Annotated in this window: 44 protein-coding genes, 4 tRNA genes, 3 rRNA genes, 1 other RNA gene and 6 pseudogenes (2 of these 58 only partly in view); 19 read left to right on the top strand and 39 right to left on the bottom strand. The window is 54.9% G+C overall.

The features are described from left to right. Nucleotides 1-468, top strand: the end of a protein-coding gene (locus tag QPJ95_RS16615; RefSeq protein WP_270920831.1) for an autotransporter outer membrane beta-barrel domain-containing protein. 4,071 nt of this gene lie to the left of the window's left edge; only the last 468 of its 4,539 coding nucleotides appear in the window; its start codon lies beyond the left edge, outside the window; its stop codon occupies nucleotides 466-468. Nucleotides 469-711: 243 nt separating this feature from the next. Here QPJ95_RS16615 and QPJ95_RS16610 read toward each other — a convergent pair. The 15 genes and pseudogenes from QPJ95_RS16610 to QPJ95_RS16545 all read right to left on the bottom strand — a co-directional run. Beyond that, nucleotides 712-942: pseudogene (locus QPJ95_RS16610) on the bottom strand (integrase core domain-containing protein); the annotation flags it as partial. A gap of 38 nt (nucleotides 943-980) precedes the next feature. Further along, nucleotides 981-2,110, bottom strand: a protein-coding gene (locus QPJ95_RS16605; RefSeq protein WP_390922366.1) for an IS3 family transposase whose coding sequence is annotated in 2 segments (ribosomal slippage) — nucleotides 981-1,867 and nucleotides 1,867-2,110 — 1,131 coding nt in all. Because the reading frame shifts where the segments join, the coding sequence is not laid out codon by codon here. A gap of 279 nt (nucleotides 2,111-2,389) precedes the next feature. Then, nucleotides 2,390-4,075, bottom strand: a complete 1,686-nt coding sequence (locus QPJ95_RS16600; RefSeq protein ID WP_270921213.1) for a YfaP family protein — start codon at nucleotides 4,073-4,075, stop codon at nucleotides 2,390-2,392. Next, a complete protein-coding gene (locus QPJ95_RS16595; RefSeq protein ID WP_270921212.1) occupies nucleotides 4,057-5,496 on the bottom strand; it encodes a hypothetical protein in 1,440 nt (479 codons plus the stop codon). The genes QPJ95_RS16600 and QPJ95_RS16595 overlap by 19 nt, the downstream gene beginning before the upstream one ends. After that, the gene (locus QPJ95_RS16590) at nucleotides 5,487-6,581 is read right to left on the bottom strand and encodes a tetratricopeptide repeat protein (RefSeq protein ID WP_270921211.1); all 1,095 of its coding nucleotides are present in this window, start codon (nucleotides 6,579-6,581) and stop codon (nucleotides 5,487-5,489) included. Before QPJ95_RS16590 ends, QPJ95_RS16595 begins: the two co-directional genes overlap by 10 nt. A 403-nt stretch (nucleotides 6,582-6,984) precedes the next feature. Beyond that, a tRNA-Met gene (locus tag QPJ95_RS16585) sits at nucleotides 6,985-7,061 on the bottom strand. A 136-nt stretch (nucleotides 7,062-7,197) separates the two neighbouring features. Further along, nucleotides 7,198-7,312 (bottom strand): 5S ribosomal RNA (gene rrf / locus QPJ95_RS16580). A gap of 273 nt (nucleotides 7,313-7,585) precedes the next feature. Beyond that, nucleotides 7,586-10,482 (bottom strand): 23S ribosomal RNA (locus tag QPJ95_RS16575). A 518-nt stretch (nucleotides 10,483-11,000) separates the two neighbouring features. Further along, nucleotides 11,001-11,076 (bottom strand) — tRNA-Ala (locus QPJ95_RS16570). Nucleotides 11,077-11,277: 201 nt separating this feature from the next. Further along, nucleotides 11,278-11,354: transfer RNA gene (locus QPJ95_RS16565), tRNA-Ile, on the bottom strand. Nucleotides 11,355-11,621: 267 nt separating this feature from the next. After that, a 16S ribosomal RNA gene (locus QPJ95_RS16560) occupies nucleotides 11,622-13,088 on the bottom strand. Together the 16S, 23S and 5S rRNA genes with 3 tRNA genes alongside form the textbook arrangement of a ribosomal RNA operon. 712 nt (nucleotides 13,089-13,800) lie before the next feature. Further along, a complete protein-coding gene (locus tag QPJ95_RS24265) occupies nucleotides 13,801-14,004 on the bottom strand; it encodes an integrase core domain-containing protein (RefSeq protein WP_390923837.1) in 204 nt (67 codons plus the stop codon). Between the two features lie 148 nt (nucleotides 14,005-14,152). Further along, a complete protein-coding gene (locus QPJ95_RS24260; protein ID WP_390922362.1) occupies nucleotides 14,153-14,542 on the bottom strand; it encodes a hypothetical protein in 390 nt (129 codons plus the stop codon). A gap of 390 nt (nucleotides 14,543-14,932) precedes the next feature. Further along, nucleotides 14,933-15,471, bottom strand: a pseudogene (locus QPJ95_RS16550) (DDE-type integrase/transposase/recombinase); the annotation flags it as partial. Nucleotides 15,472-15,511: 40 nt separating this feature from the next. After that, nucleotides 15,512-15,887: pseudogene (locus tag QPJ95_RS16545) on the bottom strand (integrase core domain-containing protein); the annotation flags it as partial. 74 nt (nucleotides 15,888-15,961) lie between these two features. On the opposite strand from QPJ95_RS16545, the pseudogene QPJ95_RS16540 reads away from it, so the two are divergent. After that, nucleotides 15,962-17,103 (top strand): annotated as a pseudogene (locus QPJ95_RS16540) (IS110 family transposase); the annotation flags it as partial. 338 nt (nucleotides 17,104-17,441) lie between these two features. On the opposite strand, the gene QPJ95_RS16535 reads toward QPJ95_RS16540, so the two are convergent. Further along, complete coding sequence (locus tag QPJ95_RS16535) at nucleotides 17,442-18,224, bottom strand: inositol monophosphatase family protein (RefSeq protein ID WP_286018142.1); 783 nt, start codon at nucleotides 18,222-18,224, stop codon at nucleotides 17,442-17,444. Nucleotides 18,225-18,266: 42 nt separating this feature from the next. Continuing rightward, a complete protein-coding gene (locus QPJ95_RS16530; RefSeq protein ID WP_286018141.1) occupies nucleotides 18,267-18,758 on the bottom strand; it encodes a histidine phosphatase family protein in 492 nt (163 codons plus the stop codon). 289 nt (nucleotides 18,759-19,047) lie between these two features. Between QPJ95_RS16530 and QPJ95_RS16525 the strand changes: the two genes are divergently transcribed. Continuing rightward, nucleotides 19,048-20,301, top strand: coding sequence for a glycerophosphodiester phosphodiesterase family protein (locus tag QPJ95_RS16525; RefSeq protein WP_270917202.1), 1,254 nt, complete (start codon nucleotides 19,048-19,050; stop codon nucleotides 20,299-20,301). A gap of 43 nt (nucleotides 20,302-20,344) precedes the next feature. On the opposite strand, the gene QPJ95_RS16520 is transcribed toward QPJ95_RS16525, so the two are convergent. Beyond that, nucleotides 20,345-21,142 carry a phosphodiesterase gene (locus tag QPJ95_RS16520; RefSeq protein WP_270917201.1) on the bottom strand — a complete coding sequence of 266 codons (798 nt, stop codon included), beginning with the start codon at nucleotides 21,140-21,142 and terminating at the stop codon, nucleotides 20,345-20,347. 149 nt (nucleotides 21,143-21,291) lie between these two features. Here QPJ95_RS16520 and QPJ95_RS16515 point away from each other — a divergent pair, with 149 nt between their 5' ends. The 5 genes from QPJ95_RS16515 to QPJ95_RS16495 all read left to right on the top strand — a co-directional run bounded on the left by QPJ95_RS16515 (nucleotide 21,292) and on the right by QPJ95_RS16495 (nucleotide 26,269). Beyond that, on the top strand, nucleotides 21,292-22,590 hold the full coding sequence (locus QPJ95_RS16515) for an extracellular solute-binding protein (protein ID WP_270917200.1): 1,299 nt from the start codon (nucleotides 21,292-21,294) through the stop codon (nucleotides 22,588-22,590). Between the two features lie 65 nt (nucleotides 22,591-22,655). Beyond that, a complete protein-coding gene (locus QPJ95_RS16510; RefSeq protein WP_270917199.1) occupies nucleotides 22,656-23,537 on the top strand; it encodes an ABC transporter permease subunit in 882 nt (293 codons plus the stop codon). A gap of 9 nt (nucleotides 23,538-23,546) precedes the next feature. Then, nucleotides 23,547-24,389, top strand: a complete 843-nt coding sequence (gene ugpE / locus QPJ95_RS16505; RefSeq protein WP_270917198.1) for a sn-glycerol-3-phosphate ABC transporter permease UgpE — start codon at nucleotides 23,547-23,549, stop codon at nucleotides 24,387-24,389. Continuing rightward, nucleotides 24,386-25,429, top strand: a complete 1,044-nt coding sequence (gene ugpC / locus QPJ95_RS16500) for a sn-glycerol-3-phosphate ABC transporter ATP-binding protein UgpC (protein ID WP_270917197.1) — start codon at nucleotides 24,386-24,388, stop codon at nucleotides 25,427-25,429. Before ugpE ends, ugpC begins: the two co-directional genes overlap by 4 nt. A gap of 66 nt (nucleotides 25,430-25,495) precedes the next feature. Further along, the gene (locus QPJ95_RS16495) at nucleotides 25,496-26,269 is read left to right on the top strand and encodes a glycerophosphodiester phosphodiesterase family protein (RefSeq protein ID WP_270917196.1); all 774 of its coding nucleotides are present in this window, start codon (nucleotides 25,496-25,498) and stop codon (nucleotides 26,267-26,269) included. Between the two features lie 8 nt (nucleotides 26,270-26,277). Here the strand turns inward: QPJ95_RS16495 and QPJ95_RS16490 are convergent, their stop codons facing one another. After that, on the bottom strand, nucleotides 26,278-27,189 hold the full coding sequence (locus tag QPJ95_RS16490) for a carbohydrate ABC transporter permease (protein ID WP_270917195.1): 912 nt from the start codon (nucleotides 27,187-27,189) through the stop codon (nucleotides 26,278-26,280). A gap of 213 nt (nucleotides 27,190-27,402) precedes the next feature. On the opposite strand from QPJ95_RS16490, the pseudogene QPJ95_RS16485 reads away from it, so the two are divergent. Further along, a pseudogene (locus QPJ95_RS16485) lies at nucleotides 27,403-27,632 on the top strand (ABC transporter permease subunit); the annotation flags it as partial. Between the two features lie 318 nt (nucleotides 27,633-27,950). On the opposite strand, the gene QPJ95_RS16480 reads toward QPJ95_RS16485, so the two are convergent. The 13 genes from QPJ95_RS16480 to QPJ95_RS16420 all read right to left on the bottom strand — a co-directional run bounded on the left by QPJ95_RS16480 (nucleotide 27,951) and on the right by QPJ95_RS16420 (nucleotide 40,585). Beyond that, complete coding sequence (locus QPJ95_RS16480; protein WP_270917194.1) at nucleotides 27,951-28,301, bottom strand: hypothetical protein; 351 nt, start codon at nucleotides 28,299-28,301, stop codon at nucleotides 27,951-27,953. Nucleotides 28,302-28,315: 14 nt separating this feature from the next. Then, on the bottom strand, nucleotides 28,316-28,924 hold the full coding sequence (locus QPJ95_RS16475) for a hypothetical protein (protein ID WP_270917193.1): 609 nt from the start codon (nucleotides 28,922-28,924) through the stop codon (nucleotides 28,316-28,318). Between the two features lie 310 nt (nucleotides 28,925-29,234). Continuing rightward, nucleotides 29,235-29,513: a hypothetical protein gene (locus tag QPJ95_RS16470; RefSeq protein ID WP_270917192.1), complete on the bottom strand. Its 279-nt coding sequence runs from the start codon at nucleotides 29,511-29,513 to the stop codon at nucleotides 29,235-29,237. 228 nt (nucleotides 29,514-29,741) lie between these two features. After that, nucleotides 29,742-29,831: transfer RNA gene (locus tag QPJ95_RS16465), tRNA-Ser, on the bottom strand. A gap of 78 nt (nucleotides 29,832-29,909) precedes the next feature. Beyond that, complete coding sequence (locus tag QPJ95_RS16460) at nucleotides 29,910-30,632, bottom strand: alanyl-tRNA editing protein (protein ID WP_270917191.1); 723 nt, start codon at nucleotides 30,630-30,632, stop codon at nucleotides 29,910-29,912. Beyond that, nucleotides 30,622-33,036, bottom strand: coding sequence for a DUF3772 domain-containing protein (locus QPJ95_RS16455; protein WP_270917190.1), 2,415 nt, complete (start codon nucleotides 33,034-33,036; stop codon nucleotides 30,622-30,624). Before QPJ95_RS16455 ends, QPJ95_RS16460 begins: the two co-directional genes overlap by 11 nt. A 5-nt stretch (nucleotides 33,037-33,041) precedes the next feature. Next, nucleotides 33,042-34,076 carry a cysteine synthase A gene (locus QPJ95_RS16450; protein ID WP_270917189.1) on the bottom strand — a complete coding sequence of 345 codons (1,035 nt, stop codon included), beginning with the start codon at nucleotides 34,074-34,076 and terminating at the stop codon, nucleotides 33,042-33,044. Between the two features lie 73 nt (nucleotides 34,077-34,149). Continuing rightward, nucleotides 34,150-35,280 (bottom strand): NUDIX domain-containing protein, encoded by a 1,131-nt coding sequence (locus QPJ95_RS16445; protein ID WP_270917188.1) that lies wholly within the window; start codon nucleotides 35,278-35,280, stop codon nucleotides 34,150-34,152. Between the two features lie 30 nt (nucleotides 35,281-35,310). Continuing rightward, nucleotides 35,311-35,751 (bottom strand): TrgA family protein, encoded by a 441-nt coding sequence (locus tag QPJ95_RS16440; protein WP_270917187.1) that lies wholly within the window; start codon nucleotides 35,749-35,751, stop codon nucleotides 35,311-35,313. Between the two features lie 15 nt (nucleotides 35,752-35,766). After that, on the bottom strand, nucleotides 35,767-36,972 hold the full coding sequence (locus tag QPJ95_RS16435) for an SAM-dependent methyltransferase (protein ID WP_270917186.1): 1,206 nt from the start codon (nucleotides 36,970-36,972) through the stop codon (nucleotides 35,767-35,769). A 102-nt stretch (nucleotides 36,973-37,074) separates the two neighbouring features. After that, entirely contained in the window at nucleotides 37,075-38,298 is a 1,224-nt protein-coding gene (locus QPJ95_RS16430) for an aminotransferase class V-fold PLP-dependent enzyme (protein ID WP_270917185.1), read from the bottom strand. A 179-nt stretch (nucleotides 38,299-38,477) separates the two neighbouring features. After that, nucleotides 38,478-39,470 carry an acryloyl-CoA reductase gene (gene acuI / locus QPJ95_RS16425; RefSeq protein WP_270917184.1) on the bottom strand — a complete coding sequence of 331 codons (993 nt, stop codon included), beginning with the start codon at nucleotides 39,468-39,470 and terminating at the stop codon, nucleotides 38,478-38,480. Between the two features lie 11 nt (nucleotides 39,471-39,481). Beyond that, a complete protein-coding gene (locus QPJ95_RS16420; protein ID WP_270917222.1) occupies nucleotides 39,482-40,585 on the bottom strand; it encodes a dimethylsulfoniopropionate demethylase in 1,104 nt (367 codons plus the stop codon). Between the two features lie 151 nt (nucleotides 40,586-40,736). On the opposite strand from QPJ95_RS16420, the gene QPJ95_RS16415 reads away from it, so the two are divergent. From QPJ95_RS16415 to QPJ95_RS16395, 5 genes and pseudogenes are all read left to right on the top strand, one after another. After that, nucleotides 40,737-41,534, top strand: coding sequence for a FadR/GntR family transcriptional regulator (locus QPJ95_RS16415; RefSeq protein ID WP_270917221.1), 798 nt, complete (start codon nucleotides 40,737-40,739; stop codon nucleotides 41,532-41,534). A 16-nt stretch (nucleotides 41,535-41,550) separates the two neighbouring features. Then, nucleotides 41,551-41,901, top strand: a transfer-messenger RNA (tmRNA) gene (gene ssrA, locus QPJ95_RS16410). Nucleotides 41,902-42,065: 164 nt separating this feature from the next. Further along, complete coding sequence (locus QPJ95_RS16405; protein WP_270917183.1) at nucleotides 42,066-42,503, top strand: ester cyclase; 438 nt, start codon at nucleotides 42,066-42,068, stop codon at nucleotides 42,501-42,503. A 223-nt stretch (nucleotides 42,504-42,726) separates the two neighbouring features. Then, a pseudogene (chrA, locus tag QPJ95_RS16400) lies at nucleotides 42,727-44,005 on the top strand (chromate efflux transporter). Between the two features lie 123 nt (nucleotides 44,006-44,128). Then, nucleotides 44,129-44,593 (top strand): SspB family protein, encoded by a 465-nt coding sequence (locus tag QPJ95_RS16395; protein WP_270917182.1) that lies wholly within the window; start codon nucleotides 44,129-44,131, stop codon nucleotides 44,591-44,593. Between the two features lie 72 nt (nucleotides 44,594-44,665). Here the strand turns inward: QPJ95_RS16395 and QPJ95_RS16390 are convergent, their stop codons facing one another. After that, nucleotides 44,666-45,169 carry a hypothetical protein gene (locus tag QPJ95_RS16390; protein WP_270917220.1) on the bottom strand — a complete coding sequence of 168 codons (504 nt, stop codon included), beginning with the start codon at nucleotides 45,167-45,169 and terminating at the stop codon, nucleotides 44,666-44,668. Nucleotides 45,170-45,434: 265 nt separating this feature from the next. Here QPJ95_RS16390 and fumC point away from each other — a divergent pair, with 265 nt between their 5' ends. Genes fumC through QPJ95_RS16370 form a run of 4 tightly spaced genes read left to right on the top strand, consistent with a single transcriptional unit; the run spans nucleotide 45,435 to nucleotide 47,468 of the window. After that, nucleotides 45,435-46,826 (top strand): class II fumarate hydratase, encoded by a 1,392-nt coding sequence (fumC, locus tag QPJ95_RS16385; RefSeq protein WP_270917181.1) that lies wholly within the window; start codon nucleotides 45,435-45,437, stop codon nucleotides 46,824-46,826. After that, nucleotides 46,826-47,002 (top strand): DUF4169 family protein, encoded by a 177-nt coding sequence (locus tag QPJ95_RS16380; protein WP_270917180.1) that lies wholly within the window; start codon nucleotides 46,826-46,828, stop codon nucleotides 47,000-47,002. Before fumC ends, QPJ95_RS16380 begins: the two co-directional genes overlap by 1 nt. Continuing rightward, nucleotides 46,999-47,217 (top strand): ribbon-helix-helix domain-containing protein, encoded by a 219-nt coding sequence (locus tag QPJ95_RS16375; protein ID WP_270917179.1) that lies wholly within the window; start codon nucleotides 46,999-47,001, stop codon nucleotides 47,215-47,217. Before QPJ95_RS16380 ends, QPJ95_RS16375 begins: the two co-directional genes overlap by 4 nt. Before the next feature lie 59 nt (nucleotides 47,218-47,276). Then, the gene (locus QPJ95_RS16370) at nucleotides 47,277-47,468 is read left to right on the top strand and encodes a hypothetical protein (RefSeq protein WP_270917178.1); all 192 of its coding nucleotides are present in this window, start codon (nucleotides 47,277-47,279) and stop codon (nucleotides 47,466-47,468) included. 52 nt (nucleotides 47,469-47,520) lie between these two features. Here QPJ95_RS16370 and QPJ95_RS16365 read toward each other — a convergent pair whose 3' ends face one another. The 3 genes from QPJ95_RS16365 to QPJ95_RS16355 all read right to left on the bottom strand — a co-directional run bounded on the left by QPJ95_RS16365 (nucleotide 47,521) and on the right by QPJ95_RS16355 (nucleotide 50,979). After that, entirely contained in the window at nucleotides 47,521-48,870 is a 1,350-nt protein-coding gene (locus tag QPJ95_RS16365) for a cytochrome P450 (RefSeq protein ID WP_270917177.1), read from the bottom strand. Next, nucleotides 48,867-50,126 (bottom strand): hypothetical protein, encoded by a 1,260-nt coding sequence (locus QPJ95_RS16360; protein WP_270917176.1) that lies wholly within the window; start codon nucleotides 50,124-50,126, stop codon nucleotides 48,867-48,869. The genes QPJ95_RS16365 and QPJ95_RS16360 overlap by 4 nt, the downstream gene beginning before the upstream one ends. A gap of 100 nt (nucleotides 50,127-50,226) precedes the next feature. Then, nucleotides 50,227-50,979, bottom strand: coding sequence for a cytochrome c biogenesis CcdA family protein (locus QPJ95_RS16355; protein WP_270917175.1), 753 nt, complete (start codon nucleotides 50,977-50,979; stop codon nucleotides 50,227-50,229). Between the two features lie 93 nt (nucleotides 50,980-51,072). Here QPJ95_RS16355 and QPJ95_RS16350 point away from each other — a divergent pair, with 93 nt between their 5' ends. Further along, nucleotides 51,073-51,306, top strand: coding sequence for a sulfurtransferase TusA family protein (locus QPJ95_RS16350; protein ID WP_270917174.1), 234 nt, complete (start codon nucleotides 51,073-51,075; stop codon nucleotides 51,304-51,306). 207 nt (nucleotides 51,307-51,513) lie between these two features. On the opposite strand, the gene QPJ95_RS16345 is transcribed toward QPJ95_RS16350, so the two are convergent. The 3 genes from QPJ95_RS16345 to QPJ95_RS16335 all read right to left on the bottom strand — a co-directional run. Then, nucleotides 51,514-54,555, bottom strand: coding sequence for an Rne/Rng family ribonuclease (locus QPJ95_RS16345; RefSeq protein WP_270917173.1), 3,042 nt, complete (start codon nucleotides 54,553-54,555; stop codon nucleotides 51,514-51,516). A 565-nt stretch (nucleotides 54,556-55,120) separates the two neighbouring features. Then, nucleotides 55,121-56,455 carry a sigma-54-dependent transcriptional regulator gene (locus tag QPJ95_RS16340; RefSeq protein ID WP_270917172.1) on the bottom strand — a complete coding sequence of 445 codons (1,335 nt, stop codon included), beginning with the start codon at nucleotides 56,453-56,455 and terminating at the stop codon, nucleotides 55,121-55,123. 27 nt (nucleotides 56,456-56,482) lie between these two features. After that, nucleotides 56,483-57,671: the 3' portion of a sensor histidine kinase gene (locus QPJ95_RS16335; RefSeq protein WP_270917171.1), read on the bottom strand. 584 nt of this gene lie beyond the right edge of the window; only the last 1,189 of its 1,773 coding nucleotides appear in the window; its start codon lies beyond the right edge, outside the window — the gene reads right to left on this strand; it ends in the stop codon at nucleotides 56,483-56,485.

Here is a 57,671-nt window from a genome sequence, read left to right as displayed (position 1 = left end):
CTGGCGGAAAATGAAAAGGGTTATGGAGTTGGGCTCAGTGCCGAATTCGGGAAAAGGATCACTCTATCTTCTTCCAGTGCAATTGTTCCTCATGCTCAGATCAACTGGACACGACTTGATGGTGGCACTTTTACTGACCTTAGCGGCAATTCGGTTTCAATGGAAAACATCCAATCAAAGCGAGGCCGATTGGGGCTAGCTTACGAATACTTTGACCAGCCCAACAACACCAAGCTCTATGCGGTGGGGAGTATTGTCCATGGCTTCTCAAGCAACAACACTGTTGTTATCAATGATGCTTCCCTGAAAATTGGCGAATTAGGGACGTGGGCAGAATTTGGCGTCGGCGTATCGAAATACTGGGGGGTAAACAGAAAATTCTACGCAGAAATGTCCTCTCGCCAATCTCTAAACAGCGAAAGCGGGTCCAGTTTTGGTATCACTGCTGGAATAGAATTTAAGTTGTAGACGACGCGGGAATGCTCGAATTGATCTTTACCATGGAACACGACTTTCTCACGTCCTTGACGTAACCTTTCAATTTCTTACTAAACCTGGCCATCCAATCAGGATGCGGCCTGTGAAACTTTCTCGGTACGAAATTTTCGCTACTCGGTCTCAAGTGATTGCAACATGATAAGATCGACTAATTCGATTAGATTTGGGTCCCTTGGTAATCCCCCCATTTTTAACAGGGGGCGGTCGTAGAATTTACGCGGCCATTTTCAGTTTCATTGCGGGTGTGATGCCGCCGAGGCCCATATTCGGGCGGTCATTATTGTAAGTCCATAGCCATTGTGTGGCAAAGTCCTGTGCCTCCTCTATGTTTTCGATGATATGTTGGTCCAACCATTCATGCCTGACAGTGCGATTATAGCGCTCGATGTAAGCGTTCTGCTGCGGCTTTCCGGGTTGAATGTACTGGATGATAATACCTTGTTTTGGACCTGTCCCGCTTTCGTTCCGCCCCTTGTGCTCATTTAGGCGGCGATCTTTTCAAAAGCCAAGGGACTTTTCCAGCCTAATGCCGAGTGTCTCCGGCGGGGATTATAGAACCCATTAATGTACTCGAAGATGGCGATCTCAGCAGCCCTGCGGGTTTGCCAAGAGTGCCGCCAGATCAATTCCGCTTTGATGGTTTTGAAGAAGGTTTCCATTGCGGCGTTATCATAGCAATTACCCTTGCCGCTCATGGATACCTTGAAGCCATACCGGCGCAGGATTTTCTGGTAATCCTGCGAGCAATATTGGCTGCCCCTATCAGAATGATGGATGCATCCTTTGGGCGGCCTGCGCAGGGTTATGGCCATGTTCAGCGCCCGTATGGCCAGATCGCGCTTCATCCGGTTGCTGACAGCCCAACCGACCACGCGCCTGGAGTACAGGTCCAGAACCACGGCCAGATAGAGCCAGCCCTCGCGGGTCCAGATGTAGCTGATATCAACAACCCATTTTTGATTGGGTCGATCTGCTGAGAAGTTCCGGTTCAGCAGGTTTGGCGTGATGTTGAACTTGTGATTGCTGTCCGTTGTGGCCTTGTACTTACGGGTTCTGACAACAGATATGCCGTTCTGGCGCATCAATCGGCCGACACGGCGGTGACCAATATCCAGACCAAGCTCTTTCAGTTCTTCGACCATTCTCGGTCGGCCGTAGCTCTGCAAACTCAGGCGGTGCTGCTCCCGGATGTGGGCCAACAGAACCATATCCCCACGTTGACGCTGGCAGGCAGGGCGTTTGCGCCAGGCTCGGTAGCCACGTGGGGTGACATCCACAATCCGGCAAAGTCGCTCTGTGGGAATGCTATTGCGGTGCTTTTCAACAAATGAAAACCTCATTTGCTTTGGTCCGCAAAGAAGATTGTTGCTTTTTTTAGCAGCTCCCTCTCCTCACGTAGAAGGCGGTTTTCCCGGCGAAGGCGCTCGTTCTCATTGGCCAGTTCCTGATCCTCTTTCGAAACAACGTCCGCGTCACGATAGGTTCTGATCCACTTGCACAGGGTGGACATACCAACCCCAAGATCGGAGGACGCCTGTCGGCGGGTCAGCCCGCTGGTCAGTGCGATCCGCACTGCGTCGCGTTTGAATTCTTCGGATGGTCGTGGTGCCATGGTGTATCTCCTTTGGGGCAGAATATGCTCTCAAAGGGGCGGAACAATACCGTGACAGGTCCAAAAGTGTAGGAGAGCGTAGATGGACGGAGAGATCCTGCATTCAGGTTTTGACGCGCTGAAATTCACCCTGCAAACCGACATTCCTCCAGAACTTCGTGCTGAACTGGCCTCTGCCAAGGAACAAGCAAAACAAACCTACGGCGATTGCCTGATTGATTTTGGAGCTGTCACCCTCAGCGTCACTAACAAAGGCGCTCGGGGTTTGGTCGCGAGGACTTACTCGGCCGGAAGTTCTACGACGTGCCAAAACTCTTTTGAGCGACTAAATGTGTGGCTATACGTCCTGAATAATTGTTCGTTTACGTAAACATAGACTGTGGCACTAGTTCCAACGCCGTGACCATAGTTTTGAACGCGTATTTTCGTTGAACTTGCTGCAGCCAAAGACACTGCAGAAACATTTTCAGGTCCGTGCCCATCGGTGTCATCTACGTCCAAGACTAAGTTTCCGGACCGCTTGTCATTATAGCTAACAGTACCTTCAGTTGAGTTTTCGACATACAAATCCAAATCACTTCCGGCGGTATCCCAGACCAGTGTCACTCGCAGTTTCGTGGCCGCTCCTTCATAGGAAATATTGCGGCTAGTTAAAAACAGCTCCCGATCTTCCATATTCAGCAAAAGTAATTTTGCACTTACTTTATTTTGGCCTCGGCCAAGCACAATTTTCGATTGGAATGTACCGTCTGACAGAACTGACACCAGTTGCTCTTGGTCTTGAATTGTTAGAATAATGTGGTTGTTGTAATCCAAGAAATTTCGATCAATTTGACCTGTGATTTGAACAACGGGTGAATGAACCTGTGCGTCATGTTCAGGTGAGAAACGTAGCATTGGAGCACATATTTCAGCGCCAAATTCAATGCATCCAATCGGGTGCCTAGCCGTATTTCTAAGTTCTCTGTTTTTCATTTCCAACCAGTCCTCAAGGGACTGCAATGCAACATCATATTCACTTTCGTCAGGTGCTGCTTGCTCTACTAATTGGTCAGTTTGCGAAGACACGTCATCGCGTTCTGCTTGATAGTCCTGCGCTTTGTCAGCAGGCACATATCGGACGGGAATTCCGTCCCTAAGCTTTTTCGAGGCGGCTTCGACCTGTTGCCGTATGTCAGCAATCTCGGCTGCGGATCTGGCGGTATTCAGCGAAAATGCCAGACGTCCAAATTCAGAATACGCATCTTGAATTGGCAACTCAAGTGTTTCGCTGAGAACTTCCAACTGGCGCTGTGCCCCTGCGATCATCTCTGCAATGGATCTTTTGTCGAAACTCTTGCGTATCCAGCGCAACGCTTCGCCCAAGGCGATTTTACCTGTCACCTGCGTGTCCTGTACATCACCACAAAGGTTTGGCGTGGACATCACGGACTTGGCGGTACCTTCACTCAGCGACTTGCCCTGAAAGTCAGTCATGAACTGAGCCCAATTTGGGGAACCGGTAACGTTGTAGCTCCACTTGTCTCCCGGTTTGGCTGGCGCACCTGCGTCAAATGTTACGTAGCCTTCCGCGATCACATTGATAGCGTAGAGAGATGAGCAGTCATACCCTGCTTCATGCCCAGAAAATCCAATGGGAACATTAACATCATACAGCCGGATGGTGTCCTGAACGTCCGGTGGTAGGTTTCTGACCAGAAAGTTCGATGGGGCCCCCTCATAGTCGGGGTCGTTAGGCAGACGTATCGCTGCGGTTCTGGGCAACCGCCAGCGAATTTTCAGGTTTCGGGTTGGCTCGCCCATCAACGAGCTGAGCTTCCATTTGACATCATAATCCACCGCGATTGACGCACCGTGTGTGCTTTCTGCGATCAGTCTCAAATCCCGCTGTTCGCCCTCAAAGGCGGCGGCACCTAGCGGGCAAGCCAAGGCAAATGTCGCGGCAATCAGTTTCCGAACAGCCATGTGCCGAACTCCTCTTTGAATTCTTCCTCGCGGTTAAAAACCGACAAAATGACATTTCGATGGTTGTTGTCCCACCACTTCAAGCGATCCTTGGGGCGATGCGACGTCTCAGCGGGCTTCCCGTCAGAGGCCAGAATGACCTCGAGTTCAACTTGATCACTCTCACCCGGATAAATGGGCGGTTCGAGCTTGATGGTTTTCCATAGATCAGAGCGAAATGGATCAACCTGCACCGACTGTAGCACCCCATCAGTGTTGTTGGTGAGCGTCAGGGTCAGGACACCCTTGCCGTTGTTATCCTGCCAGCCGCCACTGTCCACAGTCACACCGTTGATGCGGTCTGTCGACGTCCTGAATTGACCACCCGCGGTCGGCTGATTGAGGACGCGGTAAGTTGAAAACTCTGCTTCCATTCGTTTGACAATCTCAGAGAATACGTTCGCGTGTGACGCCGGGAATTCCAGCGCAATGGATTGCACCTGGGTCATTTCAGGCGAGAACAGGTATTTCTCATAGAACATATTACCGCCGCGATTGCCGCTGAGCAGGAACCAGTTTGCCCCAACCTGGCTTCGCTTCAACTGTTCATGCCGACCGTGGCTAAGGAGCTGCGCCTTGTAGTCTTGAACGTCGTGCATCAGCGTTGGACCGCCGGTAATGGTCAGCACCGATTGCGCGTCAGTGCTGCGGAAAACTCGAACCGACGAGGTGCTTGGCACCGTGTCCGTAAAAAGTACATTCGCCGGATAACTGACTTTCCAGTCACCTGCAGTGTTCTGATATTGTCGCCATTCAGTTTTTTGCGGCCCCGTCACGGTGTCGATAATTTTTTGAGCCCGGGATCTCGCACGATTTCTGCGGTCTTCCTCGGATTCCCAATTGGACCCTTCATAGGTGAAATTGGCGGCCATTTGAGCGGCTATTGGTTCATAGGTCGAGCTTAGGCTCTGATCATATTCCAATAGAAAGGCACGCGCAAAATGGCGTTTTTTGTCGAAAACAAACTTGGCAAAGTATGTGGTCGAGTTTCGCTGTCCAGCCAATGCAAACCATCCTTCGCCCTGTGTGTGCATGGCACCGCGATACTGCACGTCTCGTAACAGATCTTGCTGAAATGCCTGATAATCCGCTGCGGATCTGACCGCGCTAAAGATGACTAGCTTAGCGGAATTGTCCCGGCTAATGTAAGTTTTGCCGAGCCCACTGGGTCCAGAGACTGCTGACATCAATCCTGCGGGATACTTTATTTGCCAGCCTAGTTCGTGAACGAATTTGCGCCATCCGGGATCTTGCTGCGCGGCGCTGCTACCTGCCATACTCCACAATGCGAGAGAAAGGTAGACGGCCTGCTTGATGGCGGCCAGTAAGCCACAAGAAGCAATCACGCTCGGTACGCGGTGAGACAAAAGGTTCAACCACATTGGCAGGATTCTCCCAAAGCTGCTTGGCTGCCCCGCCCAAAGGCCCCATCAATGGGACCACTATAGAAACCCTGACTTTTCAACTGCCGTTGTAGCTCTCGCGCGATATCCTTGTTCGAAAATAGTTTGCCCATGAGGTCCTTAGCCTGCCTGTCTCCCCGCGCCGCCGCAGTTCGAAACAGGATTGCTGCTTCCATCACATCCTTATTGACGCCACGACCATCGCGATACATTCGACCGGCAGCTGTCAATGCCCGAACCTCGCCCTTGTTTAAGGCCTTGAGATACAGGGTGAGGGCTTCGTTACTGTCCTGGGAGACTCCCAATCCATCTTCGTACAATGTCCCCAACCGATACATCGCAGAGGCATGCCCTCTGTGCGAGGCATTTGAATACATCTCGGCCGCCCGCTGGTAATTTTGCGGAACACCCCGACCTTTTTCATACATCCAGCCAAGGTTGAATTCGCCGTTTCGATATTCCAGATTTGCCGAAAGCTGATACCAGTACACAGCCTCAGTATCACTTTGTGGCAAGCCGCGACCCTTTTCGTACATCAGGCCCAAATTGAACTGTGCAGGGGCATAACCCTGGATAGCAGCAGCCCGAAACAGGCTGGCAGCGTCCTTGCTCCGGTCAGGAGAGTTCTTTCTATCGCGGTAAATGGTGCCAAGATTGAACAAGGCAGCGCGATAGCCCATGTTCGCTGCCTTGAAGTACTCTCGCAGCGCCATTTGCTTTTGCCCAACGGCATCCAGTGCGCGACCCAATTGGAAGTGCATCCGCGGTTCGTTCGGGTATTTCAGCGCGGCTCTCTTGCATGCTGGGATGGCCTGGCGTGCATTAATTTCCGAAAATTTGACACCTGAAACTCCAGCCGGGTTATCGGGGTTAAGCGGGTTGGCGGCGAGCGTGTCACATTGGCCTAGAATAGTTGCACGGGTTTCACTCGCCATACCAAGGGCCGGAGATATCCCCCACAAAACGGCGATCAGCAAAAAACCAAGTTTGGTAGACTGCTGGATTTTCAAACGACACCCATTTTGTTCAGCCAACATCCAGCGGCCTTCGTTATTCATTGGCATTAAACCGTCCCATTATCTGTCAAAGGTAAGGTGCCGTCATTCTGCAGGTACTGCAAGAAGGCAATTGCTGCGATATGTTGAGCGCGATCAAGTAATCAAATTTAAAAATAACTGGTCATGGGAAGCTAGCCGTTCATCCACCTAATATGTCGTTCTTTGCTGCCGCAGAACCCAACAGAACATCGCTCCTTAGTTCACCCTCGGTTCCAGAAACTGGCCTATGTTTCGCCCAACGTTTCGGAGGAGCCCTAATAGTTAGCTCTCCCGCAGGACCGGCAGCGTTGCAGGAATACAACGCCTCGAACTGCCTCCTGATGCTTCCACAGTGCTTCCAGCGCCTTTGCCCAAACGCAAACGACCACCCGGAGGTGGTTGGTAATCTGTTGTATTTGCTTTGTATTATTGGTTGCGGGAGTAGGATTTGAACCTACGACCTTCAGGTTATGAGCCTGACGAGCTACCGGGCTGCTCCATCCCGCGACAGTTTTGTTTGGGCTACCGCTTACGCTGCTTGAGCCCAGGTCAGTCTCTCTTGCGATGTGCGGCGAGACTGTGGTGCTTCAGGACGATGGTTTGTTCTGAAGGTATTGTTTGTTATCGTTGGGGATTTTTCTAGGTTTGGCGGTGCCCTACTCTCCCACACCTTAAGATGCAGTACCATCGGCGCAACAGTGCTTAACTTCCGGGTTCGGGATGGGACCGGGTGTTTCACTTGCGCTATGACCACCAAACCGAGGAAAATCCCCGCTTTGGAGAGATATACGGCGAGCTTGCAGAGCAAGCGCGCCGAGCAGGAGACAGTGTCTTTGCGAAGCAAAGGCGCGTTCCTGCATCAACTCCGGAGTGTTTGCCGACGGCAAGTCACTCCGTTTTGTCCAAGTCTTGTATAGTCTGATACGTGTCTTGCCACCAGTTATGGCGACCTTAAGACACGGTTGGAATGTATGCTTTGATTGTCGTTCACAGAGTTTTTGTTATTGCTAACAGTCTGTCTATTACTGGATCAAATCAAGCCTATCGGGCAATTAGTACCAGTCAACTGAACGTGTTACCACGCTTACATCTCTGGCCTATCGACGAGGTGGTCTACCTCGGCCCTCAGGGATACCTTGTTTTGAGGGGGGCTTCCCGCTTAGATGCCTTCAGCGGTTATCCTGTCCGAACATAGCTACCCAGCACTGCCGTTGGCACGACAACTGGTCCACCAGTGGTTCGTTCACCCCGGTCCTCTCGTACTAGGGGCAACTCCTCTCAAGTATCCTACACCCACGGCAGATAGGGACCGAACTGTCTCACGACGTTCTAAACCCAGCTCACGTACCTCTTTAAACGGCGAACAGCCGTACCCTTGGGACCTGCTCCAGCCCCAGGATGAGATGAGCCGACATCGAGGTGCCAAACACTGCCGTCGATATGGACTCTTGGGCAGTATCAGCCTGTTATCCCCGGCGTACCTTTTATCCGTTGAGCGATGGCCCTTCCACTCGGGACCACCGGATCACTATGACCGACTTTCGTCTCTGCTCGACTTGTCAGTCTCGCAGTCAGGCTGGCTTCTGCCATTGCACTCAACGACCGATTTCCGACCGGTCTGAGCCAACCTTCGCGCGCCTCCGTTACGCTTTAGGAGGCGACCGCCCCAGTCAAACTACCCGCCACACAGGGTCCCGGATCCGGATAACGGACCGCGGTTAGACATCAAGCAGAGCAAGGGTGGTATCTCAAGGGAGGCTCCACCAAAACTAGCGTTTTGGTTTCGAAGCCCACCACCTATCCTGCACATGCTCGGCCTAATGCCAATGTGAAGCTGTAGTAAAGGTGCACGGGGTCTTTCCGTCTAACCGCGGGAAGCCTGCATCTTGACAGGCAATTCAATTTCGCTGAGTCTATGTTGGAGACAGCGGGGAAGTCGTTACGCCATTCGTGCAGGTCGGAACTTACCCGACAAGGAATTTCGCTACCTTAGGACCGTTATAGTTACGGCCGCCGTTTACCTGGGCTTCAATTCAGAGCTCTCACCCCTCCTTTTAACCTTCAGGCACCGGGCAGGCGTCAGACCCTATACGTCGTCTTACGACTTCGCAGAGCCCTGTGTTTTTAATAAACAGTCGCCACCCCCTGGTTTGTGCCCCCAGCTTCCACTTGCGTAGAAACCGGGCCTCCTTCTCGCGAACTTACGGAGGTATTTTGCCGAGTTCCTTCAACATAGTTCTCTCAAGCGCCTTGGTATTCTCTACCTATCCACCTGTGTCGGTTTAGGGTACGATCTCATGGAAGGGCTATTTCCAGGGACCTCTCAGCAGCCCATTCAATCCGATAAGGATGAACTACCTCTGAGATCCGTCACCACTTCCTGGCCCAGGAATATTAACCTGGTTCCCATCGACTACGCCTTTCGGCCTCGCCTTAGGGGTCGGCTTACCCTGCTCAGATTAGCTTTAAGCAGGAACCCTTGGATTTTCGGCGAGAGTGTCTCTCACACTCTTTGTCGCTACTCATGTCATCATTCTCACTAGTGATCTCTCCACCGGATGGCTTACGCCCCGGCTTCATCGAAAGATCCGGTCCTCCAAAATGCCCCGAAGGACACTAAAGAGGATAGGATCTATGTCACACTACGCTCTGCTACCATGCACTTACGTGCATCCTCGGCTTCGGCTCATGGCTTGAGCCCCGTTACATCTTCGCCGCAGGACAACTTATTTAGACCAGTGAGCTGTTACGCTATCTTTAAAGGATGGCTGCTTCTAAGCCAACCTCCTGGTTGTTTTGGTCGTCCCACCTGCTTTCCCACTTAGCCATGAATTAGGGGCCTTAGCCGGAGGTCAGGGTTGTTTCCCTCTTCACTACGGACGTTAGCATCCGCAGTGTGTCTGCCATCTAGTACTCCTCGGTATTCGGAGTTTGGTTAGGGTCAGTAAGGCTGTATGCCCCCATTGCCCATCCAGTGCTCTACCCCCGAGGGTATTCGGATGACGCTCTACCTAAATAGATTTCGCAGAGAACCAGCTATCTCCGAGTTTGATTGGCCTTTCACCCCTTGGCACAGCTCATCCCGATCTTTTTCAACAGATGTGGGTTCGGTCCTCCAGTGCATGTTACTGCACCTTCAACCTGGCCATGCCAAGATCACTCGGTTTCGGGTCTGATCCCACAAACTCATGCGCCCTATTAAGACTCGCTTTCGCTGCGCCTACACCTAACGGCTTAAGCTTGCTTGTGAGACCAAGTCGATGACCCATTATACAAAAGGTACGCTGTCAGGCCTCCGGATCCGAAGATCATTGGGGCCCTCCAACTGATTGTAGGCGTTCGGTTTCAGGTACTGTTTCACTCCCCTCGTCGGGGTGCTTTTCACCTTTCCCTCACGGTACTGGTTCACTATCGGTCAGTAAGGAGTACTTAGCCTTCGAAGGTGGTCCTCCGATCTTCAGACAGAATTTCACGTGTTCCGCCCTACTTAATACGTCCATCAGAGCTTAGAATACGGGACTATCACCCGCTATGGTCATGCTTCCCAACATGTTCTTCTCACTCATCTGGCTCGGCTGGTCCCCGTTCGCTCGCCGCTACTAGGGGAGTATCATATTGATTTCCTTTCCTCCGGGTACTTAGATGTTTCAGTTCCCCGGGTTTGCCTTTTTAACCCTATGTATTCAGGTTAAAAATACCTGGTTTACCAACTTATTTTGCCCTACCGCGCGGAGCGCTACTTGAGGGCGAACCCTTTCGTAGTCTCAACAAAGTAGTATAAATAAGAAAGTATCAGGTGGGTTGCCCCATTCAGAAATTCATGGATCAAAGCTTATTCTCAGCTCCCCATGACTTATCGCAGAGTATCACGTCTTTCATCGCCTCTTACTGCCAAGGCATTCACCAAACGCCCTTTTCGCGCTTGATTTGATCCAGAAATAGAAAGACTTGATATTTGCCCTACCGCCTAGCGGCTACTTGAGGGCGTTTGACCGCTCCCAACCAGCGTTGGAATGTAGAACAATCCGATCGATCAGAGAACAGAAGCTGGTAAGAAACTGTTCCCATATATCTCTGATATCAAAAGCATACTTTCCCGCTCGCACCATAGTAATGATGCGAACAATTTGAGCACGTCCCGTATGCAATCACCATCCGTGCGGGAGGTGACTGAAGAACGTACTCGGGTTAGTTTACTTGACTTGGACAACACCGTCGTTTCAGTCCGGCATACCCATAAACATCCGAGGAAACAGATGTCGTACAGGCTTGCATCACGCCCCCGAAGGGAAGATCAGCACCAATCTGAGGTCTCTCCCTTACTCGGGCGACCAACAGTATTGTTGATTATATCTCTCTAAACGATGTCAAGGCTTCTTGCGAAGCCACGTCCGATTGGACGTTCAAACATTCAAAGGAATGCTTGAAGATCTAATCAAAGTAAATTGGTGGAGCCTAGGAGGATCGAACTCCTGACCTCCTGAATGCAAATCAGGCGCTCTCCCAGCTGAGCTAAGGCCCCAGTTAATTTGCGCCGCAAATTGACTGGGCGTGCTGGCAGCCGACTTTCAGGGAAAGTCTGCGAGAAGCACTCAGTCATGTTCTGCGAGGCAGGGTGTAATCCTGAGACCCGCTGTCGGGACAGTCCACTGCGTAGACTACCCTGTCGCTTGTCACCAAGAGGACCTGTTATTCCCACTTGTCCGCGAAGCGGAAAGTGGGGTGGTGGGTCGAGGAGGACTTGAACCTCCGACCTCACGCTTATCAGGCGTGCGCTCTAACCACCTGAGCTACCGACCCGATTTTCATTCTGCATAAGCAAAACAAAACCAGTGTGCGAGCAGCACTCAGTGGTTATGTCACCGAACAGCTGCCGATAACGGCTGCTGCCGCGTGTTTCTGAAGAGATATGAGGACGGCCTGGCTCTGTCTGAGATCTTGCGATCCCAAACTGAGACTTGCGTCTCTATGATCATACACCCATTTCGGGCGCCGCTTCGTGAGAAGCGGAGATCTGCTAAGTGTTTCACGAGATCAGCAAGCTGATCTGGCTAGAAACATCCTTAGAAAGGAGGTGATCCAGCCGCAGGTTCCCCTACGGCTACCTTGTTACGACTTCACCCCAGTCGCTGAACCCACCGTGGTCCGCTGCCTCCTGTTGCCAGGTTGGCGCACGGCCTTCGGGTAGACCCAACTCCCATGGTGTGACGGGCGGTGTGTACAAGGCCCGGGAACGTATTCACCGCGTCATGCTGTTACGCGATTACTAGCGATTCCGACTTCATGGGGTCGAGTTGCAGACCCCAATCCGAACTGAGACAGTTTTTTGGGATTAACCCATTGTCACTGCCATTGTAGCACGTGTGTAGCCCAACCCGTAAGGGCCATGAGGACTTGACGTCATCCACACCTTCCTCCCGCTTATCACGGGCAGTTTCTCTAGAGTGCCCAGCTTAACCTGCTGGCAACTAAAGATGTGGGTTGCGCTCGTTGCCGGACTTAACCGAACATCTCACGACACGAGCTGACGACAGCCATGCAGCACCTGTCACTATGTCCCGAAGGAAGGCTCCATCTCTGGAGTTGTCATAGGATGTCAAGGGTTGGTAAGGTTCTGCGCGTTGCTTCGAATTAAACCACATGCTCCACCGCTTGTGCGGGCCCCCGTCAATTCCTTTGAGTTTTAATCTTGCGACCGTACTCCCCAGGCGGAATGCTTAATCCGTTAGGTGTGTCACCGAATAGCATGCTACCCGACGACTGGCATTCATCGTTTACGGTGTGGACTACCAGGGTATCTAATCCTGTTTGCTCCCCACACTTTCGTACCTCAGCGTCAGTATCGAGCCAGTGAGCCGCCTTCGCCACTGGTGTTCCTCCGAATATCTACGAATTTCACCTCTACACTCGGAATTCCACTCACCTCTCTCGAACTCTAGACCAGGAGTTTATGAGGCAGTTCCAGGGTTGAGCCCTGGGATTTCACCCCATACTTTCTGATCCGCCTACGTACGCTTTACGCCCAGTAATTCCGAACAACGCTAGTCCCCTCCGTATTACCGCGGCTGCTGGCACGGAGTTAGCCGGGACTTCTTTACTAGATACTGTCATTATCATCTCTAGCGAAAGTGCTTTACGACCCTAAGGCCTTCATCACACACGCGGCATGGCTGGATCAGGCTTGCGCCCATTGTCCAAGATTCCCCACTGCTGCCTCCCGTAGGAGTCTGGGCCGTGTCTCAGTCCCAGTGTTGCTGATCATCCTCTAAAACCAGCTAAAGATCGTAGACTTGGTAGGCCATTACCCCACCAACTATCTAATCTTACGCGGGCTGATCCTTCTCCGATAAATCTTTCCCCAAAAGGGCGTATACGGTATTACTCTCAGTTTCCCGAGGCTATTCCGTAGAGAAGGGTACATTCCCACGCGTTACTAACCCGTCCGCCGCTCGATCCCGAAGGATTGCGCTCGACTTGCATGTGTTAGGCCTGCCGCCAGCGTTCGTTCTGAGCCAGGATCAAACTCTCAAGTTGAAACGATCTTGCGATCGTGTCCTTGACGTCGAACCTCTGCACATATCGTCCCATTGTTCAAATGGGACAGTTTAACCGTTTGGTTGTGCTTCAGTTTCAAAAGAAACCGAAACCCTCCAAACAGTGAAGCTGACACTGGTCATCGGTTCGTATGCATATACGACCCTACCAGCGTTGATATATGCACAGGTTGATCCATCGAATGAACCAAACCGCCCACATATCTCTTCAGATATATAAATTTTCAAAGAGCAACAGACCAAAGGTCCTAGGCTCGTAAGCCCCAGAGACCAAAATCAAACCGATGCGCCAATCTCTCAGCACGCCCGCTTCAACCCCAATCTCCATCCCCCGTCTCTCCGAAGCGTCCCCGGTAGCACATCTGCGCCGCCGGTAGGGGGGTTCTAGGGTTATCACACCCAACCCGCAACAGCTAAATTACGCAAATCGAAAGTTTCCTTGAAGAAAGCGGACAAACCTCGCAAAAACAAGGTCTTACACCAAGATAAAGCCACCCCCTGCCCCATTATCCCAGCACAAAACCAGCAGACCCGCCAAACCACAGCCCCCGGATCAACCATATAGACCTGAATGATGTCAGCGCCCGCAGGTTCGAATAGGGTGCAAAGGTGAGAAAGCGCTGTTGGCGCATCGGAGATGCGCAAATATTGGCTACTCGCCAATAGTTGGGCAGATTTTGGCGTAAATTAAGCTACTCTCTGCACCTGCTGGTCGGGGTTGGTTGTTTCAATTCTCTGCCAGTAAACCACGGTGGTTGACCGCCAAGGGCTGAGTGTGGGCGCTTGTGAGTGTAGAACTCGATCCATTTTCTGACGCCCGCCTTCGCTTCGGATCCGCTCTCCCAGGCATGCAGATAGACGCATTCGTATTCAGGAGACCGCCAGAGCCGTTCCATGAAGATGTTGCCGAGGAACCCGCCTTTGCCGTCCATCCACTGCCCGGCAGTGCATGTTTACATGCATGAGAGGGGGTAGATAGGTGATGTCGGCACACCAAACTTGATTGGGCCCACCCGCAGGCCACGCAGCAAGTAGGGATAAATCTTATGGCTCTTTGCGGGTTTGCCCCCTCTCGCACATGCAAGCATGTGTTGCCGGGCAACGGGCGTTCGGCTTTTGGTCGATCGGCATGAGGCCCATCAGCCACATCAAACGTCTGATCCGTTTCTCATTGACCAGGTTTTCTTCATTCCGCAGGTGCCCTGTCATCCGCCGACCGACAGGGCACCTGCGGAGCAATGTCCCGACAGGCTGGCGAACGCCATAAAACGGGGTCTCCAACAACGGCTTGTCGATCACCCGCATCAGATCGAGGTTCATCTCGGTCTCAGCTTTTGGCTCAGAGCAGAACGACGAACGGGAGATCGACAGCAGGGCGCATTGTTTTTTCACCGACAGAGCTGGCAGGCGCGGCTCAATCATCTTGCGCCTCACTTGCCTGTCCAGGGTTTGAGCTTTCTGGCCAAAAATCGTTGGCGACGGCGTTCACCCGCTCTCTCGAACGCATGGCGTTCGCGGCTTCACTCCACAATATTGGCATGAAGATCTGTTACTTGCTCTTCATCAACTTCCGGGTTTTTTCGGCCACCGCGCTCAAACAGGCCTGAAGCGCCTTCCAGCAAAGACCGTTTCCACTGATGGATCATCGTTGGGTGAACACCGAACCGGCTGGCCAGCTCGCTGACGCCTCCTCGCCCTTCAGCGCTTACAGCGCGACCTTGGCCTTAAACTCTGGGTGAAGTTGCTTCCGTGTCCGTCGTCAGGTTTTTTGGGTCCAAAGGCGGCTTAAACTAAGAGAGCGTTTGGCTCATCTTGTTGGTTTGATTATGCGGCGCGTTGCCTGTGTTGCAAGCGTCGTGCTTCGTAGGTCTTTCGTTTGATCCTTTCGCGTTGGTGTAGAATGGCTTTGTCGCGACCGAAGTAGTCGTTGGACGGCGTGACATTGTTCAGGCTCTCGTGGAAACGCTGATGGTTGTAGTGGTATACGAAGGCTTCGATCTGGGCTTCGAGATCGCCGGGCAGTGGTCGCAGAGCTTCCACGAGATGATGTAACGGCTGTAATCATCTAAGATTGTCGACAGGTGGAACCACCCCCAGCCCATAACCTTGAGGTAGGTGAAGTCAGTCTGCCAAAGCTGATTTATGGCCGTAGTCTTGTCTTTGAATTCACTGGATGCCTTGATCACAATGAAGGCTGGGCTGGTGATCAGATCATGTGACTTCAGTACACGACACACGGAAGCCTCTGATACGAAATACCTTTCTCGATCAATGAAGGTCACTGCCAGTTCTCGCGGCGATAACTCGGTCTCCTTCAGCGCCAACCCAACAACCTTGCGCCGCACCTCGTCAGGGATGCGGTTCGGTAATCCTCCCAATATTAACGGGATGCGGCTGTAGAATTCAGGCGGCCATTTTTAGTTTCTGGGCGGGTGTTATGCCGTCGATGCCCATATTCGGGCGGTCCACTGCCCGGCAGGGTATTGCGCAGCAATGCACGAGAGGGATTGTTGTAAGTCCATAGCCATTGTGTGGCGAAGTCCTGTGCCTCCTCGATGTTTTCAATGATGTGCTGGTCCAACCATTCATGCCTGACCGTGCGATTGTAGCGCTCAATATAAGCGTTCTGTTGCGGGTTTCCGTGCTGGATGCATTCGAGCCTCACACCTTGCTTCGCAGCCCATTCCATCAACTTTCCGCTGATGTATTCAGGCCCATAACACCTTCGGAACGGCGCTGATTTTGAGGCTATGACCGCCTGCACAGCCCTCAAATTGCGCAGCAGGCGATCATAGCCGGGTCTCAGGTCCCTACAGTGGTTTTGCACAAACCACATCACAAGGGAGACCGACTATGACCGATAAGAATATTGCACAGAGTGAGCCTGTTTTGGTGGCAATAGACATTTCTAAAGCGCGCCATGAAGTTCTAATCGCCGTCCCGGGTAAGAAACGACGGCGGCGCCTGACCGTCTTAAATCAGCTTGATGACTTCAATCGTTTGATCGCGACGCTGTCGGACTACAACCGCCCCGTTCGCGTGGCATTTGAGGCAACCGGCAATTACCATCGGGCCTTGGCCTACCATCTTGCCGCGGCTGGTTTTGAGATGAAGCTGGTGTCCTCGGTGGCTTTGGCGCGAACCCGGGAAGCCCTTCACAACAGCTGGGATAAGAACGATCCTAAAGACGCTCAGGTCATTCTTCACATGATGGAGATCGGGAATGAGCAGTTCTACCACGATCCGCTGATGCGTGGGACCAATGATATCCAGGAGCTGTCTAAAACCCACGACATCGTTTCAAAGTCGAAGACCGAGTTGTGGCATCGGATATTGACGCATTATCTGCCACTGTATTTTCCCGAAGCGGATCGCTTTCACCGCAGTTCACGCAGCGATTGGTTCTTTGCCTTCCTTGAACGCTACCCATCTCCGCACCTCATCTCAGCAATGGGTAAGGAGGAATTCATCGCAGATGCCTGGACCGTCGTCGGCCGCCGCGTATCGAAAGAGCGTTTACTTGCAGATATTTACGAAACGGCCAAGACGTCGGTGGGATTACCCGTTGATGCAGATTCTGACGCCCTCAGAATGTTCCGCCTGGTCCTAGCCGAGGGACGTGGCCTGATCGCGCAACGCAACCATTGCCCGGTAGTGTATGTTTACATACACGAGAAGGGAGATCGAGAACCGCTCCATCGCATTGCTCAAAGACGACACCGACTACCAGTTGCTGACCTCTATACCTGGGATTGGACCAATCAACGCCCTGACCATCCTGGCCGAAGCTGGTAACCTGCGCCGCTTCGGGCATCATCGGCAATTCCTGAAGTTCTGTGGCATGCCTCGCCCGACAGGCGATTGCAAAGCAATCTGCCGAAAGGGATCTTGCGACTATCCAGTCCGGCACATTCCGGGGGAAAACCAAACTGTCAAAATACGGTAATGCACGAATGCGCCGGACCCTTTGGATGGCAGGACAGGTTGCCATCCTGTAGCGCTCAACCAGCATATCTTCGATATTCCGAAGAGAAAGTGAGAAACCTACTGTGAGCATCCCTGCCGAGCGGATGATCTCAGAGCTCGCCCTGAAGTAGCGAAATAGGGAGCGTTTGCCATGTCCTAGTGCTATGAATGCCCTGCCCGGTCAGGCAAAATCTCTCTGACACTGCCTGTCAAAAACCACCTATGTTGGTAGCCGGATGGAATACACTTTGGAAGCCAGCTTTGGTCAAGCGTTTGTCGTAAGCGAAAAGTTCGACAACACGCTAATAAAGGGCACCGATGTCACCGTTAATCAGGATGCCATCGGGCCGGTTCTTTTAACCGTAGATTAGTCTTCAAAGACCGTGTCTGCGATGCGAACTAATTCATCAAATATACCCGCACTTCCTGCAACAACCCGCCCGCCTTCGGCTATCATCTGATCCGCCGACTGTTGTTCGACGCGTCCACCAGCCTCTTCGGTGATCAGTTGTCCAGCCAAACAATCCCACGCATTCATGTGTTCCTCAACATATCCGATCAATCGCCCAGCTGCGGTATAGGCCAGTGACAACGCCCCCGAGGCATTACGATGAAAGACGCCGTCTTGCTCCAGAACTTCGGTGATCAACTTGGCCGTGTTGGGTTTGCTGGATCGGTTGCAATACCCCGTGCCGATACTGCCGCGGTTCATTGCAGTGTCAGCGCTGCAGATAAGTGGATTGCCATTGAGGGTCGCGCCGCCCCCTCGGACAGCATGGAATGTCTCACCGTGGATCGGGTCAAAGATCACTCCAATTTGCGTTTGGTCCTCTTTCACTACGGCTAGGACAACACACCAAGCAGGGATCGAATTTAGGAAATTCGTTGTGCCATCGATTGGGTCAATTACCCAATTGTAGCCCGACTTGCTGGGCTTTGGCGCATGTTCCTCGCCGACGATACCATCGTCAGGATACGCCTCTTCAATTAGCTTTCGGATGAGTAACTCAACATTTTGATCCGCTTCCGAAACAAAATCTTGCAGCCCTTTGTCGACCACATCAAGACTGCCGACGCGCTGAAAATAATCTAGGGCCAATTTCCCGCCACTTTTTGCTATCTCAATCGCTTTTTGTGATCTGGTATTCAATGGGGATTCCTCCGTAATGTCGCTTGGACCCGCTCAGGGTCTTTAGTTTCCGGTCATTTCTTCCATCGGGCGCCAATGAGACGTTGGTCTACTCTGCAACGTGCTGAACTGGAAGAAGTTTCCACCACCGCTAGAACCTTGGTCAAACTTCCGATCAATGGGGACGCCAGACAGGTAGCAATACAACAGGGTTCCAACCGCGCCATGTCCGACAAACAACACGTCACCTTCCTCATGAACACTTAGACAGTTGCGAATTTCTGCTACAACTCGAGACTGGGCTGCCGTTGCAGTTTCCCAACCTCTAACACTGGTGTCGGGAGAGGCAAAAAACTGGTCAGCAACGATTTCAAACTCTTTGGAAGGCAAGAAACCAGTCGTACTGCGGTCGTTCTCATGCATCAGTTCACGCACTTCCATGTCGCAATTATGGGCATCCGCCAACGGTCGAGCTGTTTCAATAGCTTTGGTTTCAGTGCTGCTGATGACAGCGGTGACTCTGTCCAAGGCATTGGAATTTGCCAGTGTGATCACCCGGCGTTGCCCTAAGTTACTCAGCGACCAATTGCGGATTTTTTTGCAGGATCGACCAATACTTGCGGGTGCGTAAGATACAAAATTCTCCGAGGCATAATTATTTTGTCTCACGAATAACGAAGGCATGAAACTCTGAGGGCTAATTCACCACTGTGATGAATGCCAAAACCGTTGCCACAGCACCTTGGAGCACCTAATCTTGCAAGTAGGCCCCGTTCCTTGGGGAATGTCGACTACATTTGCTGATCTGTTACCTGTATCAGGCAATTTCAAACGGCGGTATACCATGCAAATATTCCCTATAGCACTTAGTGCTGTAATCTTATTTACCTCCGTCGGCCATGCCTCTGAGCCCACCAAAATCCAGCTTGGGCCCCGCCCCTTCTATCTCATCGACAAGATGCCTGACGGCCAGCTCAGATCCAAACTCCGCTCATGCGCCAATGGACCGTTCTCCCGCACAAACTTCTCCATAGGCCACCGCGGCGCACCGCTGCAGTTCCCAGAGCATACGCGCGAATCTTATCAGGCAGCCGCCCGCATGGGCGCCGGTATCATCGAATGTGATGTCACTTTCACCTCCGATCTGGCGCTGGTCTGCCGCCACTCACAGGGCGATCTGGCTACCAGTACGAACATTCTCGCCACACCGCTTGCCGCCACCTGCATCAAGCCGTTCACGCCTGCCACCTTGAACGCCGACGGCAGCATTGATGAACCGGCCAGTGCCATCTGCCGCACCAGCGAGCTCACGCTTGCGGAATTCCTCTCACTGAAAGGCAAAATGGACGCGGGTAATCGCGCCGCGACCACGCCCGAAGCATTCATGAACGGCACTGTCCCTTGGCGCACCGATCTCTACGCCACGGGAGGCACTCTGATGTCCCACGCGCAAAGCATCACACTATTACAAAGCCTCGGCGTCGAATTCATCCCCGAATTGAAGGCACCGGCCGTTGACATGCCGTTTACTTCGCCGATCACCGGCGAGGTTTTAACGCAAGCCGGCTTTGCCCAAAAAATGATCGATGAATACATAGCAGCAGGCATCCCTGCACAAGATGTTCACCCCCAATCTTTCAACCCCGACGACTTGCTTTACTGGCTAAAGACCGCACCAGAATTTGGCAGAAACGCCATTTTTCTTGATGGCCGCAAATACGACGCCAGCAACCCATCCGATACTCATGCCCCCACGCTCCAACAAATCGCCAATATGGGCATCACCACGGTTGCCCCACCGCAATGGGTGCTGCTGAAAGAGGAAGACGGCCAGATCACCCCCTCGGACTATGCCCTGTCCGCACAGACTGCCAATCTCGACATTATCACCTGGACCCTTGAACGCTCTGGCCGCCTTCGTGAAGACGTTCTGGATGGCCGAGGCAAATACTACTACCAATCAACCCTTGGCGCCCTAACCGGGGACGGCGATATCTACACCACCCTTGATGTGTTGACCCAGCAGGTCGGTATCAAGGGCATATTTTCCGACTGGCCTGCCACGGTAACCTTCTACGCCAACTGTATGAAACTTTGACCACCGGTAGCAGCCCATCACAGTCCTATCTGTTCTCCAAAAATCACCGGACTGTGATGCGGGTTTCCAGCGGATATTCACCTTGCAACTGAGACGCTTCAGAGGCTTGGCTCAGGGTAACCGTTGTTATTTGCAGGGCTTCCCCCTCCAGATCAACAATACAGGCCGTCATAGAATATTTCGTCTGCGATCCTTCAGCGTAGGACTGCGGCCCCCGCAGGCTGGTCGTAGGCAGCCCCTTCCAGTTCACAAAAATGCTGCGATGAACATGCCCGAAAAAAATATGTTTGACGTTTCCTGCCTGTTGTAGAACTTGCTCAAACGCCTCCGCGTTGTCCAACATGATCGGATCCATGATTGGGTCACCTATCTTGCATGGGGGGTGGTGCATGAACAGCAAGACGGGTTGATCTCCGGAAGTCTGCAGGCACGTCTTTAGCCAATTCAGCCTTGCTTCGCAAAGTGTGCCTGCATCCGACCCGGATTTGACCGTATCCAAGAATATCAATTTTGCGTCTGCGGTGTTCACTTCGCTTTGGACGAAGCCATTCTGGTCGCTGCCTTGGTCGCCAAATTCCCGCAAGAAAGCGTCACGGTCATCGTGATTTCCAAGCAGTGGGATAGTGGGAAACGGCAAGCTTTCCAGTTGATCTCTCAACCAACGATAAGCCGCGGGTTCGCCATCGTCCGCCAAGTCCCCAGTCACCACGCAATAGGCCGTGTCGGGAAATCTTTTAGCGAGCTCTCGAAGGCAGGCGGCCAGAAAACTGGCATGCTGGGCTGCATTCTCTGAACATCCCGGGTCGCGCAAGTGAAAATCTGAAATGTGAATAATTCGCATTGGTTTTCTCGTCTCATTGGCGGCTGACAAGGGATGTCTTACCCCCCCAACTGAAAAAAGTATTTTTTATTTGGGACTTAGACATATAGCTGTCATGTTCTGGCTATTAGGAAGCACGTAGATCTTTATTTAACTTAAGGAGAATGACTATGAAGAAAATAGCACTATCAACTACGTTCGCGGCGGCACTGGTTGCGGCCCCAGTCTATGCCCAGACCGAAATTGAATGGTGGCACGCCCATGGCGGCCAGCTTGGCGAGACCGTCAACGCCATCGCCGAAAAATTCAACGCATCGCAGTCAGACGTTGTTCTGACGCCTGTCTACAAGGGCGGGTATGAAGACACACTGACGTCTGTCATCGCAGCATTCCGTGGTGGCGAACAGCCAAATATCGTTCAGGTATTTGACGCTGGTGCCGCAACGATCATCGGGGCGAAAGGTGCTGTAATTCCAGCCGAGGACCTGATCAAGGAAGCAGGCATCGACTTCGACGCCAACGATTACATTTCCGGCGTGCGGTACTTCTATGCGGACAGCGAAGGCAAAATGGTTGGGATGCCGTTCAACTCGTCCACGCCAATCCTCTATTACAACGTGGGAGCTTTGGAAAAAGCTGGCGTCACGCCACCCAAGACCTGGGAAGAATTCGAACAGATCGCTCCGAAGCTTGTAGACGCCGGATACATTCCTCTGTCGCAATCGCATTCGCCTTGGATCTGGACCGAGAATTTCCATTCTCGCCATAACATTCCATTCGCCACCAACAACAACGGATTTGATGGGTCGGACGGAACTAAGATCTTGGTGAACAACGACGCCATCAAGTCTCACTTCACCGCAGCCAAAGGTTGGCTCGACAAGGGTTGGTATGGTTTCTATGGCGCTGGCTGGGGTGACAATCAGACCCCATTCGAGAATTCCGAAGTCGCCATGTGGCTTGGTTCGTCCGGGTCGTTCGGCGGTATGCTGAATTCGGTCGATTTCGAGTTTAGCGCGACTTACCTGCCATATTGGGAATCGATCACAACCGAGCCAAAGGCGACCTTCATTGGCGGCGCAGCGCTGTTCGCACTGACGGGCCATTCGGATGAAGAAAACTTGGCTACGGCACAGTTCTTCAAGTTCCTTTCGTCAGCCGATACCCAGCTTTTCTGGCACAAGTCGACCGGCTATGTGCCGATCACTTCTGCGGCCTATGAAATGGCCAAAGAGCAGGGTTACTACGACGAGAAACCGCAGGCCGAAGTCGGCATCCTGCAGCTTTCGCTGCCGTCGGGTGAGTTCTCCAAGGGCTATCGCATGGGGTTCTACGTGCAGATCCGTGACGTGATGAACCGTGAGTTCGGCCGCATTTTTGCCGGTGAAACTGACGTCGATTCAGCCTTTGACGTGATCGAGACTGAAGGAAACAAGTTGTTGGCACGGTTCGCAAAAACCTCGAACTGATATAGCTTGAATACTATTGGTCCGAGGCGTGACCGCGCCTCGGACTTCTTTAGGGGAAGTATGGAATGAATAAGGCTCAATTTGGCAGCCCATGGATGCCCTATCTGTTGCTAGCGCCGCAGATGCTGATAATTGCGATCTTCTTTTTGTGGCCTGCCGCCGAGGCGGTTCGATCATCGTTTTACTTGGAAGATCCATTTTTCGGGACTGGCACCTTTGTAGGTCTGGATAACTATCGAGACGCGCTGTCAGCCTCCGATTACCGACGCACGGCAATTTTCACCGGGATTTTTGTGCTCTTGGTTTCATTGCTGTCGCTGTCCATCGGCCTGATGCTGGCCGTCTCTGCAGACCGCGTTTTGCGCGGCAAGTCGACATACAAGACCCTGTTGATGTGGGTCTATGCCATCGCGCCGCCAGTTGCCGGATTGATTGGTGTCATGCTGTTTGATCAGCATATCGGCCCGCTGGTCGATTTCGCCGCCATTTTTGGATGGGATTATCGAATTGGTGTGAACTATTGGGATACCGGTATCACGATGATTATCGTGGCGACCTGGAAGCAGATCCCCTATAATTTCATCTTTTTCTTGTCTGGCCTTCAATCGATCCCGAAGTCAGTCAAAGAGGCCGCCTCGATTGACTGCAGTTCGCAGAACCGGCGCTTTTGGACAATCACCTTCCCATTGCTGGCACCCACTACGTTCTTTTTGCTGATCCTCAATATCGCATATGCGATGTTCGAAACCTTTGGCATGATCGACCTGATCGTCAAGGACCAGCCCGGCAATTCGCCGGTAACACTGGTTTACAAAGTTTATCGCGACGGCTTCCGTGGCAACGATCTGGGCGGCTCGTCGGCCCAATCGGTCATCCTCATGCTTCTCGTTCTGGTGCTGACAATTGTACAGTTCCGTCTGATCGAGAAACGCGTGCACTATAACTAGGGTTTTAGAATGCTACGCACAAAAATATACGATCACGTCGTCCTGCTGCTCGGCGTCTTCTTGATGATGGGGCCGCTGGTGGTGGCGTTCATGACTTCGACTTTTGACCACGTATTGATCCACAAAGAAGGGATGCAAGTGGGCTGGGGCGGTAAGTTTATTGAAACATACAGCACCGTCCTGACCCAACAGGGCGGATTTACCGGCGAAGTCACCGGCTGGCTGATGACGCAGAACAGTCTGATCCTCGGCGTTGGTTTTGCTCTTGGTAAAATCGTGGTCTCGATGCTGGCGGCTTACGCCATTGTCTATTTCCGCTTTCGCGCCGCGACCTTCTGCTTTTGGGTCATCTTTCTGACCCTGCTGCTGCCGCTGGAGGTTCGCATTCTGCCGTCCTATGAGGTGGTCCAACAGCTTGGACTGTTGAACTCTTACACCGGCTTAATCGTGCCCCTCATCGCCTCGGCTACGGGTACATTCTTTTTCCGGCAGTTCTTTAAATCGATTCCGAATGAACTTGTTGAAGCGGCCCGCGTTGACGGAGCCGGACCGATGCAGTTCTTCTTCGATATACTTCTGCCATTGTCGAAGACAATGATGGCTGCAATCTTCATCATCATGTTCGTTGTTGGCTGGAACCAGTATCTGTGGCCTACGCTGATGACAACGGATGAGAGCTATTTCACACTTGTACGCGGCATCAAACAGATCATGCAGATCATGATCGGTGCCGACATTCCCAAATATAACGAAGCCCTTGCGATGGCGATGCTGGCAATGTTGCCTCCTGCGTTGGTGATCATCATCTTCCAGCGCATGTTTATCAAAGGCTTGGTGGAGAACGAAAAATGACCACTCTACGTATCAAGGACGTTTTTAAACGTTATCCCAACGGAGCGGAAGCCGTCAAAGGCGTCTCGGTCGAAGTCGGGGATGGTGAACTCGTCGTTTTCGTCGGACCATCGGGCTGCGGCAAATCAACACTGCTGCGTATGGTGGCAGGTTTGGAAGACATCACAAGTGGCGAGATTGAGCTGTCCGGTCGGGTTGTCAATGATCTGGAACCGGCGGAGCGCAACATCGCAATGGTGTTTCAGAACTATGCGCTTTATCCGCATATGACGGTCCGCCAAAACCTTGCCTATGGTTTGAAAAACCGGGGCACGTCAAAATCCGAAATTGACAGCAAGGTCGACGCAGCGGGCAAGCTGTTGCAGATATCGGACTTCCTTGACCGCAAACCCAGCCAACTGTCCGGTGGACAGCGCCAGAGGGTTGCTATGGGGCGGGCTATCGTTCGCGATCCGGCGATTTTTCTTTTCGACGAGCCTCTCTCAAATCTGGACGCCAAACTGCGCAACCAGATGCGATTGGAAATCAAAAACTTGCAGCGACGCCTGAAGACCGCTGCGGTCTATGTGACCCATGATCAAGTCGAAGCGATGACGCTGGCAGACCGGATCGTTGTGCTGAACCATGGCCTGATCGAACAGGTCGGCACCCCGGCTGAAGTCTACTCGCGTCCCGATTCCACCTTTGTCGCCAGCTTTATCGGTGCGCCACCGATGAATTTGCTGCCAGCCACACTCACCGATGCGGGCGCCCAATTGGGCGACCAGGTTTTGCCTGTGCAGACATCCCTTCGCGGTGACGTGCAACTGGGGCTGCGTCCCGAGCGGATCCAGATATCGCAAAGTGGCAGTGGGGCATCCATCGAGGTGACAATTGTTGAAGAACTGGGTGCAACACGGCTTGTTCACGGGATTGTAGGTGGTCAAAATATCACCGTTGCGCTGGATGCCGAACTGCCTGTGCCCACAGGCCAGGCCGTCATCAACTTCCGCCCGGATGATGCCCATTTCTTCCACTCCACAACCGGCAGGCGGCTATAGTCGCCCATGCCCGTAACCCCGGCTGAGGCCTTTCGCCAGCGTTGGCGCCAACGCAGCAGGCCCGCGATGATTTCAACCCATCGCGGGCTTTGGGGGCCCGCGCCTGAAAATTCGCTGGCGGCAATTTCTGCCGCTGGCAATTATGACATTATCGAGATTGATACACAGATAGCCCGCGACGGTGTGCCCGTGGTCATTCATGACCCCAACCTTGTCCGGACCGCAGGCAAGGCAATGCGGCCGCGCGACACCGACCATACGACACTGGTGGCCCAATATCTGTACGAGGGCCTGGGGGGACCAGATGCCAGTCCGACTGACGAGCAGCTTCCGACTTTGTCTGACGCTCTGCTCGCTGCAAGCCCAAGGGCCTTTTTCGATATTGATGTGAAATATCCGGCGGAAATCGAAGCCGTCGCGCATTTTCTGGCCCAGTCAGAACAGCAGCACATGGGATCTCTCAAGATTGACACCAGAACATCTGCAGATATTGAAAAACTACTTTCTCTTCAGCAGCGCTTTGGCGTGATGGTGATGGCGAAAGTGGTGCTTCCCAGGACCGGCTTAGGTCATATTCGCGACTTAACAAAAGCAGACGTTGCCGCAGCCGAGGTGTGGTTTGATGATTTGGGGCAACTCAGCGAGGCCTGTCTTATTGCTGGAAATGACATGGCCATCTCGACCTTTACGCTGGATCCTGTACATTGCTGTGGGTTGTCCGATACGCGCGCATTGTCAGATCCAGATGCCGTTTGGGGTCAACTCTTGGACGCGGGGGTAACAGTTATCATGACCGATCTCGCGTCGCAGCTGGCGACCTACATGTCTGCGCAGGACTGAATCAAACGCTAAAGGTGAACTGCCGTCGCCCGCGACATCAGCCGCATATATCCAATGATCAGCAGCAATGGCGGCAACACTGAAATCGTGGCCAGAACCATGCTCGGCCCTGATCCGGCACCCGCCAAGTTGAACCCTCGCATCAGTGGGAAATGGGTGTTGTCAATTGAGATCATCAGTGGCCACAAATACTGATTCCACCCGATCAGGAAAGAAATGGCGAGCACCGCACCAATGGGCACCAGCGACAGCGGCAGAACAAAATCACGCAGGAAACCAATGGGGCCAACCCCGTCAAGACGGGCCGCCTCCAACAACTCTGGCGGCAGCGTTTTCATGTGCTGGCGAAAAATAAACGTCGACAGCGCCAGAGGTAAAATTGGCATAACTAAACCGGTGAGCGAATTTATCAAGCCAAGCTGCACAGCGACATCGAATGTCTGCAACATCCGCGCTTCAATCGGAAAATAGAGCGTCAGAAGCGTCAGTGAGAACCAAAACTGCACACCTCGACGCAACAAAAAGGTCATCGCGTAGGCGGCAAGGAAACCCACCACTACAGCAAGAACAGCCACACCGGTGGCGATAATCGCCGAGTTGGCAGTCATATCCAATGCCGTTGGATTTGCATGCCCAGGGCCGCTCAAATTTGATAGCTGCTCCAGATTATTTTTCAACCCTGACAGCAACGACATTTGCGGGGCCGATGTTGTGGCACCCAAACCGCCAGTCTGAGTCGCCGCAAAAATGAGCAACAAAAGCGGCCCCCCCATTATCACTGCAGCGACAGAAAGGAGAGCATGGTCCGCCAACCGGCGCCTTAAAGCGCGATTATTCAAAGCGGATCGGGTGACGACAAAATTCCCTAAAGTATGATCAAGTGGCTGACTGTATGCACCCAACCACGTCACATTGCCCATCGCAAGGTACAACCTTTCCAGGTATCACGCTTAGGCCGACGAAGGTGAGATGAATAGCGTCCATTGGGGCGGTCTCAGACTGATGCCAACCAGTCTCTTTTTCCCGTGAGTGGCCGGATCGAATACCAACAAATCGGCTGCCACTCAACAAGATCAACGTCTCGGTTGGGCCTGAAATTGACGCGAGAGTAAAGATGGCGCTCCAAGTTGTTCCGCATTCCGCCGACATTTGATGTTGTGGTGGAGATGGGGATGCTGAATACCCATGCTGGCCTGACGGTGCCGCTGATCGCATCAGCCACTGCAAATTTCCTGTTCCAGCAGTTTTCCTGACCATCTCGGATGAATTGCTTGAGGCTGCGCGAATTGACCGCGCGGGCCCCTTGCAGTTTTTCTGGGACATACTGCTACCGCTTAGCCACACCACTATCGCGACTTTGTTTGACCAGCGACTTGTGCCAGGGGACAACTTGATTGGGGCCAGAAAGTGCTTGTTATTCTTTACCCAACGCCAAACCGTTGCGTGCGACACACCATAGCGTTGGGCAACCTCGTCAATGGAAAGAAACCGAGATACCATTTGCGGTGTGGTGGGGCGCCTAGCCGGATTGCCTTTCTTCAGCTGGCGTTTCCTGGCCAGAGGTGCGGTGTCGGCCTCAGTACGAAAACAAAAAACAAGTCCCCTGGATCGGCACCTGAATTTTGGGAGGTCTTAGACATTCGATGCCTCCCCCAGGCCCCGCGCCGAATGGCGGCAAAATCTAAAACATCGCACTGCTCATTCTGAAGGGGCAAAGCAACCTGATCGCCAAAGAGGGGATGACCGCACGGATGCGCGCTCTGCGATTTAACAATTGGGGCGACCATTGGAGTGGCCCCCTCAAAGCAGGATCAACGCGGCTCGCCTCGCCCCAATCATTCAGGTCAGAGCCGTGATAAGTAATCTCGCGGCCAAGGCGGTAGAAGGCTGGGCCCCTCATCTTATGCCGCCACTGGGCAAGCTTTTCACGATCACCGATAATATCGAGATCTGGATCGCCCAGGAGGTAGCAGCGATCATTTTCAAAAAGATTGGGCACCGTTGGTTTTCCTTTCGTTGCCTTGAGTTGCAACGAATGAATGCCCCCTAATCTACATAGAAAGGCAGTCCCGGATCTCGAAATCGGGGACCCGAGAGCTTTGATAAATATACAAAAGAAATTTGGTCATCCGGAGAGACATAGGGTTGAGATGTGCCTTTCGGATAGTTTTCACTTAGGCCCTTACGAAATAGCTCAGCCAAATCAAGTACGTCCCATTTCTGTCCCGAATAGTTTTCACACAAGTCAATGGCCCTGCCCAAGTGGACTACGCCACGATACGTGCCCCAGATTTCCCTAAGGGTATCCCTGTCTCTGGCGCCGCGTACTCCGGACTCTTTCGCGTCATCACGAACTTGTTGCAGTATCCCCCTATCCGTTTGGACGCCTTCAAAATTTTTATCCTGAATGGACAGCCAGATCAGTTCTCCAAAATGTTCAGCGATGTTGAGCTTGTCATTATTCTTGTCTTCATAACGTCGGGTAGTCTGCAAAAATTCAAAGGACGCCTCGTGTCTCTGGGCCGAAGATTTTGCAACCCACTGAACAAATTCAGCATTGTTTGGATCCGAGGTCCAACAGGTGCCATGTTCACCGGACAGCATATCGATCTGCCACGCCACCACGTCATGTTTTACATTCTTGATGGCCTGCACCCTTTCCTCGATGCTTTCCTCGCTTACGGCGAGACGAATGAGTTGGACATTTCAGAGGCCTAGTCCCGGAATGTCGACCGAAAGCCGTGTACCGTGACCCCCTCGATGTTCATCCGGCGCAACAGCATCAACATCACATATTTGAAATTGGCTTGTGCCGCTTTTGCCCTTCAAACATGTAATCGGACTTCAGCGCTTTCAGTGGTTCGCTAATCGCCAGCATTTCATCTGTCAGCGGAACGCGGTGCGCCTCGCCAGTTTTCATACGTTCAGGCGGGCAGGTCCACAGACGCTCTTCGAAATCGATCTCTTACCAGCGTAGCCCAAGGGCTTCGCCTGTTCGCGATCCAGTGAGGCAGGTACACATCAGCGCCTTTGCCGCCATCGCCTTTCGTGTGTTCAAATCCGCATAGAACGCTGGCGCCTCTTGCCGCGCATCAAAACGGGGGTTCAGCCCTTGCTTGGCCATGCGGCGATATTCCAGCGCCCGGTCCCGCGCTTGATTGAGCGTCACAATATCCGCGCCCCCCAAACCAAAATCGGTGCGAAGTGGAGCTCCCTTTTTGTTCTTCCGGCCTTTGACCTCCACACGCACAATCCAGCGCCGTGACGCCCAGCGCTTAGGTTCTCAACCAGCTTCTTGGTCAACTTGCCAGATAGGGCCATTCCGAAAATACAACATTTTGTACCACTCACGGAACGAATTTAGTCATAACCGAAAGAAACTCAATGCAAACGAGTAGCGCGACTAAACCCCAGGGTACAAAAGGAAAAGGCCGCTCAAGGCGACCCAGCTAAACTCATCAAAAAGGTAAGGTGGCGGACAGACAGGGATTCGAACCCTGGAGACGGTCTCCCGCCTACACACTTTCCAGGCGTGCGCCTTCGACCACTCGGCCACCTGTCCACTGCGCGGTATTTGACCGATGCGCGGTTAGAATGCAAGAGCCAACCTCGGAAAAAATCCAGCCAGTGCCCGATTAATTCAGTCCTCCAGATGCAGGTAGACGCGGCGGTTCAATTTGCCCTTCTTTTCCACTTTTCCCAGACGAATTTTACCGATTTCGCCAGTGCGTTTCACATGGGTTCCGCCACAGGGCTGCAAGTCGACCTGCAAGTCACCAGAGCCGATGCGCACCAAGCGCACCCGGCCCGCACCTTTGGGCGGCGACACCGACATGGTTTTGACCAGTTGGGGATTGGCCTGCAGCTCAGCCTCGGTGATCCACTGTTCGGTGATCGGTAAATCGCGGTCGATCAAGTCCTGCAACTGTGCCTGCAAAGCGGCCTTATCCGCCGGTGCCTCGGGCATATTGAAATCAAGCCGCCCCTTTTCAGCACCAATAGAACCGCCACTGACCGGCAGCGGAATCACCACCGACAGCAGGTGTAGCGCCGTGTGCACCCGCATATGGCCAAACCGACGCCCCCAATCGAGCTGCTGGTTCACGTCGCTGCCGATCGGCGGCAATGCCTGTCCCTCGGCAGGCACCAAAACGATGGCGCCGCCCTCGCCCTTGACCGTCGTTGCGATGGTACAGGCGCCGCCCTGCCAGCTGAGCCCGCCGCCATCGCCAGGCTGGCCGCCGCCTGTGGGGTAGAACAGCGCCCGGTCTAAAACCACACCGCCTTGATCTGTGTGGGCCAAAACCCGGCCGGTGGTTTCTCGCAGATAGGCGTCATTTTGGAACAGTGGATCAGTAATCATTATCGCCCTCAGGGTCTGCTAGATCGCTTTGGTCTGGATGTTCAAAATGGGTGGGTGGCGCACTGTGTTGCGGCGGGCGCCTCACCTCAGTTAACGCTTCAGGATTGCGGATCCACAAGTCGCGCTGTGCAAACGGGATCTCGATGTCTTCTTCGGTAAATCGGCGGGATATTTCAAAGTTCAAATCAGACCGAACAGACAGCACCCAGTTCACATCGCGCAGGATCGCCCGGATTTCAAAATCCAGACTGTCTGCGCCAAAACCCTGAAAAACCACGCTGGGTTCCGGGTTCATCAGTACCATCGGATGGGCCGTGGCGATTTCCAACAGGATCTTTTGAATGCGCCGTGGATCAGTGCCATAGGCCACCCCAACCGGCACGATAACTCGGCCCACGGTATTGCCCCGGGTGTAATTGGTGACCGTGCCGGTGATCAGATCCGAGTTTGGTATGATCACATCGGTACGGTCAAACGTCTCAATCCGGGTTGAGCGCACCGAGATATCGCGAACATATCCCATCAGCCCTCCGACTTCGATCCAGTCGCCTTTTGAAATCGGCCGTTCAACCAACAGGATGATGCCAGAGACGAAATTCGAAACCACCGTCTGCAAGCCGAAACCAATACCAACAGACAAAGCCCCTGCAACAATTGCCAGTGACGAGAGATCCAGCCCGGCCCAGGAAATTGCCACCACGGCAGCGAGGAATACCCCCAGATAGCCGGTGCCCGATACAATCGCATTCTGACCGCCCGGATCCAGGTTGGTTTTCGGCAACAGTGAATTACGCAGGCTGCTCTGCACCATACGGGTTGCGACATATCCAACCGCAAAAACAACGGCAAACATCAAAAAGGAACTGGGAGAGATGCGGGAGCCACCCAGTTGAAACCCATCCATGAACCTGGCCCACAGCTCGGTCAGATCCGCCACCCTCGCACCCCAGACCAGCGCCAAGACCGGCACCGTCAGGATCGCCAGGCCAAATCCAACCAGCACCGAAAACAGGGAATCCTGTGCCGCCTCGGGGTTTCGGGTGACCAGGGCATAGATGGCCCCAATAAAGCGCTGAAAAATCAGGGCGGCGGACATCACAAACAGGGTTATTGCAACCGGATAGATGATCGCCTCTGCGGCGTGAATATAGCCAAAAACCGCAAGAACCGGGGCCAGAATACCAAACAGATAGACCGCACGCCGGATGCCTCCAACAAGTTTATTTGCTCCCGCAGCGCCCCCGGTTCCCCCTGCCTCACTGTTGCCCTTGGGGGCCTGAGAACGTCTCAAGCCAAGCCGCTGCACCCGGAAAAGGAGCAGAGAGGTGGTCAGGATAATTGGAAAAGCAACCACGGACCGGGTGATCTGTGACAGGTTTTCCACCTGATCAACTTGAACGATGAGATCCCGCAGGACCAGCATTACTGCAACCAGGACGATCAATAGGCGTAATTCACGCTGCTGCATTTGCGAAATTGGTACCAGCGCATTCTGATCAGCGGGGGCCAGCACGTGCTGTCCCAGCCAATTGAAAGCCAACAGGATCGCGGCCCAGCCGGGAACCGTCTCAAGTATCAGAGACCCCCGCACCCCCAGCACCCCGGACACCGAAATGGCCTGTGTCAGAAGGGTGACCCCTACAAGCGGCAAAAAGGCTTGCACAAGGGACACCAGAAAGCTCCATACGCCGGTGTCCTTTATGCCGAATTGGCGCAGATAGTCGCCAACCAGACGGGCCCAGACCCGCCCCCGCAGCACCAGCAACCCGCCCACAAGGATCAGGCCGAGAATAACAGGAAGTTTGTTTTGCAGATTTTCACGTGTTGTATCGTTGTGGACCTGCAATAAGGTCTCGTTCCAGATAGCGGTGATGGCGGCAGATACCTCGCGCATGGCCTGCGGCCAATGCTCGGGGTTCAGCGGTGATGGGCCGCGCTGCAACAACGCCTTGGTCTGACGTTTGCGAATGATGCGGTCGATTTCCGAGATCAAACCGTTGGCGCGATTGTGGGCCTCTTCTGACACCACACGCGGCACCCGCAGTGCGTTCAGCTGATCATTCAGCGAGGATCGCAGGGCGGCAATATCGCCATCTTCGACCACCCCCTCGCCGGGCGCTGGCCCAAGGGCGCTGAGCTGGGACGTCAGCGTAACGATGCGATCCGCGTTGTTGTCCCGTGCTTTGGCAAACTCTTCTCTATTTTCTGCAATTTTCTGTCGCAGCACCTCGAGCGACGCTGAAGACGCACGGTTTTTGTCTATCACCAGTTCTGCCCGCTCAGCGGTTTTGAGCCAGGCCTGATAATAGTCCCGTTCTGTTGACGATAATTGTGCCTCAGCCCCCCCAGCGCCCCAAACAGCAAAACAAAGCACCGCAAGGAAAAGCCGGAGGATCTGCATCATCTGCCTCATGTGTCTTCGAATACACCCGGGATGGAGGCAGGGGTATGGGTCATCCAATCCGGCACTGGCAGGTTTTTCTCGCGCAGGAATTCCGGGTTGAACAGTTTTGACTGGTAGCGGGTGCCATAGTCGGCCAGCACGGTGACAATAGTATGCCCCTTGCCCATATCCTTGGCCATACGCACGGCCCCAGCTATGTTGATCCCAGAAGAGCCACCAAGCACCAGCCCCTCGTCATGCAGCAAGTCAAAGATATAGGGCACCGCTTCGTCGTCTGGCACCTGATACGAGAAATCGGGCGTAAAACCTTCCAGGTTTTTGGTGATCCGCACCTGACCGATGCCCTCGGCAATGGAACTGCCTTCCATCACCATCTCACCGGTGGTGTAATAGGAATACAATCCGGCCCCCATCGGGTCGGCCAATCCCATTTTGACGCCCTTAGGCTGCAGCGCTTCGGCAACGCCAACCAGCGTTCCGCCTGAGCCTACCGCACAAACAAAGCCATCCACCTCGCCATTGGTCTGTTCCCAGATTTCCGGCCCGGTGGTTTCCAGATGCGCCTGTTTATTGGCGACGTTGTCGAACTGATTGGCCCAGATCGCCCCGTTGGGCTCGGTCTTTGCCAACTCGGCCGCCAGGCGCTCGGAATAGCGCACAAAGTTGTTGGGGTTGCGATAGGGCGCGGCGGGAACCTGCACCAGCCGAGCCCCGGCCAGACGCAACATGTCCTTTTTCTCTTCGGACTGCGTCTCAGGGATGACAATGACCGTCTTGAACCCCATCGAAGCGCCAACCAGCGCCAGGCCAATGCCGGTATTGCCAGCGGTGCCTTCAACAATCGTGCCGCCGGGTTTCAGATCGCCACGGGCAATGGCATCCTTGATGATATACAGGGCAGCGCGGTCTTTCACCGACTGGCCTGGGTTCATGAATTCGGCTTTGCCCAGAATCTCACAGCCGGTCTCGTCACTGACGCGGTTCAGACGAATTAGCGGTGTGTGGCCTATGGCGTCAGCCAGATCACGTGCGATGCGCATGGTTTCCCTTTCGATCAATTGCCTAAGATGTAACCAAGGCCCGGGGCGAGCTCAAGGAAAGAACACACCGGGGTCATCCCTGCCGCAACCTTTGCCGCAACCTTTGCCGGTGTCTGGCCAACCATAACGCCGCGGTTACCAGCGGCATATCCAAATAGGACTGGGCGTCCACTGCGGCCATCAACGCGTCAAAGCCGATCAGCTTGCAGCGAATATCCTCGCCCTCTGATGCCAGCCCGCCGCCGGCCTGTCGCGTTGTCAGATCGCTGATTCCCACAAAAATGTGAATGAATTCACCGGATGCGCCGCTCGACGGATAGACCTGCGCCACCGGCTCCAGCGCCGACAGTGTGACCCCCGCCTCCTCCATCGCCTCGCGGTGCGCCGCCTGCTCGGCGCTCTCACCGGGATCAATCAACCCAGCCACCGGCTCCCACATCCAGGGGCGCTGTTCGCCGGCGATGTAGGTGGCGGCGCGAAATTGCTCAATCAACAGCACCTCGTCACGCACCGGATCATAGGGAAGAACCACAGAGGCCCGGCCAACCAGCGCCGCACTCCGGTTTATCACCGGGCTCAGGCTGCCATCGTAGCGACGGTACTGCAGGTCCACCTCATCCATGGCAAAGAAGTTGAGATGTGCGCGCCGGTGGTTATGCACGACCACATCTTTGCTCAGGTCGCGCGCAGGGTCGCCGGCCCTTGCCTGTGCGGCCAGCCAGGCCGCAGCCCGGATCCGAATTGAGGGAAAGCTCTTGGCCACCTCTGCCGCGGACATGCGCCCCTGATAAGACATTACTTCTTGCGCCGCCCGCAGGGTCAGGGCCCCCCAATCGGTGATCCACTCCTGCAAGTCCCAGAGCTCAGCAGTTTGCCACAAGCCGGGTTGCGGGAAATAGACCTGAGCGGCGGCCTGCTCGCCGTCCTCAGTTTGCACCACCACATCTTTCAGGTCGTAGTCAAATCCACCCTCATAGAAATTCAACGCGGCGAGATCATCTTGCGACAGGCCGCGCACCAAGACGCCCTGCGTAACATGATCTATTCGTTCTTCGATGGCTGGGAAAATCTGCCCCCGCACCGCAAAAGCCCCGTGCCCGGCAAGCTCGGCCTGCGATACATCCAGCGCCGCGCCCGACCGGCCCAGCACCAGTTCCAGCAAGCGTGGATAGCACAATGTTCCATAGAAAAACAGATCAACCACGTCCAGTAACCCTTTTATATGAATACGAAATTATCGCCAGCGGCGGCTGGCGCTTTCAGTTACCAGCCCCGACACAAGGGCGCCGATCAGCACAGTCGCTATAACCTGCGGAACAAAAATGACAGTGGCGTAATCCAAGCCAATCACAAAAATTTGTGACAAGGCTTCAAATGGCCCATCATAGCGGTTGCGCATCGCCAATCGGAACATCTCGTCGGCGCCGTAGATAAACAGCCCCCAGAACAACATGACGGCGACACCGCTGATACCATTGTTGATGGCCGGCACCGTGCCCCGACCTGCGCGTTTGCCCATCACCACCCAACCGACCACCAGACCGATCGCCATATTCAGATAGGTAAAGTTGTCAAAACTGGTGCCTTCAGGCATCAGCGGTTTGATCTCTTCTGACAGAATAAAGGCAAGGAGGGCGAGGCAAAGGGCCGCCGTCAGTTTGGCTCCGGTGGGCATAAGGATTAAATCCGTCTAGCGATGTGAAACTGTGATTTGCGTTACGTCACAGGTTCCCGTTTTAAATGACGCGGCGCAAGAGGTTAGATAAAAATTCCACATCCGTCGAAATCTATCGTCAAATCCCATGCCGGTGATCTGCTGCCAACGGGCGTTAAACGTCGCGCTCCATAAGCGCAATGTCCGGTCGTAACTGGCGCCAAATTCCTTGCTCTGAACCACGCTCAGGCCCGCCTGGTCGATCTGTTGGAGAAGCACCCGCGGACAGGGCAGCATCCCACCCGGAAATATGTATTTCTGAATGAAGCCAATGCCTTTGCGGTATATGTTCCACCGCTTGTCGGCGATGGTGATGATCTGCAAAGTGGCCCGTGCACCGGGCTTCAGGCGGTCGCGCACCGCATGGAAATACGCTGGCCAATATTGCTCCCCCACCGCTTCGAACATTTCAATCGAGGCAACACCATCGAACTGCCCATCACAGTCGCGATAATCCTGCATGCGAAGCTCGACCAGATCCGTTAGCCCCGCCTTTTCGATGCGCTGAACCGCAAAATCGAACTGCTGCTGACTGATGGTCAACCCGGTCACCCGCAGCCCATGCTCGCGGGCTGCATATTCGGCAAAGCCGCCCCAGCCACATCCGATTTCAAGAATTTGATCGCCTGGCTTGACCCCCATCTGATCCACCACGGATTGGTATTTGGCCTGCTGCGCCTGCTGCAGGCTTTCTAGTCCGGTGACAAACAACGCGCTCGAATAGGTCATCGTTTCGTCCAGCCAGACGCGATAGAATTCATTGCCGAGATCATAGTGGGACGAGATGTTCTTGCGGGCCTGCCTGCGGTTGTTTCGATGCAACCAAAACCGGAAATTCTCATAGGCGCGCACCAGTCTCAGCCCCGGAAAATTGTCGTATAACGTGTCGCTGCCCATATGGATAAGATCCATAAACGCCTGCAGATCTGAACTGCTCCACCAATCGTCAAGATAGGCGTCACAGAACCCCAGTTCCCCTTCGCGGATCAATCTGGCAAACACATCGGCATTGTGAATATGTAAATCAGCGCGGGGTCCGGGCAGCGCGCCTTTGGCTAAAAAGACGCGCCCATCCGGCAGCTGGATCTTCAATTGACCGGCTTTAATTCCGCGCAGCTTGTCGAAGACAGCGATGAAATACCGAGGTAGGCCCGACTGGCCGTCGGTGGATGTGAATGGCATTCTCTTCCCCCATGTTCATAGGGAGAAGCTAGGGCGCGAATGGAACTCAGGCAAGAAACCTGGCCCCAGACGCGTTTGCCTCCTTAGGCTGCAGCTGCGCGGTCAGAGCACGTAATCAAGCGCCGACAGCAGTTTTTCAATTTCAGCCTCAGAGGTGTAATGGGTAAAGCTCAGGCGCAGAACACCGGCAGCGGGATCAATGCCCAGAGCCTTCAATGCACGCACGGCATAAAAATCGCCGCCGCCTGCCATAATCCCCATTTCGGCCAGCTGTGCGGCAACCGGCTCTGCTGCCACCTTAAGTTGCAGCGCAACGGTCGGCGCCCGAACCGCAGCGTCGGCAGGGCCGATCAAGCGAACATCATTGCGATCCTTGACTGCATCCAACAGCGGTTGCAGCAGCTTGACCTCATGCGCCCGCATCAGGTCATGCACAAAAGCCGCCCGCAATGCCGGGTCTGTTTGCGGGCCACCATGGTGGTCACATAACATGTCGATGTAATCGGCAATCCCTGCGCAGGCCGCCACTTGAGCGTGATCGGGTCCGGCCGGGGTAAAGCGTTTATAGCCCACGTCACCGTTGAAATAATGTGCCTGATTGGGCAGTAATTCTGACAAGGCCCGGCGGACAACCATCACCCCCTGATGTGGACCATAGGTCTTGTAAGCGGAAAACAGATATATATCGGCGCCCAGCTCAGCAACATTCGGCAGCCCATGCGGCGCATAAGACACCCCGTCCACACAGACAAAAGCCCCCGCAGAATGGGCCATCGCGGTGATCTCGGCCACCGGATTAATCTCACCAACCACATTTGAGCAATGCGGAAAACAAACCAAACGCACCTTTTCGTCCAACAGCTTTGCCAGATCCGCCAGATGCAATTTTCCCGATTGCGGGTCGATCTGCCATTCCCGGACCTCAATGCCGCTCTCCGCCAGGCGGCGCCAGGGCCCCGAGTTCGCCTCGTGATCCTGATTGGTCACGATGATGGCCTCACCCGGTCCGACAAACGTCCTGAACGCCTGTGACAAAACATAGGTATTCTGTGTCGTTGAGGGGCCAAAGCTCAGCTCATCACTCTCAACCCCCATCATCGCCGCCAGACGCTGGCGGGCTTCATCCATCTCGGCGCCACCGAGTATTGAGGCCTCATAAGGCGCGTAGGGCTGCACCTTACGTTGGGTATAAAATCGGGTCAGCCGGTCAATCACTGACTGACAAGTATAAGATCCGCCCGCGTTCTCAAAAAATGCCTGCCCCTGCAGGCTAGGCTCTGCAAAGGCTGGAAACTGGCTGCGTGCGAATTCAAGATCCAATGACATGGTAACTCCCCGTTCTGTTGAAGAATCTCTGCCGCGATTGGCAGCTCAGGTCAAGGTCCGGCAGCGCTGGCAAAAACTGACGTCAGGTCTGGATGGGCATGCCCGGTCAAAAACAGTGGCCAGCGTGACAGGACATCGTCGCGCTGGCCGGAATAGTCGCCAACGGCAGGGTTTGAAACTCAGGCGTTTACGTCAACCACAACCCGCCCCTTGATCTGACCGTTAAGAATATCCGCCCCCAACTTGGGCAGATCACTCAGCCGCGCCGGTTGGATCATGGCCTCTAGTTTGTCCATCGGCAGATCCGCGGCAATCCGCGTCCAGGCCCGCAGCCGGTTGTCATAGGGCTGCATCACGCTGTCGATGCCCAAAAGGTTCACACCGCGCAGCAGGAACGGAATGACCGTAGTCGGCAGCCCTGCACCGCCAGCCAGACCCACAGCCGCAACCGATGCGCCGTATTTCATCTGCCCCAGCACCCGCGCCAGCATGGCACCGCCAACAGCATCCACACAGCCAGCCCAGCTTTCCGCTTCCAGTGGCCGCTTTACGGTTTCATTCAAATCCTCCCGCGCCACAATCTGGCTCACCCCCAGCGAGGTCAGGTATTCCGCCGTTTCAGGGCGACCGGTGACCCCCGCCACCTCATAGCCAAGATTTGCCAAAATCGCCGAGGCAACCGAGCCCACACCGCCGGCAGCGCCGGTCACCAGCACCGGACCGTGACCCGGTTCCAGACCATGATCCTCCAGCGCCATCACCGCCAACATGGCGGTAAATCCGGCGGTGCCCACTGCCATCGCCTGACGGCAGTCCAATCCCTCGGGCAATGGCACCAGCCAATCCGCTTTGACATTGGCCTTTTGCGAATAGCCGCCCCAATGCGCCTCGCCAACCCGCCAACCGGTCGACACCACCTTATCGCCCGGCTTATAGCGATCATCCGAACTCGTCTCGACGGTACCGGCAAAATCAATTCCCGGCACATGCGGATATTTGCGCACCAGTCCGCCGCCGGGGCCGATGCACAGACCATCCTTATAGTTCACAGTGGAATACTCCACTGCCACCGTCACCTCGCCATCGGGCAGTTGATCCAGACTGATCTGCTCCACAGCCGCCGAGGTTTTTTTGCTCTCTTCGTCCCTATTCACAACCAATGCGTTGAACATTATGTTCTCCTTCAGATCCAAAATTTGTCGCGCACAGTGGCCGCGCGCATGCCGACAGGCGTTTCAACTTCAAGCTTGGTACCTGCGTCCCAATGGGTCATGCGAACCATGCCGATTGCGACATTCGTTCGAAAATCAGGCGACCAAGCGGCGGAGGACACTCGCCCTACCCGCTTACCTGACGCATAAAGCGGCCAGTACTCGGTGCAGGCGGGGACAGGTTCTCCGCTAATGGAAAGTGGTCGGATCTGCTGAACCGGCCCCTCTTTTGCGACCCGCAACAAAGCGTCGCGCCCGATGCAGCCAATCGCTGTGTGAGTATCGCAAAACCTGCCCAACCCGCACTCATGAGGTGTGTTATCATCGGTCATGTCATTGCCAAAACTCAACAACCCACCTTCAATCCGCTCAATCAGATTAGGACACCCAGCCCGTACGTCCAAATCCTCACCTGCCTCAAACAGCTTGTTCCAAAGAGGCATGCCAATTTCACTGTCTTCAACGTAGATCTCAAAACCGCCTTGTTTAGAATATCCCGAACGCGCAATGACCAGATCGCGCCCCTGAAACTGAAACACACCAAACCGGAAAAAGCGGATATTGCGAATGCTGCTGCCAAATACCCGCTCCAAAAGCTCTTCAGCTTTCGGGCCCTGTATCGCCAGCGGTGACACATCCGGTTCATCCACCAGCACATCCAACCGCCAACCATTGGCAACGCCCTTGACCCAGTAAAGCAGATCACTATCGGCGATAGAGATCCACCACCGGTCCTCCGCCAGCTTCACCGCTACGGGATCGTTCAACATTCCACCCGTCTCATCGACAATTGGAATATAGAAACATTGCCCCGGCAGCATGCCCCGCAGGTCGCGAGGCGTAAGCATCTGCATCAGGCGCCCGGCATCCGGGCCTCGCAGTTCCACCTGCCGTTCACACGACACATCCCATATCTGCACGTTCTTCTTTAAGTGGTGGTAATCCGCTTCAACACTTTCAAACACAGTTGGTAGCAACATGTGGTTGTAGACAGTGTAGGCTTTTACGCCGGCTGCTTCGACACCTTCCGAGAAGGGTGTTCTGCGCAAACGCCGCGATGGTGAAATCAATGCCATTATTTTCTCTCTGTCTTGCTCAGCTACTGGATTGCGAGGGAACCACGTCAGATACTTTCGACTCAACGCTTGCGTTTTAAATGTCAGACTTTTAAATGTCAGACAAATGAAAAATGTCTCCGCGCAACTGACGCCACATCAGGATATGACAATGAAGATCGACCCCAACAGCTCAGCCAACCTCTCGGCTCAGATTGCCAAGGCCATAAGGGACTCGATTGTTGCCGGCGACCTGATCATTGACCAACGGTTACCCTCAGAGGCCGAATTGGCCGACTACTTTCAGGTTTCGCGACCTACAGTTCGCGAAGCTCTGAAACGATTGGCCGCCAAATCCCTGATCCGAACACAACGCGGCGCGACTGGCGGCGCTTTTGTCAATCGGATCAGCTTCGAAGAGGCGTATTCTGATCATGTCACCACCTCCACCTTGTTACTATCGATGAATGCGGTCAGCTTTGATACCGCCTGTGAGGCCCGATATGCGCTGGAACGCGCCTGCGCCCCCCTGTCCGCTCTGCGCCGCACCCCCGATCAACTGGCCACCATGCGCGCCGAAATACTGCGGCAAAGCCGACCAAGCCTGACTGATGAATCCTTTTGCGAGTCTGATGTCGCATTTCACCGCGCCCTGGTCGATGGCGCCGACAATCCGGTTCTGTCGTACCAACTGGCCGGGTCGATTGAAGCCATGCAGCCGCTGATGAATATCATCACCTTCTCGGCCCGGTCCCGAGAGAAAATCATCTCACTGCACAGCCAAATTACGGATGCCATCGAAACCAGAGACGGCACTGCAGCCACCCTTGGTCTAAATGATCTCGAGGCCGAAACCCGTGGCCTTGCCGCCAGCGTTTTTGCGGCTCGATCGGCGGCAAAGCACCCCCTCCAGCCCGCCGTTGCCCCGGATCCTCGCGCCGGATCAAAACACCTCCGGAGCCTGCTTTGACATTTCTTCCTTTTTACCCCTTCAACTTCACCTCGTACCGCCCTATATTGGCATTGTTCCCTCGGGGACTATGGACATAAATGCGCTCGTAATAAGCGGATCGGACCCGGGGGCGGTACCCGGCGTCTCCACCAAACATCCTTCATTTGGGGATCATGGGGACGAAATAGGATCGACGGACGTCTAAAGGAGTTAGCTTTGTCTCGGCTGTCTGCCACCGTTACCGGCGAAAACTGTACAATTGCAAATGACAATCGTGCTCCGATGGCTCTGGCTGCGTAAGCAGTTCGAGAAATCGAAACTTAAGTCCTTGCGCTTTGCAGCGTAAGGCGGGGTTCGCAGGTACCTGGCAACAGAAACCTGCACTACCCTCCCCTCCATATTCCATGCGCCTATCTGGGATGCGCCTATTGCTGACGCCAGCCGCCAACCTACGGTCAGTCTTCGATAAAACCACAAATAGCGCGTCCCAAATTCACCTAATATTCATGCTTCCGGCAGAGATTCGAATTCAGTATTGAAGGCGAGACGATGACCATGACGAAGACCGAATTCCTACAGTATTGGTTCGACGAAGTTTGGTCGAATGGAAACCTGAGCGTTGTAGACCAAATGTACGGCGCAGAGTCCTCATCCACCGGCGCCATTTTGATTGCCCCATTCCGACGAGAGGACATTTGCGAATTGGTGACTGCAATTCGCGAACTTCTAAGCGACATCCGGGTCACCTTTAGTCACCAAATGGAACAAGAGGACTGGTTGGCTGTGCGCGCCGTGATCGACGCCGAGCGGGCAGACAATGGCGCAAAAATTCAGATGACCGGGCAAATGTTCATCCGTTTTGAAGGACAAATCATCGCCGAATCTCATAGTCACTTCAACTACATCTCCCTGTTCGAGCAATTGGGCCAGATACCGCCAGATGCCATACCCATTTTACTGACGGGACAAGCAATGAAATGGAAATAGCTTGCTCTCTTGACAGCAGTGAGCGCCGCGTTACTGGTTGACCCCATGGGGATATATACCCCCGTAAGGCTGAGACCCAAGGCTCGCATCCAAACCTCCGTTGACGGAAAGGGGGCCCGAAAGGATACCCCGTGGCGATTGCATTATCTACAATCAACCCGACATCCCTGATGCGCCTGTTCGCCCCTGCCGAGGCCAATGACTGGCCAGCGGTGAGCAACTGATGCGCCCCTCGATGGGGGACATGCTCCGCGTTTTTGGACGCATTGGCTTGCTCAGCTTTGGCGGCCCCGCAGCACAGATTGCCGTGATGCACCGGGAACTGGTCGAAGACCGCCCCTGGTTAAGCGAGGCGGGATTTCTGCGCGCCCTGTCGTTTTGCATGCTGCTGCCCGGCCCCGAGGCGATGCAGCTGGCGACCTATGCAGGCTGGCGGCTGCGCGGCGTTGCCGGCGGGCTGCTGGCCGGGCTGCTGGCCGGGCTGCTGTTTGTGATACCCGGTGCCCTGATTATCGGCATTCTGGTCGGGCTTTACGCGGCCTATGGCGAGCTGGAGCTGGTACAGGCTGGATTTCTGGGGATCAAAGCCTCGGTGGTGATCATTGTATTGCTGGCTCTGCGCAAACTGGCCTCCAAAGCACTCCACGGCATCCAGGCCTGGGGACTGGCCGGGTTGGGATTTATTGGCTTATTTGCGCTGAACCTGCCCTTTCCACTGATCGTGCTCGGAGCTGGCCTATTTGGGCTATTGCGCGGCGGCGGTGGCGCCCAGGCCGAAGCGGCATCACAACCCTTGAACCTTTCACAGGCGGCGCGGCAGCTTCTGATCCGGGGTGGTCTTTGGCTGCTGCCGCTGATCGCCCTCAGCCTGTCAGGCGCAACTTTTCTGGCCAGTATCGGATGGTTTTTTTGCCAAACTGGCTGTCGTCACCTTTGGCGGCGCCTATGCGGTACTGGCCTATATGACCCAAACCGTGGTGGAACATTATCACTGGATCTCAACCGAACAAATGATCGACGCCCTGGGTCTTGCCGAGACCACACCGGGGCCTCTGATCCTGGTCACCCAGTTTGTCGCCATGCTGGCCGGGCTACAGGCCCAAGGCCCGGCGCTGGGGCTTGCGGCAGGCCTGGTGGCGCTCTGGGCCACTTTCATGCCCTGTTTTCTATGGATTTTTCTGGCTGCACCCTATGTTGAGCAAATTTCCTCGCACCCCCGGCTGGGCGCCGCCCTGAAAGCCATAACGGCGGCTGTGGTGGGGGTTATTCTGAACCTGTCGGTCTGGTTCGCCCTGCATGTGCTGTTCACCAAGATAGATCGTTTTGAATACGGGCCGATTTCGCTGGCGCTGCCCGCCAAGAGCAGCTTGGATCCGGTGGCGCTGGGTCTGGTTTGCCTAGGCGCAGTCGCCACCGTGCTGACCCGCGGCAGCATGGTGTTAACCCTGCTGCTCATGACTTTGGCTGGGCTCGCCACCAGCCTGCTGCCGGTGGCAGGATAACCGGCCCCCCAATCGGGAAACAACAAGGCATCAGCCCGTAGGATATTCACAAAATCTATCCGGCTCCTCTTTTGTTTCTGTTCGAATCCCCTATGATTGGGACCAGACCAAAAGGGTGATGATATGTCCCGCGACATCGACTACGGAAATCTTATGCATACAGCTATGCGCGGTCTGATCCGGACCGTTTTGCTGGATATTGCCGACAAAGGGCTGCCTGGAAATCACCATTTCTTTATCACCTTCGACACCGACCATCCGGATGCCGAATTGGCTGATTGGTTGTCTGACCGCTATCCTGGCGAAATGACCGTGGTGGTGCAGCATTGGTTTGATAACCTGGATGTTGGCAAGGATGGCTTTGCCATAACACTGAATTTCGGCGACGCGCCGGAACCGTTGTATATTCCCTATGACGCGATCAAGACCTTTGTCGATCCATCGGTCGAATTTGGCCTGCGCTTTGAATCTGCGGATGAAGACGCCGATGGGGATGCAGCCGCAGCGGTTGATGAAACCGGTGATGATCCCCAGGAAGACTCCAAGCCAGATGCGGATGTCGTGTCCCTGGACAGCTTCCGAAAGTAACCTTCGACAGCTGTAGTTTTGTTCAATCCCTGCCCGCAGCCGAAGCCGCAGTCGCAAGACCGGTTGCGGCCCTTACTGGCGCGACAGAAATGTTGAAATAAACCTGGTTGGAATACCGTTGCGGTGAGAGTTGAAATTCAACTGCAACCCTCCCTCAATCAGGGAGCGGTCATACTGCTGCATCTCATAATCACCATTCGGAGCCACAAACATCGAGAAAACCGTGAGTGTGTCTCCGGTAATCCGGCTCCAGACATAGGGTTCCCCCTTCATCGGGTCCAATTGTTCTGTGTGACCAAAGACATTGCGTTTCATCGCCGCTGAAAACACACCATCACGTTCCGTTGGTTGAAACTCAATCTGGTAGGATTTGACCTTGCGCCGCCCGTCATCTTTTTCTGTGGTAGAGGTCCAGGTCACACTATAGCCGATTTTGGTCTCCCGGATGACCACGCTCATATCCCGAAGAGAGATGTCCCCGGCCCGCGTCTCGACCTCTGCCCGCCCGGAATACTCACCGACAAAACGCGATATATCCGCAAAAGCGATTTGCCCGGACAAGGCAACAGCCGCCATGATCACCGGGAGTGCGAGCGACACTTTACGAGTAATCTCTTGCGGGATACGGAAATAGACCACGGGACCTCCTTGGGGCGAACACCAGCTTGCCCCCCTACTGTAGCCATCCCGGGCCGCCAGACAATGCTTTGCAGAAAAATTGAGCTCCGCTACCCTCTATACCTCTGGACGTGATCCTCTATGCTGCGTGCAACTGGCCAATTGCGCCTCGGCGACGCCCGGGGTACACGGCATACAATCGCATACCAGACGGAGATGATGGATGTCCGAGACCCGCACAGAAACCGACAGCTTTGGCCCACTCGAAGTTCCCGCAGACAAGTATTGGGGCGCACAGACGCAGCGCTCGATCATCAATTTCCCGATTGGTTGGGAACGTCAGCCCATCGCCATTGTGCGCGCCCTTGGCGTCATCAAAAAGGCCTGCGCCCAGGCCAATATCGAACTTGGCAAACTGGACGCCGAACGCGGCGATGCGATCATTCAGGCGGCAGCCGAGGTCTACGCCGGCAAGTTCGACGACAATTTCCCGCTGGTGGTCTGGCAGACAGGCTCTGGCACCCAGTCGAACATGAACTCCAACGAGGTCATTGCCAACCGGGCGATTGAAATTCTCGGCGGGGTGATCGGCTCCAAACAGCCGGTGCACCCAAATGATCACTGCAACATGGGTCAATCCTCCAACGACACCTTCCCCACTGCGATGCATATCGCAACGGCTGAGATGGCCCATAACATATTGTTGCCCGGCCTGGAAAAACTACACGCGGCAATGGTCAAAAAAGTCGAAGACTTTGAGGGCATTATCAAAATTGGCCGCACCCACACCCAGGATGCCACCCCGCTGACCCTGAGCCAGGAATTTTCCGGCTACACCCACCAGATCGCGATGGGCATCAAACGGGTCAAAACTGCGCTGGGTTCAATCTATGAACTGGCACAGGGCGGCACCGCTGTTGGCACCGGTCTGAACACTCCCAAAGGCTGGGGCGAGAAAGTCGCCGCCAATATGGCCGCGATCACCGGCCTGCCTTTTGTCACCGCCCCCAACAAGTTCGAAGCTCTGGCCGCCCATGACGCCATGGTCGAAATTTCGGGGGCGTTGAAAGTCGTCGCCGTGTCGTTGTTCAAGATCGCCAACGACATCCGCCTGCTTGGCTCTGGGCCGCGCTGCGGTCTGGGTGAATTGATCCTGCCGGAAAACGAGCCCGGATCGTCAATCATGCCGGGCAAGATCAACCCAACCCAATGCGAAGCGCTGACGCAGGTCTGTGCACAGGTATTGGGCAATGATGCCGCTGTCGGTTTTGCCGGCTCCCAGGGGCATTTTGAGCTCAACGTCTACAAGCCGATGATGGCCTACAACGTGCTGCAGTCCATGCAGCTGCTGGGCGATGCGGCCTCGACCTTTACCGATAATCTGGTCGTGGACTTGCAGGCGGATCGGGATCGCATCGAAACGCTGATGCGCGAAAGCCTGATGCTGGTGACGGCTCTGGCGCCCGAGATTGGCTATGACAATGCCACCAAGGTCGCCAAGACCGCACATAAAAACAAAACCACGCTCAAGCACGAAGCGGTTGAGCTGGGCTTTGTCGATGAAGAAACCTTTGACCGGGTGGTGCGCCCGGAAAATATGGTAGGCCCCAAGTAATGGCAGAGCCGGTCAACCTGAACCGGTTCAGAAAAGACCAGGCACGGGCCGAGAAAAAGGCCCGTGCCAACCAGAATGCAGTCAAGTTTGGCCGCAACAAGGCTGAGAAACAGCTGGATCGCAGCAGACTCGAAAACGCCAAGCGTGACCTTGATGGTCACCAGAATGAACCATGAACAGCCGCCCCCGCAAACATTCGCTGACCCTGCGCGGACATCGCACCTCGGTATCGCTTGAGGACGAGTTCTGGGCCGCCTTTCGCAAAATCGCCGAAGACGGTGATCGTCCGATCAACGTTTTGGCCGCTGAAATCGACGAATCCCGAGGCACCGATTGCGGCCTGGCCTCAGCGATCCGGCTGTTTGTACTGAGGCGGTTAACCTCACCTTAACTTTGACAGCGCAGGTTTAGCCCATGCCAGTCCCTGCCCCTCTCTCTGCGGAATGCTGGATGATGCATTTGTTCAGCTCCAAAGCAGCGCAAAACGGTGCGGTCATTCGGCGCAAGCTGCATGACATCGATCGGTATGTCGGTCGTGCCGCCTTCGAGGCTGAATTGAAACGCCGCGGCTATCACGCAGTCGAGAACGCCGGTCAAATGGTCATTTTCTGCAACCAAGAGGTGGTACGCCAGATCACCTGACCGTTTTCTTCGAAGAAAACGGCTCGGAATTTTTGAAAATTCCGGGGTGCGATCACCGCCGATGCAGTTTTAACCAGATGCCGTCCCGCGACCGGACGGTCAGATGTGCCACCGGCACCGGTTCGCGCCCGACAACAGCTTCTACCCGATAGGCGCGCAGCAGCATCGACAGGATCAATGGACCCTCAACCATGGCAAACCCGGCACCAGGGCAAACCCGGGTGCCGGTTGAGAACGGAATAAAGGCTTCGCGTTGACAGGTTTTTCCGTTCTCAGTTGCCCAACGGCCGGGATCAAATCCATCCGGGTTGTCCCACAACCGGTCATGCCGGTGAAGGTGCCAGGGACTGACCACAAGTTGCGATCCCACTGGCACATCCCTGTCACGAAACTGCTCAGGGCAGGTTGCCTGACGCACCATCATCGGAACCGGAGGATACAGCCGCAGCGCCTCGCGGAACACATCCCGACTGGTCCGCAGTTTCGACATCACCGCAAATGACTGCTCCTCCAAGGCCGCCGCCTCGGCAGCCACACGATCCTGCCACTCCGGGTAAAGCGCCATCAAATACAAGGTCCAGGCCAGCGCCGAGGCGCTGGTCTCGTGTCCGGCCAGAAAGAAAATCGCCACCTGATCAACCATTTCCTCGGTGTTGAACTGCTGCCCTGTTACCGGATCAGTGGTGGTCATGATTTTGGTCGCCAAATCGTCCGGTGCATCGCCGGCCTCAATTGCCCGCATTCGATCATTGGTCAACTGAGTGATCAGCCTGCGAATCTCCGCCGCATCCCGTTTGGTCGATGACTTGAAGAACCGCGGCATCCAGCCTGGCATTGGAATAAAGGCGGCCAAATTCAGGATTGGTTGGCTGCGCTGGTAATCCCGAAACCGGGTGAACACCTGAGCCGCGACCTCATGTTCGATGGGGATCGAAAACAGCGCCCGAAATATTACATCTGCGGCCACGTGGCTGGTCTGGGCTTCGATCTCGATGGGCCTGTCCAACTGCCCTTGCAGCCGTTCAACCGCCGCCTCTGCCGCGTCCCACATGGCTGGAAAGCTATCCTTAAGTCGCCCGCCTTCAAAGGCCGGATCAATGATCCGGCGCTGACGCTTCCAGATCTCCCCGTTGGTCAGAAAGACCGAATTCCCCAGCAATGGCCGCAACCCTTCGGCAATACGATTGGATTTGGGAAAATCATCGGGGCGGTTTTTAAGCACCTCTTTCACCAAGTCAGGCTGGTTGATCAGGAATGAGCGAAAGAACGGCGTGCGGAACTCGGCCATCCAGGCGTGATACAGCCGTGCGGGCTGCGCCGACAGGATGTCCTGGCGAAACAGGCGGAGATAGCGCCACAACGAGACTTTCCCCGGTCGGGACGGCGGTTTGGGCGGCATCATAGCGGCGCCACCGCGGTATATTTGGACACTGTTTCATCAATACGCGACCGTGACGGCTGCCGCTCCCGATAGCGTTCCCGCAGTGTCAGCGGACCGGCGGTGATTTGAAAATAATCATAGTCTCCTGGCCGATCAAAGGCGCAGAGATACTGGAAATGCAGCCGAAAAAACCGCCAGCGCAACTCGGCCCAGCGTTGCGGGCTTAAGGTCTGGGTGAAAGCCGCCGAAAACACCAGCGGCCAGCGTTTCGCCGCCGAGGCCAGCCCACTGACGCTGACCGGGTCACAGAGCGCAAAGGCACAGCCATCGCTGGGTGCGGTGACATCAACCCAGGCCAGTTCATCGCTCTGCGACAGGAATTTCAGATCCGCACGCAGCCGGTAGGCCTTTGGTAGAAAAGAGACCATTGGCACCACCTGCCCCAGGCTCAGGAAACTCAGCGGCGGATGATTGTCCGCCAGCCCGCCACGGATCAGGTCAGACAGCACCGACACCGCAATATGCGCCCCCGAGGAATGTCCAACCACCAGGACCTCGTCCATCGTATCATCCGCCAGAGCATCCCGTATCAGTGTCGTGAACTCTGCCATCCGGCCTTCCAAAGCAGACGAATACGCCCCCCTGGAGGAGGCTGAATAGGCGTAATCATGCATCAGGTAATAGGCAAAAAACTTGCCATCCATTTTCTTGAACCAGCGCATCAATACCATCCCGGCCAACAGCCCGAGACCGAGGCCAGCCATCCCAACAAAGGCTCCAAAGAGCAGGAAATGCTCGGCCAATGCAATCACCGCCCGGCCCACACCCCAGGTCACAAGAGCCGCCAACAGCGCCTGTACCAGCAACATGCCAATCGGATATAGCGCCGCAATAACAGGACCTTTTCGCAATCGCATCAAGCGGCGCAATGTTCCTGTTGATATATAGATCCAGGCCGTTCGCACCATTTGCAGGTAGGTCGCCAGGATCGAGCTCTCCATGCTGTCGCGGACGATATCAGACCACACCAGCACCTCAACATCGGTGGCCGTTTTGGCCTTGTCGATAGCGGATTGCACCTGCCACCCGTAGGGACCTGATTTCGAAGCTTTGGCGCTCAGGGCAATCTCATAGCCGGAAATTTCAGCCTGTGCCGCCGCCTCTTTACGATAGAGCTCGCGGTAGCGGCGCGGCGGAATAGGGTCGTAGCCGGGGATGTAAAACACCCGGCGCCGATGCACCTCTGTACGCTGTAGACTGTTCGCGACCCGACCCAATGCCCTGCCCTTAAAATGTGTTTACCGTAACCTAGCGGGTCATTCCGGCAAGAGTAAGACCCTGCATATAAAGTAAAAGGGGCCATCCGGCCCCCTTTATCTAACCAAGAAGGGCTAAAGCCGGAAAGGCTTCCAGCAGCCACCAGGAAAAGGTTGAGAACAACCCGGTCACCAGCATCACCCCCACCAGCAAAAGCAACCCACCCATCAGTTTTTCAATCAAACCCATGTGGCGTTTCATCTTGTTCATCAGCACCATCGAACGGCTGAGGAATATGGCAGCAAGCAGGAAGGGAACGCCAAGGCCAAGCGCATAAATACCCAGCAAAATGGTTCCCCGGGCAACCGAGGCCTCAGACGCTGCCAGCGACAAAATTGCCCCCAGTTGCGGGCCAATACAGGGCGTCCAGCCAAAGGCAAAGGCAAGGCCCAGTACATAGGCGCCAATCGCTGATCCACCGGACTGCCCCGCCTCCATTCGCATCTCACGATCCAGAATCGGAATACGGAAGACCGACAGGAAATGCAGCCCGAAGATGATCACCACCAAGCCCGAGACCTGCGCGAAGAGCTCTTGGTTTTGCAGGACAAAGGCGCCGAAAATCGACGCGGTAAAGCCCAGCAACAGGAACACAGTTGATAGGCCCATGATAAAAAATAACGCGGCCAGTATCGCCTTGCGGCGGGCCGCACCGGGGTTTTGCATATCTCCTATTGAAACGCCGCTCATATAGGCCAGATAGGGTGGCACGATGGGCAACACACAGGGGGAAAGGAAGCTGATCAAACCGGCGATCAGCGCGACGAGCATAGCAGGGATTAGGCCTGCATCGATGATTTCAATACCAAACATATAACTGCCTTACCCCACCTGATTTCAAAGGTCACGAGGACAGCTGGTCACATCCCTGTGGACAGGATGAATTTTCCGTCATATCTGACTGTTATGAGCGATATTAGTGAAATACTGGATGCCATTGGCCTGTTGTGCCCGCTGCCGGTCCTTAAACTGCGCAAGCGGCTGAAACCCCTACAACAGGGGGCGCTTCTGCAGCTGCTGGCAGACGATCCCGCAGCGGTGATCGACGTGCCGCATTTCTGCAATGAGAGCGGCCACACACTGCTGCAGATAACCGAGGCTGACGGCCATCAGATCTATCTGGTCCGCAAGGGCGGCTGAGCCCCAAGCGCGGCCTCTGCACCTATCCATTAATCTAAAAATAAGCTGGTGACATATCGGCTCCGGACATATGGCGGTTCTTCCGAAATCGCCTGATAATGTTTCGCACGCGAAACAACCTAACAGTGTCTCAACAAAAACAGTCACCCCAACTCGATGGCCGACAAATGAAAACGCCGGGGTTTCCCCCGGCGTTTCAAACTTGCTTTAGTTGCCCAGCGACCACCAGCCGCGGCGCTTTGGCTTGGGCGGCTGCTCCGGCTCAGGAGCGACCTCTTCAGCGGCAACCAGCTCCGGTTCTGCCACAGCCGGTTCGGGTGCGGCTTCGACAATTGTGTCTGCCTCAGCCGTTTCCGGTGCAGCAGTCTCAATCACCTCCGGTGCAGTCTCAATCACCTCCGGTGCAGTCTCTATCACCTCCGGTGCGGTCTCTGGCACGGGTTCGGCGACCACCTCAGCAACGGCCACAGGTTCTGCAGCCACCTCGGGTGTGGCAACCGCAACCGTCTCAGGCTCAGTCGTTTCCACCGCAGCCTCGGGCTGCTCAGCGGGTGCTGCTTCAGTGACGTCGGCAACAGCGGTTTCAACAGAAACCTCTGGTGCAGCTTCTGCCACTGGTTCTGCAACTACTGGCGTAGGCTCAGCTTCAGTCGCTGGCTGTTCAGCTGCAGCGGGTTCGTCCACGACAGCAACCTCGGCCGGAGCGTCAGTCGACGGAGTGGCTTCACCTTCGGCAGCTTCAACCTTGGACTTGTTGCCGCGCGACCGTGACCGCGACCGGGTGCGAGTCCGCTTTGGCTTTTTCTCGTCTTCGGCTGGCTGTTCGCCATCAGCTGTCACCTCGCCCGAGACAGCACCGTCTGCTTCGGAGACGGTTTCAGCAGCAACAGCGGCTTCAGCACTGTCATCCGAGCCATCTTCAGAGCCGTTTTCGGCGTCATCAGATTTGCCCGACCGACGCCGGCGACGACGCCGCTTGCGCTTGGGCTTGGTCTCAGATTCATCCGATGTTTCAGCCGCTTCAGTAGAGACTTCAGTGATCTCGACAACCACCTCTTCTTCTTCATCTTCAATGGCTTCAGCCTCGTCAGCATCCACTTGATCCATCAGCGATGTATCAACCGATACCACCGGAGCCGTCGCGACCGACACCGCACGGGTGGCTGTCTTGAACTTTTCCAATGTGAAGTCAGGGCTGATCAGATGCGGATCCCCTTCGATGCGAACCGACATACCATAGCGGGCTTCGATCTGGGCGATATGCTCGCGCTTTTGGTTCATCAGGAAGTTGGCAATGCTGACCGGGCAGCGCACCAGGACTTCGCGTGAGCGGTTGCGGGTGCCCTCTTCCTCGATCTGGCGCAGAATGGTCAGCGCCATATTATCGTCGGAGCGGATCAGACCAGTGCCGTGACACGAGGGGCACGGCTGAGTGGTGGCTTCGAGCATGCCGGGGCGCAGACGCTGGCGGCTCATCTCCATCAGGCCAAAGCCCGAAATGCGACCAATCTGAATACGGGCGCGGTCGGTTTTCAGCTTGTCCTTGATCTTTTTCTCAACGGCGGCGTTGTTCTTGCGCTCGTCCATGTCGATGAAATCAATGACGATCAGGCCAGCAAGGTCCCGCAGTCGCAACTGGCGGGCCACCTCTTCGGCGGCCTCCAGGTTGGTCTTGGTGGCGGTGTCCTCGATCGAGCCTTCTTTGGTGGCGCGGCCCGAGTTGACGTCGATGGCCACCAGGGCCTCGGTGACATCAATCACGATATAGCCACCGGATTTCAGCTGAACGGTCGGGTTGAACATGCCCCCCAGATAGCTTTCGACCTGATAACGGGCGAACAGCGGCAGGGTTTCATTATAGCGTTTCACGTTCTTGGCGTGCGACGGCATGATCATCTTCATGAAGTCTTTGGCGATGCGATAGCCGCGCTCACCCTCAACAAACACCTCGTCGATTTCGCGGTTATAAAGATCGCGGATCGAGCGTTTGATCAGATCGCCTTCTTCATAGATCTTGGCGGGCGCAATTGATTTCAGCGTCAGCTCGCGGATCTGTTCCCACAGCCGTTGCAGGTATTCATAATCGCGCTTGATCTCAGCCTTGGTGCGTTTGGCACCAGCGGTGCGCACAATAAGGCCCGCACCTGACGGCACGTCGATTTCGTTGGCGATCTCTTTCAGTTTTTTACGGTCAACAACATTGGTGATCTTGCGCGAGATACCACCACCGCGGGCGGTGTTGGGCATCAGCACGCAGTAGCGACCTGCCAGCGACAGATATGTGGTCAGAGCAGCGCCCTTGTTGCCACGCTCTTCTTTGACGACCTGAACCAGCAGAACCTGGCGAACTTTGATAACTTCCTGAATCTTGTAGCGGCGTGGACGTGGCTTGCGGCGCGGACGGATGTCCTCGCTGTCGTCTTCATCCGCAACCGATTCGATTGTGCTGTCTTTTGAGATGGCGTCCGCACGGTTGTCGTCGGCATCCGGCTCATCGTCGCCCGGCTCTTTTGCTTCGGTCGCGTCATCCTCTGCCACGGATGTCTCCGCAGCCGCATCCTGCACTACAGGTTGCTCCGAGGTGGTCTCATCTTCGGTCACTGTAGCTTCAGCAACAGGCGCAGCATCTTCAGCCACCGCGTCAACGGCACCTTCAGCGGCTTCGACCTGTGGTTCGGATTGCTCCTGAACAGGTTCTTCAACCGGGGTCTCTGCCACGGTCTCCATCGGAGAGCTGCCTTCGGACACACCAAGCACATCAGCCGAACCGGTGTCGGCCTCATCGCTGAGATCAATGGTTTCCATACCGGAAATTTCGGTCTGGGGGATTTCGACTTCTTTGGTCTCAACCGCATCCTTGGAGGCTACGTCTTCAGCCTTGGTACGGCTTCGCGACCGTGACCGGCGCGGTTTGGCAGGCTTGCTGTCTTCCTCGTCGTCCTTGGCGCGCATTGCCTCGGCATAGACGCGCTCTTCTTCCATCAGAGCTTGCCGGTCGGCGACCGGGATCTGGTAGTAATCGGGGTGAATTTCCGAAAACGCCAGAAAGCCATGACGATTGCCGCCATATTCAACAAAGGCTGCCTGCAGAGAGGGTTCGACCCGGGTTACTTTTGCCAGATAGATATTGCCAGCAAGCTGGCGTTTGTTCTCGGATTCAAAGTCGAACTCCTCAACCTTGTTTCCGTCGACCACCACAACCCGAGTTTCCTCGGCGTGGGTGGCATCAATAAGCATCTTCTTTGCCATGTTTCCTTAGTGCACCATGCCTGCGCGCGCACGCTCCGGCCGTTTCCGGGGGGGGCTGCGCGTTTTGGGTGATGTCTTGTCAGGGCGATATCTGACGGTGCGCGACAGAACATGGTCGCGGAAAGTGTTCCCGGCGGTCCTGTCTCTAAGCTCTGTGCCTGCGCGCGCGTCATCGCGGTTCTTCTCCGACAGGTGGGACTATCCCGATCCCTGCCCATTTCTTCCTGCCCTGAAAACATTCCAGCGCAGGCGCTAAACTACCCCGGATCCCCGGGGCCAATCGGTCTGTTCTCGCCTTCTCGGATCATACCGGACAAAGACGGAAAACAGCGAAACTCATTTGAAGTGACTCACCCCATATTGGTGGTAGTCACTTCCCAGCAGCATACTGCCTGTGGATAGGTAATGACAATGGACATCTGTCAAAGCCCCCGGGAAATTACACAATTTGGCGATCAATTCAGCCAAAGGGTAAAAAACAAGCGAATTTCTTCGCTTGTACGCCCGTGTTTCGGTGCTGTCAGCGAGACCCGCACCTTGTCAGTCGCCCTGTGGACAGCTCGCCTCAGAGATAGTCGGACCGTTGCAAACCATATTTGGCCATTTTTTCATTCAAAGTCCGGCGCGGCAGGCAGAGCTCTTCCATCACCGATGCGATCGAGCCCTTGTGGCGGCGCATTGTATTGTCGATCAACATCCGCTCAAAGGCTTCTACGTATTCCTTCAGCGGCTTGCCCTCGGTTGTCATCACCGGTTGCATTTCCTCGTGATCGGACATCAGGAGCGAGGCAATGGTCCCAGAGCCGCGCCGCGCCTGCAACACCGCCCGTTCGGCAATATTGATCAACTGGCGCACATTGCCCGGCCAGGGCGCCTGCAGCAATTGCGCCGCTTCTTGCGCCGAGACCTTGGGGGCCTCACAGCCGTATTCCTCGGAAAACTGTTCAGAGAGCCGCATAAACAGGGTCAGAATGTCCTCGCCGCGCTGCCGCAACGGCGGCACCGTGATACGCAATGCGGCCAGACGATAAAACAAATCCGGTCGCAAGGCATCCTCACAGGTCTTACCCGCCTCTTGCAGGTTTGAGATCGCAACGATGCGGGTTTCGCCTGGGGTGCCCTGCTCATTGATCACGCTGAGCAACTTGCCCTGCAAGGGCTCGGTCAGCGCATCAATATCTTCCAATACCAATGTGCCACCGCGCGCCTCTTCGATGGCCGGTAACAGCGAATCTTCCGGCATCATCGGTCCAAACAACCGTCTGGACAGCGCCTCCTCTTCCAGCGCCGCACAGCTGACCAATACAAACTTCTTACCGGCCCGGCTGCCAACAGCGTGCAAAGCATGCGCCACCAAAGTTTTACCAGTGCCCGTTTCCCCGTCGATCATCACGTGACCGTCGGCCTGGCCAAGGTCCAGAATATCCTCTTTCAACCGATCCATCACCGGACTGGCGCCGATCAGCTTTTTCATGATCTGGGTGCCATCCGACAGTTCACGGCGCAGCACCCGGTTGTCGAGCACCAGACGCCGGGCCCCGGTCGCTCGTTTGGCAAGCTCTGACATTCGGTCCGGGTTGAACGGTTTCTCAAGGAAATCAAAGGCCCCGACCCGCATCGCCTCCACCGCCATCGGCACATCGCCGTGACCGGTGATCATGATCACTGGCAGGGCGCTGTCGCTGCCCATCAATTTCTTCAGGAATTGCATCCCGTCCATGCCCGGCATTTTGATATCGGAAATCACAATGCCGGGGTAATCGGCGCTCAGCACCTTTAGCGCCTCTTCGGCGCTGGCAAATGTTTCTGTGTCATAGCCTGACAAGGCCAGCCACTGGCTGATCGACTGGCGCATATCCTGCTCGTCGTCGACAATCGCGATCTTCATGGCCTGGGCCATAATCTATCCTCCTCAAACTCGCCGCGTCTATTCAGCGGCTTCGACCCCGTCCACCAGGATCGGCAATTGCATTTCAAACACCGCGCCGCCGTTCTCGCCATTGCGGGCGGTCAGCCGTCCGCCAAGGTCGTTGACGATCCCGGACGAGATGGCAAGCCCAAGCCCAACCCCGTCTCCTGGCAGCTTGGTGGTATAAAAGGGCTCAAACAACTCGCCAAAGTCTTCGATCCCCGCTCCGTTGTCGCGCACTGCCAGGATAGCAGTTTCCCCGCCAGCGAGAATGATTTCGATCTCAGGGTCTACCACTGACTTGGTGGCGTCCAACGCGTTTCGCAAGAGGTTCACCATCACCTGTTCGATACGCATCTGGTCGCCCATCACATAGACCGGGCTATCCGGCAACACGCGGGCAATCCTGACATGGCGCTGACGCAACTGTGGCTCCATCATCGACAAGCTAGAGGCCAGCGCATCCCCCAAGTTGACCGGGACAAACGTATCGCTACCCTTGCGCGCATAAGATTTCAACTGCCGGGTAATGGCCCCCATCCGCTCAATCAGATCATCAATCCGCCCAAAGGAGACCAAAGCCTCGTCAGGACGATTACGGCCCAGCAGCAATCGCGCCCCGGCCAAATAGGTTTTCATCGCCGCCAAAGGTTGATTTAATTCGTGGCTGACAGCCGCCGACATTTCCCCAAGTGCCGCCAGTTTCGAGCTCTGCGCCAGGCTTTGCTCGGCCACCGCAAGGGTTTGCTGCACTCTTTCACGTTCGGCAACTTCCCGCTGCAAACGGGTGTTCAACACACGAAGCTCTGCCGACTCGCGCTGAAACAACACCATACGCAGCGCGCTTCGTCGGCTCAGCGTATAAAATCCCAGTGCCAGGAATATCGCAAACCCCATTATTTCCAGTGCCAAAACGGCATTCACCCGCTCCCGGATAGAGGCATAGGTGGTATAAGAGGTCATCCGCCAGCCGCGGAATTGAATACGGTTGGTAATCCGCATCACCGCCTCACCCTGAAGATAGGCATCTGCGGGCAATACAGTCCAATCTGTCGTCGCCCGGATCGCCCGCTGAATCGCCCCCTGCGGTGTCTGCAGCGTCAGCGCATCCTCTTCGCTCAATCCGCGCCAACGTGATTCCGTCGCCAGAACAATGGTGCCCAAGCTGTCGCTGACCATGACCGCATCCGAAATCCCCGCCCAGGCG

Source organism: Parasedimentitalea psychrophila (genome assembly GCF_030285785.1).
Classification (GTDB): Bacteria; Pseudomonadota; Alphaproteobacteria; order Rhodobacterales; family Rhodobacteraceae; genus Parasedimentitalea; species Parasedimentitalea psychrophila.
The sequence above is the reverse complement of the archived record's forward strand: the minus strand, read 5'-3'. Positions and strand labels throughout refer to the sequence as shown.

What these genes read in the sequence shown, in the direction of transcription:
- QPJ95_RS16450 (WP_270917189.1), bottom strand. Translation starts at nt 34,076, where the DNA reads ATGCGCATCGCACGTGATCTGGCTGACGCCATAGGCCACACACCGCTA.
- QPJ95_RS16520 (WP_270917201.1), bottom strand. Translation starts at nt 21,142, where the DNA reads ATGCGAATTATTCACATTTCAGATTTTCACTTGCGCGACCCGGGATGT.
- QPJ95_RS16350 (WP_270917174.1), top strand. Translation starts at nt 51,073, where the DNA reads ATGAGCGATATTAGTGAAATACTGGATGCCATTGGCCTGTTGTGCCCG.
- QPJ95_RS16415 (WP_270917221.1), top strand. Translation starts at nt 40,737, where the DNA reads ATGAAGATCGACCCCAACAGCTCAGCCAACCTCTCGGCTCAGATTGCC.
- QPJ95_RS16380 (WP_270917180.1), top strand. Translation starts at nt 46,826, where the DNA reads ATGGCAGAGCCGGTCAACCTGAACCGGTTCAGAAAAGACCAGGCACGG.
- QPJ95_RS16455 (WP_270917190.1), bottom strand. Translation starts at nt 33,036, where the DNA reads ATGATGCAGATCCTCCGGCTTTTCCTTGCGGTGCTTTGTTTTGCTGTT.
- QPJ95_RS16515 (WP_270917200.1), top strand. Translation starts at nt 21,292, where the DNA reads ATGAAGAAAATAGCACTATCAACTACGTTCGCGGCGGCACTGGTTGCG.
- QPJ95_RS16345 (WP_270917173.1), bottom strand. Translation starts at nt 54,555, where the DNA reads ATGGCAAAGAAGATGCTTATTGATGCCACCCACGCCGAGGAAACTCGG.
- QPJ95_RS16510 (WP_270917199.1), top strand. Translation starts at nt 22,656, where the DNA reads ATGAATAAGGCTCAATTTGGCAGCCCATGGATGCCCTATCTGTTGCTA.
- QPJ95_RS16355 (WP_270917175.1), bottom strand. Translation starts at nt 50,979, where the DNA reads ATGTTTGGTATTGAAATCATCGATGCAGGCCTAATCCCTGCTATGCTC.
- QPJ95_RS16495 (WP_270917196.1), top strand. Translation starts at nt 25,496, where the DNA reads ATGATTTCAACCCATCGCGGGCTTTGGGGGCCCGCGCCTGAAAATTCG.
- QPJ95_RS16420 (WP_270917222.1), bottom strand. Translation starts at nt 40,585, where the DNA reads ATGGCATTGATTTCACCATCGCGGCGTTTGCGCAGAACACCCTTCTCG.
- QPJ95_RS16370 (WP_270917178.1), top strand. Translation starts at nt 47,277, where the DNA reads ATGATGCATTTGTTCAGCTCCAAAGCAGCGCAAAACGGTGCGGTCATT.
- ugpC (WP_270917197.1), top strand. Translation starts at nt 24,386, where the DNA reads ATGACCACTCTACGTATCAAGGACGTTTTTAAACGTTATCCCAACGGA.
- QPJ95_RS16395 (WP_270917182.1), top strand. Translation starts at nt 44,129, where the DNA reads ATGTCCCGCGACATCGACTACGGAAATCTTATGCATACAGCTATGCGC.
- QPJ95_RS16490 (WP_270917195.1), bottom strand. Translation starts at nt 27,189, where the DNA reads ATGGGCAATGTGACGTGGTTGGGTGCATACAGTCAGCCACTTGATCAT.
- QPJ95_RS16460 (WP_270917191.1), bottom strand. Translation starts at nt 30,632, where the DNA reads ATGATTACTGATCCACTGTTCCAAAATGACGCCTATCTGCGAGAAACC.
- QPJ95_RS16435 (WP_270917186.1), bottom strand. Translation starts at nt 36,972, where the DNA reads ATGCCATTCACATCCACCGACGGCCAGTCGGGCCTACCTCGGTATTTC.
- QPJ95_RS16525 (WP_270917202.1), top strand. Translation starts at nt 19,048, where the DNA reads ATGCAAATATTCCCTATAGCACTTAGTGCTGTAATCTTATTTACCTCC.
- QPJ95_RS16600 (WP_270921213.1), bottom strand. Translation starts at nt 4,075, where the DNA reads ATGGCTGTTCGGAAACTGATTGCCGCGACATTTGCCTTGGCTTGCCCG.
- QPJ95_RS16595 (WP_270921212.1), bottom strand. Translation starts at nt 5,496, where the DNA reads ATGTGGTTGAACCTTTTGTCTCACCGCGTACCGAGCGTGATTGCTTCT.
- fumC (WP_270917181.1), top strand. Translation starts at nt 45,435, where the DNA reads ATGTCCGAGACCCGCACAGAAACCGACAGCTTTGGCCCACTCGAAGTT.
- QPJ95_RS16590 (WP_270921211.1), bottom strand. Translation starts at nt 6,581, where the DNA reads ATGCCAATGAATAACGAAGGCCGCTGGATGTTGGCTGAACAAAATGGG.
- QPJ95_RS16365 (WP_270917177.1), bottom strand. Translation starts at nt 48,870, where the DNA reads ATGATGCCGCCCAAACCGCCGTCCCGACCGGGGAAAGTCTCGTTGTGG.
- QPJ95_RS16405 (WP_270917183.1), top strand. Translation starts at nt 42,066, where the DNA reads ATGACCATGACGAAGACCGAATTCCTACAGTATTGGTTCGACGAAGTT.
- ugpE (WP_270917198.1), top strand. Translation starts at nt 23,547, where the DNA reads ATGCTACGCACAAAAATATACGATCACGTCGTCCTGCTGCTCGGCGTC.
- QPJ95_RS16375 (WP_270917179.1), top strand. Translation starts at nt 46,999, where the DNA reads ATGAACAGCCGCCCCCGCAAACATTCGCTGACCCTGCGCGGACATCGC.
- QPJ95_RS16430 (WP_270917185.1), bottom strand. Translation starts at nt 38,298, where the DNA reads ATGTCATTGGATCTTGAATTCGCACGCAGCCAGTTTCCAGCCTTTGCA.
- QPJ95_RS24265 (WP_390923837.1), bottom strand. Translation starts at nt 14,004, where the DNA reads ATGGAACGGCTCTGGCGGTCTCCTGAATACGAATGCGTCTATCTGCAT.
- QPJ95_RS16340 (WP_270917172.1), bottom strand. Translation starts at nt 56,455, where the DNA reads ATGGCCCAGGCCATGAAGATCGCGATTGTCGACGACGAGCAGGATATG.
- acuI (WP_270917184.1), bottom strand. Translation starts at nt 39,470, where the DNA reads ATGTTCAACGCATTGGTTGTGAATAGGGACGAAGAGAGCAAAAAAACC.
- QPJ95_RS16440 (WP_270917187.1), bottom strand. Translation starts at nt 35,751, where the DNA reads ATGCCCACCGGAGCCAAACTGACGGCGGCCCTTTGCCTCGCCCTCCTT.
- QPJ95_RS16390 (WP_270917220.1), bottom strand. Translation starts at nt 45,169, where the DNA reads ATGGCGGCTGTTGCCTTGTCCGGGCAAATCGCTTTTGCGGATATATCG.